General features: G+C 63.2%; 59 protein-coding genes, 1 tRNA gene and 1 riboswitch (1 of these 61 cut by a window edge). Of the genes, 41 read left to right on the forward strand and 19 right to left on the reverse strand.

Translation table 11 applies throughout. The annotated features are described in order from the left end of the window. Positions 1-257 precede the first annotated feature (257 nt). Positions 258-716 (reverse strand): GNAT family N-acetyltransferase, encoded by a 459-nt coding sequence (locus tag ACS5Q1_RS22225; protein ID WP_473100221.1) that lies wholly within the window; start codon positions 714-716, stop codon positions 258-260. Beyond that, a complete protein-coding gene (locus tag ACS5Q1_RS22230; RefSeq protein ID WP_473100222.1) occupies positions 713-1354 on the reverse strand; it encodes a glutathione S-transferase family protein in 642 nt (213 codons plus the stop codon). The genes ACS5Q1_RS22225 and ACS5Q1_RS22230 overlap by 4 nt, the downstream gene beginning before the upstream one ends. A 104-nt stretch (positions 1355-1458) precedes the next feature. Between ACS5Q1_RS22230 and ACS5Q1_RS22235 the strand changes: the two genes are divergently transcribed. From ACS5Q1_RS22235 to ACS5Q1_RS22250, 4 genes are all read left to right on the forward strand, one after another. Further along, a complete protein-coding gene (locus tag ACS5Q1_RS22235; RefSeq protein WP_203444227.1) occupies positions 1459-1869 on the forward strand; it encodes a DUF4345 domain-containing protein in 411 nt (136 codons plus the stop codon). A gap of 243 nt (positions 1870-2112) precedes the next feature. Then, the gene (locus tag ACS5Q1_RS22240; protein WP_473100223.1) at positions 2113-2385 is read left to right on the forward strand and encodes a metal/formaldehyde-sensitive transcriptional repressor; all 273 of its coding nucleotides are present in this window, start codon (positions 2113-2115) and stop codon (positions 2383-2385) included. 10 nt (positions 2386-2395) lie between these two features. After that, the gene (locus ACS5Q1_RS22245; RefSeq protein ID WP_473100224.1) at positions 2396-3223 is read left to right on the forward strand and encodes a nickel/cobalt efflux transporter; all 828 of its coding nucleotides are present in this window, start codon (positions 2396-2398) and stop codon (positions 3221-3223) included. A gap of 215 nt (positions 3224-3438) precedes the next feature. Beyond that, on the forward strand, positions 3439-4851 hold the full coding sequence (locus ACS5Q1_RS22250; RefSeq protein ID WP_203439941.1) for an adenylate/guanylate cyclase domain-containing protein: 1413 nt from the start codon (positions 3439-3441) through the stop codon (positions 4849-4851). Positions 4852-4932: 81 nt separating this feature from the next. On the opposite strand, the gene ACS5Q1_RS22255 is transcribed toward ACS5Q1_RS22250, so the two are convergent. The 5 genes from ACS5Q1_RS22255 to gatB all read right to left on the reverse strand — a co-directional run bounded on the left by ACS5Q1_RS22255 (position 4933) and on the right by gatB (position 9185). Beyond that, entirely contained in the window at positions 4933-5118 is a 186-nt protein-coding gene (locus ACS5Q1_RS22255) for a hypothetical protein (RefSeq protein ID WP_473100225.1), read from the reverse strand. Positions 5119-5283: 165 nt separating this feature from the next. Next, the gene (locus ACS5Q1_RS22260; protein WP_473100226.1) at positions 5284-5805 is read right to left on the reverse strand and encodes a GNAT family N-acetyltransferase; all 522 of its coding nucleotides are present in this window, start codon (positions 5803-5805) and stop codon (positions 5284-5286) included. Positions 5806-5837: 32 nt separating this feature from the next. Further along, a complete protein-coding gene (locus tag ACS5Q1_RS22265) occupies positions 5838-7013 on the reverse strand; it encodes an acyltransferase family protein (RefSeq protein WP_473100227.1) in 1176 nt (391 codons plus the stop codon). After that, positions 7010-7648: an SGNH/GDSL hydrolase family protein gene (locus ACS5Q1_RS22270; protein WP_473100228.1), complete on the reverse strand. Its 639-nt coding sequence runs from the start codon at positions 7646-7648 to the stop codon at positions 7010-7012. Before ACS5Q1_RS22270 ends, ACS5Q1_RS22265 begins: the two co-directional genes overlap by 4 nt. A gap of 61 nt (positions 7649-7709) precedes the next feature. Beyond that, on the reverse strand, positions 7710-9185 hold the full coding sequence (gene gatB, locus ACS5Q1_RS22275) for an Asp-tRNA(Asn)/Glu-tRNA(Gln) amidotransferase subunit GatB (RefSeq protein ID WP_473100229.1): 1476 nt from the start codon (positions 9183-9185) through the stop codon (positions 7710-7712). 350 nt (positions 9186-9535) lie between these two features. Between gatB and ACS5Q1_RS22280 the strand changes: the two genes are divergently transcribed. Beyond that, positions 9536-9865 (forward strand): LPXTG cell wall anchor domain-containing protein, encoded by a 330-nt coding sequence (locus ACS5Q1_RS22280; RefSeq protein WP_203439947.1) that lies wholly within the window; start codon positions 9536-9538, stop codon positions 9863-9865. 161 nt (positions 9866-10026) lie between these two features. Further along, a complete protein-coding gene (locus ACS5Q1_RS22285) occupies positions 10027-10554 on the forward strand; it encodes a hypothetical protein (protein WP_203439948.1) in 528 nt (175 codons plus the stop codon). A 6-nt stretch (positions 10555-10560) separates the two neighbouring features. Here the strand turns inward: ACS5Q1_RS22285 and ACS5Q1_RS22290 are convergent, their stop codons facing one another. From ACS5Q1_RS22290 to ACS5Q1_RS22310, 5 genes are all read right to left on the reverse strand, one after another. Then, positions 10561-11481 carry a DMT family transporter gene (locus ACS5Q1_RS22290; protein WP_473100230.1) on the reverse strand — a complete coding sequence of 307 codons (921 nt, stop codon included), beginning with the start codon at positions 11479-11481 and terminating at the stop codon, positions 10561-10563. 113 nt (positions 11482-11594) lie between these two features. Further along, positions 11595-11909, reverse strand: coding sequence for a hypothetical protein (locus tag ACS5Q1_RS22295; RefSeq protein WP_473100268.1), 315 nt, complete (start codon positions 11907-11909; stop codon positions 11595-11597). Next, positions 11900-13414 (reverse strand): Asp-tRNA(Asn)/Glu-tRNA(Gln) amidotransferase subunit GatA, encoded by a 1515-nt coding sequence (gene gatA / locus ACS5Q1_RS22300; RefSeq protein ID WP_473100231.1) that lies wholly within the window; start codon positions 13412-13414, stop codon positions 11900-11902. Before gatA ends, ACS5Q1_RS22295 begins: the two co-directional genes overlap by 10 nt. A gap of 127 nt (positions 13415-13541) precedes the next feature. After that, positions 13542-13829: an Asp-tRNA(Asn)/Glu-tRNA(Gln) amidotransferase subunit GatC gene (gene gatC / locus ACS5Q1_RS22305; RefSeq protein ID WP_203439952.1), complete on the reverse strand. Its 288-nt coding sequence runs from the start codon at positions 13827-13829 to the stop codon at positions 13542-13544. A 330-nt stretch (positions 13830-14159) separates the two neighbouring features. Next, a complete protein-coding gene (locus tag ACS5Q1_RS22310; protein ID WP_473100232.1) occupies positions 14160-14861 on the reverse strand; it encodes a metal-dependent hydrolase in 702 nt (233 codons plus the stop codon). Positions 14862-14991: 130 nt separating this feature from the next. Between ACS5Q1_RS22310 and ACS5Q1_RS22315 the strand changes: the two genes are divergently transcribed. The 11 genes from ACS5Q1_RS22315 (at position 14992) to ACS5Q1_RS22365 (ending at position 24810) form a co-directional block, all read left to right on the forward strand. Continuing rightward, on the forward strand, positions 14992-16257 hold the full coding sequence (locus ACS5Q1_RS22315) for an ABC transporter substrate-binding protein (RefSeq protein ID WP_473100233.1): 1266 nt from the start codon (positions 14992-14994) through the stop codon (positions 16255-16257). A 2-nt stretch (positions 16258-16259) separates the two neighbouring features. Then, on the forward strand, positions 16260-17231 hold the full coding sequence (locus tag ACS5Q1_RS22320; protein WP_473100234.1) for a carbohydrate ABC transporter permease: 972 nt from the start codon (positions 16260-16262) through the stop codon (positions 17229-17231). Next, a complete protein-coding gene (locus tag ACS5Q1_RS22325; protein WP_473100235.1) occupies positions 17228-18052 on the forward strand; it encodes a carbohydrate ABC transporter permease in 825 nt (274 codons plus the stop codon). Before ACS5Q1_RS22320 ends, ACS5Q1_RS22325 begins: the two co-directional genes overlap by 4 nt. 16 nt (positions 18053-18068) lie before the next feature. After that, entirely contained in the window at positions 18069-19205 is a 1137-nt protein-coding gene (locus ACS5Q1_RS22330; protein WP_473100236.1) for an ABC transporter ATP-binding protein, read from the forward strand. A gap of 204 nt (positions 19206-19409) precedes the next feature. Then, positions 19410-19970 carry a Holliday junction resolvase RuvX gene (gene ruvX / locus ACS5Q1_RS22335; protein ID WP_473100237.1) on the forward strand — a complete coding sequence of 187 codons (561 nt, stop codon included), beginning with the start codon at positions 19410-19412 and terminating at the stop codon, positions 19968-19970. A gap of 146 nt (positions 19971-20116) precedes the next feature. Beyond that, positions 20117-20190 (forward strand) — tRNA-Gln (locus ACS5Q1_RS22340). Positions 20191-20393: 203 nt separating this feature from the next. After that, entirely contained in the window at positions 20394-20528 is a 135-nt protein-coding gene (locus ACS5Q1_RS22345; protein WP_256451892.1) for a hypothetical protein, read from the forward strand. A 1517-nt stretch (positions 20529-22045) separates the two neighbouring features. Then, positions 22046-22348 (forward strand): plasmid stabilization protein, encoded by a 303-nt coding sequence (locus ACS5Q1_RS22350; RefSeq protein WP_473100238.1) that lies wholly within the window; start codon positions 22046-22048, stop codon positions 22346-22348. 581 nt (positions 22349-22929) lie between these two features. After that, positions 22930-23070, forward strand: a complete 141-nt coding sequence (locus ACS5Q1_RS22355; protein WP_473100239.1) for a diguanylate cyclase domain-containing protein — start codon at positions 22930-22932, stop codon at positions 23068-23070. A 217-nt stretch (positions 23071-23287) separates the two neighbouring features. Beyond that, positions 23288-24013, forward strand: a complete 726-nt coding sequence (locus ACS5Q1_RS22360) for a Crp/Fnr family transcriptional regulator (protein ID WP_473100240.1) — start codon at positions 23288-23290, stop codon at positions 24011-24013. A gap of 485 nt (positions 24014-24498) precedes the next feature. Next, a complete protein-coding gene (locus ACS5Q1_RS22365; RefSeq protein WP_473100241.1) occupies positions 24499-24810 on the forward strand; it encodes a hypothetical protein in 312 nt (103 codons plus the stop codon). Between the two features lie 224 nt (positions 24811-25034). Here the strand turns inward: ACS5Q1_RS22365 and ACS5Q1_RS22370 are convergent, their stop codons facing one another. Next, complete coding sequence (locus ACS5Q1_RS22370; RefSeq protein WP_203440043.1) at positions 25035-25280, reverse strand: DUF6894 family protein; 246 nt, start codon at positions 25278-25280, stop codon at positions 25035-25037. Positions 25281-25525: 245 nt separating this feature from the next. On the opposite strand from ACS5Q1_RS22370, the gene ACS5Q1_RS22375 reads away from it, so the two are divergent. Next, positions 25526-25780 carry a hypothetical protein gene (locus tag ACS5Q1_RS22375; RefSeq protein WP_203440045.1) on the forward strand — a complete coding sequence of 85 codons (255 nt, stop codon included), beginning with the start codon at positions 25526-25528 and terminating at the stop codon, positions 25778-25780. A gap of 132 nt (positions 25781-25912) precedes the next feature. Here ACS5Q1_RS22375 and ACS5Q1_RS22380 read toward each other — a convergent pair whose 3' ends face one another. From ACS5Q1_RS22380 to cobD, 3 genes are all read right to left on the reverse strand, one after another. Then, positions 25913-26200 carry a hypothetical protein gene (locus tag ACS5Q1_RS22380; protein ID WP_473100242.1) on the reverse strand — a complete coding sequence of 96 codons (288 nt, stop codon included), beginning with the start codon at positions 26198-26200 and terminating at the stop codon, positions 25913-25915. A gap of 24 nt (positions 26201-26224) precedes the next feature. Continuing rightward, positions 26225-26581, reverse strand: a complete 357-nt coding sequence (locus ACS5Q1_RS22385) for a hypothetical protein (protein WP_473100243.1) — start codon at positions 26579-26581, stop codon at positions 26225-26227. Between the two features lie 380 nt (positions 26582-26961). Continuing rightward, complete coding sequence (cobD, locus tag ACS5Q1_RS22390; protein WP_473100244.1) at positions 26962-27960, reverse strand: threonine-phosphate decarboxylase CobD; 999 nt, start codon at positions 27958-27960, stop codon at positions 26962-26964. Positions 27961-27971: 11 nt separating this feature from the next. Here cobD and cbiB point away from each other — a divergent pair, with 11 nt between their 5' ends. After that, a complete protein-coding gene (cbiB, locus tag ACS5Q1_RS22395) occupies positions 27972-28958 on the forward strand; it encodes an adenosylcobinamide-phosphate synthase CbiB (RefSeq protein ID WP_473100245.1) in 987 nt (328 codons plus the stop codon). Here cbiB and ACS5Q1_RS22400 read toward each other — a convergent pair. Beyond that, complete coding sequence (locus tag ACS5Q1_RS22400; RefSeq protein WP_473100269.1) at positions 28945-30390, reverse strand: cobyric acid synthase; 1446 nt, start codon at positions 30388-30390, stop codon at positions 28945-28947. The two genes, cbiB and ACS5Q1_RS22400, sit on opposite strands and share 14 nt — an antisense overlap. Positions 30391-30401: 11 nt before the next feature. Continuing rightward, the gene (cobO, locus tag ACS5Q1_RS22405) at positions 30402-31007 is read right to left on the reverse strand and encodes a cob(I)yrinic acid a,c-diamide adenosyltransferase (protein ID WP_473100246.1); all 606 of its coding nucleotides are present in this window, start codon (positions 31005-31007) and stop codon (positions 30402-30404) included. 106 nt (positions 31008-31113) lie between these two features. Next, a riboswitch (cobalamin riboswitch) is annotated at positions 31114-31300 on the forward strand. Positions 31301-31419: 119 nt separating this feature from the next. On the opposite strand from cobO, the gene ACS5Q1_RS22410 reads away from it, so the two are divergent. The 8 genes from ACS5Q1_RS22410 to cobJ are packed head-to-tail and all read left to right on the forward strand — an operon-like array spanning position 31420 to position 40442. Continuing rightward, positions 31420-32058 (forward strand): HupE/UreJ family protein, encoded by a 639-nt coding sequence (locus ACS5Q1_RS22410; RefSeq protein ID WP_473100247.1) that lies wholly within the window; start codon positions 31420-31422, stop codon positions 32056-32058. Positions 32059-32076: 18 nt separating this feature from the next. Beyond that, the gene (locus ACS5Q1_RS22415) at positions 32077-32472 is read left to right on the forward strand and encodes a DUF1636 family protein (protein ID WP_473100248.1); all 396 of its coding nucleotides are present in this window, start codon (positions 32077-32079) and stop codon (positions 32470-32472) included. 24 nt (positions 32473-32496) lie between these two features. Further along, positions 32497-33534, forward strand: a complete 1038-nt coding sequence (gene cobW / locus ACS5Q1_RS22420) for a cobalamin biosynthesis protein CobW (RefSeq protein ID WP_473100249.1) — start codon at positions 32497-32499, stop codon at positions 33532-33534. 1 nt (position 33535) lies between these two features. Further along, positions 33536-37012 carry a cobaltochelatase subunit CobN gene (cobN, locus tag ACS5Q1_RS22425; protein WP_473100250.1) on the forward strand — a complete coding sequence of 1159 codons (3477 nt, stop codon included), beginning with the start codon at positions 33536-33538 and terminating at the stop codon, positions 37010-37012. Continuing rightward, positions 37009-38304, forward strand: coding sequence for a precorrin-3B synthase (cobG, locus tag ACS5Q1_RS22430; RefSeq protein WP_473100251.1), 1296 nt, complete (start codon positions 37009-37011; stop codon positions 38302-38304). The genes cobN and cobG overlap by 4 nt, the downstream gene beginning before the upstream one ends. Continuing rightward, entirely contained in the window at positions 38301-38933 is a 633-nt protein-coding gene (locus ACS5Q1_RS22435) for a precorrin-8X methylmutase (RefSeq protein ID WP_473100252.1), read from the forward strand. Before cobG ends, ACS5Q1_RS22435 begins: the two co-directional genes overlap by 4 nt. A gap of 4 nt (positions 38934-38937) precedes the next feature. Continuing rightward, the gene (locus ACS5Q1_RS22440; protein ID WP_473100253.1) at positions 38938-39681 is read left to right on the forward strand and encodes a precorrin-2 C(20)-methyltransferase; all 744 of its coding nucleotides are present in this window, start codon (positions 38938-38940) and stop codon (positions 39679-39681) included. Beyond that, complete coding sequence (cobJ, locus tag ACS5Q1_RS22445) at positions 39678-40442, forward strand: precorrin-3B C(17)-methyltransferase (RefSeq protein WP_473100254.1); 765 nt, start codon at positions 39678-39680, stop codon at positions 40440-40442. Before ACS5Q1_RS22440 ends, cobJ begins: the two co-directional genes overlap by 4 nt. On the opposite strand, the gene ACS5Q1_RS22450 is transcribed toward cobJ, so the two are convergent. After that, positions 40424-41176: a cobalt-precorrin-6A reductase gene (locus ACS5Q1_RS22450; protein ID WP_473100255.1), complete on the reverse strand. Its 753-nt coding sequence runs from the start codon at positions 41174-41176 to the stop codon at positions 40424-40426. The genes cobJ and ACS5Q1_RS22450 overlap by 19 nt on opposite strands. Positions 41177-41213: 37 nt before the next feature. Here ACS5Q1_RS22450 and cbiE point away from each other — a divergent pair, with 37 nt between their 5' ends. From cbiE to ACS5Q1_RS22520, 14 genes are all read left to right on the forward strand, one after another. Then, positions 41214-42428, forward strand: a complete 1215-nt coding sequence (gene cbiE / locus ACS5Q1_RS22455; protein WP_473100256.1) for a precorrin-6y C5,15-methyltransferase (decarboxylating) subunit CbiE — start codon at positions 41214-41216, stop codon at positions 42426-42428. Then, a complete protein-coding gene (locus tag ACS5Q1_RS22460) occupies positions 42425-42811 on the forward strand; it encodes a cobalamin biosynthesis protein (RefSeq protein ID WP_473100257.1) in 387 nt (128 codons plus the stop codon). The genes cbiE and ACS5Q1_RS22460 overlap by 4 nt, the downstream gene beginning before the upstream one ends. Then, positions 42808-43581 carry a precorrin-4 C(11)-methyltransferase gene (gene cobM / locus ACS5Q1_RS22465; protein WP_473100258.1) on the forward strand — a complete coding sequence of 258 codons (774 nt, stop codon included), beginning with the start codon at positions 42808-42810 and terminating at the stop codon, positions 43579-43581. The genes ACS5Q1_RS22460 and cobM overlap by 4 nt, the downstream gene beginning before the upstream one ends. A gap of 184 nt (positions 43582-43765) precedes the next feature. After that, complete coding sequence (gene cobA, locus ACS5Q1_RS22470; protein ID WP_203440078.1) at positions 43766-44560, forward strand: uroporphyrinogen-III C-methyltransferase; 795 nt, start codon at positions 43766-43768, stop codon at positions 44558-44560. Next, entirely contained in the window at positions 44557-45879 is a 1323-nt protein-coding gene (locus tag ACS5Q1_RS22475; protein WP_473100259.1) for a cobyrinate a,c-diamide synthase, read from the forward strand. The genes cobA and ACS5Q1_RS22475 overlap by 4 nt, the downstream gene beginning before the upstream one ends. Before the next feature lie 156 nt (positions 45880-46035). After that, entirely contained in the window at positions 46036-46509 is a 474-nt protein-coding gene (locus ACS5Q1_RS22480) for a VOC family protein (protein WP_473100260.1), read from the forward strand. Between the two features lie 314 nt (positions 46510-46823). Then, on the forward strand, positions 46824-47027 hold the full coding sequence (locus tag ACS5Q1_RS22485; RefSeq protein WP_473100261.1) for a hypothetical protein: 204 nt from the start codon (positions 46824-46826) through the stop codon (positions 47025-47027). Between the two features lie 228 nt (positions 47028-47255). Next, positions 47256-49259, forward strand: a complete 2004-nt coding sequence (locus ACS5Q1_RS22490) for an AMP-dependent synthetase/ligase (protein WP_473100262.1) — start codon at positions 47256-47258, stop codon at positions 49257-49259. After that, entirely contained in the window at positions 49256-50056 is an 801-nt protein-coding gene (locus ACS5Q1_RS22495; protein WP_473100263.1) for an ABC transporter ATP-binding protein, read from the forward strand. The genes ACS5Q1_RS22490 and ACS5Q1_RS22495 overlap by 4 nt, the downstream gene beginning before the upstream one ends. 13 nt (positions 50057-50069) lie before the next feature. Then, on the forward strand, positions 50070-51026 hold the full coding sequence (locus ACS5Q1_RS22500) for a branched-chain amino acid ABC transporter permease (protein ID WP_473100270.1): 957 nt from the start codon (positions 50070-50072) through the stop codon (positions 51024-51026). A gap of 13 nt (positions 51027-51039) precedes the next feature. Beyond that, positions 51040-52125 carry a branched-chain amino acid ABC transporter permease gene (locus tag ACS5Q1_RS22505; protein WP_473100264.1) on the forward strand — a complete coding sequence of 362 codons (1086 nt, stop codon included), beginning with the start codon at positions 51040-51042 and terminating at the stop codon, positions 52123-52125. Between the two features lie 75 nt (positions 52126-52200). Then, on the forward strand, positions 52201-53523 hold the full coding sequence (locus ACS5Q1_RS22510; RefSeq protein WP_473100265.1) for an ABC transporter substrate-binding protein: 1323 nt from the start codon (positions 52201-52203) through the stop codon (positions 53521-53523). 204 nt (positions 53524-53727) lie between these two features. Next, the gene (locus ACS5Q1_RS22515; RefSeq protein WP_203440096.1) at positions 53728-54576 is read left to right on the forward strand and encodes an ABC transporter ATP-binding protein; all 849 of its coding nucleotides are present in this window, start codon (positions 53728-53730) and stop codon (positions 54574-54576) included. A 104-nt stretch (positions 54577-54680) separates the two neighbouring features. Continuing rightward, on the forward strand, positions 54681-55012 hold the 5' portion of the coding sequence (locus ACS5Q1_RS22520) for a DUF805 domain-containing protein (RefSeq protein WP_473100266.1). Its footprint extends 58 nt past the window's final position; 332 of the gene's 390 nt are visible here — the first part of the coding sequence; it begins with the start codon at positions 54681-54683; its stop codon lies off the right edge, out of view.

Genomic DNA, 55012 nt, shown 5'->3' on the forward strand with positions numbered 1-55012 from the left:
GAGAAGCATCGAAGTCAGAGCGGAGTGGGATCGGCATGGCAACCCTCCTTGGCTCACCAAGTTGAATCACACCCACCGCAATCCTGGAAATCACGAACGAGTCAGACCTTCAGGGACCTGGTATGAGGCGCTTTTCCGAAGAACTTCACCGTCATCCCCGGACTTGTTCCGGGGATCCATGCCTTTGCACCGTTGTGGTTCCCAAGACGTGGATGGCCGGGACGAGCCCGGCCATGACGTGAGGATTGGCTAATAAATTACAACTTCTTCTTGAACCCCTCATGGCTGCGGGCGAAGCCCAGGCGCTCATAGAAGCGATGAGCGTCCTTGCGGGTCTTGTTGGAGGTCAGCTCCATCGCCCTCACCCCGTGGGTGCGGGAATGGTCCTCTGCGAAGGCGATCATCTGCGCGCCGATGCCTCCCGAGCGCCGCGCCGCCTTCACCTTCACACTTTCCACCTTCACGCGCATGGCTCCGCGCCCGGTAAGGTTGGGGATGTAGGTGAGTTGGAACGTGCCGACGACTTCGTCACCATCGATAGCGACGAAAAGCCTGTTGTCGGGGCTTCGTTGAATGGCCGCGAAGGCGGCCTCATAGGCGGGTCGGGTCTCGGGTGACCAGACATCGCCGTGAGAACCGAGTTCGTCCTCCTCGTGCAGGCGGATGATCGCTTCGAGATCACCGGCCTGCGCTTCGCGGATCGACAGAGCGCTCATGCCGCCACCTGGGATTCCATCGGCAGCAGATCCGCACGCGCCTTGAAGCCGGGCAAAGCCTCGATGCGCTTCGCCCATGCGCTCACCTGGGGATACACGGCAAGATCGATCCCCGCCTCGCCGGCGAAAGTCACGACGCCGTAGATGTCGATATCGGCAATGGTCACACCCTCACCGACGAGCCACTGGCGGCCTGCGAGCTGACTTTCCAGAACGCCCAAGGCGCTCTTGGCCGCGTTGACGCAATCCTCGACCACTTCCGGCGCCGCTTTCCGAAAGCCTGCCTTGACCACGCGGGCCTTGTAGAGAGGCGCCGCGAGACGGTCGAAATCCCAATAGAGCCATTCGCGCGCCTGCAATCGCTCGTCGAGATTGGCGCCGCCGAAGCGGCTCGTCATGTCGGCGAGATATTCCAGGATCGCCGCCGACTGGCACAGGTGGCGCCCATTGTTGCGGTCGATCAGCAGGGGCACTTGGCCGTAACGCTGCCGGGACAGATGGGGAGGCTGCTTGTGCTCGCCGGCCATCATGTTCACGTGCACGTAATCGAACGGCTCACCCATGAGCGACAGGGTGAGAGCGACCTTGTAGGTCGGCCCCGAATAGGCAAATCCGTGGAGTTCGAAGCGCGCCGGCATGATGTGTGCCCCTGTGAGATAATTCTGTGGCCCGGGAACCTAGTCGATTGTCTCTTTCTCGGGAAGGAGCAGAATCTCATGCAACGGGGGATGTCATGGCCAGCATCGAACGAGAGCGGAAACTGTTGCAGCAGAGTGTGGCCATCGTGGCCACTCTTCCCGTCGCCACGGGGCTCTACGGTGTCCTGTTCGGGCAGGCGCTCACGGGGGATGCGGTGTCGATTTCGGCGGAAAGCCATTTCCGCTTCATGTCCGGCCTTCTCCTCGGCATCGGCCTCTGTTTCTGGAGCACCCTGCCCTCCATCGAGATCAGGACCGGCCGTTTCCGGCTTTTAACCCTGCTCGTCGTCATCGGGGGCTTGAGCCGATTGATCGGCCTAGGGCTGACCGGTCTGCCCTCGTTCTTCATGATCGGCGGCCTGTTCGTGGAACTCGTCGTCGCGCCGGTGCTGTGCCTGTGGCAGACGCGCGTCGCCAATCTCTACGCGGAGGAATACGGGGTCGCGGAGGCGTAAGCCTTCGTTCGACCTCAAAGTCCGGCTCATGTTCCGCGAGCCCGCATCCAGAGGGCCGAAGGCGTCTCGAAGGACGAGGGCGCCTCCAGAGTATGCTGGATCCTCCTTCGAGACGCCTGCTGCGCAGGCTCCTCAGGATGAGGCAGAGTTAGATGAGCTCCTCCAAGAACACACTCGACCGGACCGTCTGAACCCTCGACAGATATAGGGTACCCCCCTATACTATGGCTAAGGGAAATCGAGATGTCTCACACCATTCAGGCCAAAACGAAGCTGCTCGCTCGCGTGCGCCGCATCCGCGGTCAGGTCGAGGCGATTGAACGGGCGCTCGAGAACGAGCTCGGCTGCGCAGACGTGCTTCAACTCGTCGCTTCCGTGCGAGGAGCCATGAACGGCCTCACGGCGGAACTCATCGAGGATCACATCCATCACCATGTGGTGGAACCGGTGCAGGAATCCGACCGGATGCGCGGCGCCGAGGAACTGATCGACGTCGTGCGCACCTATTTGAAGTAGCGAGGCGGTTATGCCCGATCTTGCCAGTCTCATTCAGGCGGGAGCTGCCAATCCATGGCTCTATCTTCCCGCCGCCATTCTGCTCGGCGCCCTGCACGCCTTGGAGCCTGGCCATTCCAAATCGATGATGGCAGCGTTCATCGTGGCCGTTCGGGGCACGCCGGCGCAGGCCACATTGCTCGGCATCTCAGCCGCTATCGGCCACACGATCGTCGTCTGGGCATTGGCACTGCTCGGTTTGTATTTAGGCGACAAGCTGATCCTTGATCGCGCGGAACCGTGGCTTGTCCTGCTTTCAGGACTTCTGATCATGGCTCTTGCCTTTCGCATCTTCTGGATGCTGCGGGCTATGCATCATCATGGCCATGATCACTACCATGACCATGGCCATGAAACTCATCACAGGCATCATGGTCATCATGATCACCTCCACGATGATCCTCGCGAACATCTCGATGCTCACGCCGCAGCTCATGCCCACGAGGTTCGGCAACGCTTCGGCGGCAATCGGAATGTCACCAACTTTGACATCGCCTGGTTCGGTTTCACCGGTGGCCTGCTGCCGTGCCCTGCAGCCATCGCAGTGCTCCTGATCTGCCTGCAGCTGCGCGCCTTCACGCTCGGCGTCAGTATGGTGGCGGCTTTCAGCATCGGGCTTGCCATCACGCTGATTGCCGTCGGTGTCTTCGCAGCCTGGGGAACACGGATTGTGCGAGCACGATGGGCCAGGCTGGAGGAATGGGGCGAGAGGCTCCCCTATGTCTCGGCGGCGCTCGTCTTCGTGATCGGCACCATCATCGCTCTCCAGGGATTGGGGAAGCTCGGCCTTATCGCCTGAATATTCCTGAGCCTCCCGAGACGAAGCTTGAGTTTATTCGATGAAACCGAGGCGGTATTCGTACCGCCTCGGCTCTTGCTTTGCTTGAAGAACGTGCCTGACTGCACCAGCTTTGCTATCATGGGGTTGGATAATCGGAAGGTTGGCCCCCATTCCGAGCCTGAGCGTTCCGAGATCGTCCATTGCAAGTTCGCACCTCTTAAGAAGGCTGCACCATGAGCGAAGACGAGAAACTCCTCGCGATTCTCCGACAATCTGCCGATGTCGATACCGATGTCGTTAATGCCATCGAGCGCCTGATCCGCGAGGCGCCCGACCACGAACTGAACCGCATCAATGCGCTTGCCTTCGCGGCCAAGAATGAGCTCGATGAGGAACAGGTCATCGGCACCTTCCTTCACGCGGCCCGGCTCGGGCTGTTTGAGATGTCCTGGAACGTGCTTTGCCCTGGGTGCGGCGGCGTGCTCGAGTCAGGCATGAGCCTCAAATCTGTGAATCAATGCGAATACAGCTGCGCCCTCTGCGCTGCCGGATACGAGCCGACCCTCGATGAGATGGTCGAGGTCACGTTCACAGTGAGCCCCAGGGTGCGCAAGATCGCAGCGCATGATCCCGACACCATGCCCATGCATGAATACATGCGCCAGATCTTCTGGAGTTCGGGGATCGATCTCCCGGACGATTTCGAACGCCTGATCGACGAAATTGTGCTCGATGCAGTGGAGCTTCCGCCCGGCGAGCGAGCGATCCTGTCGCTTCAGCTTCCGGCGGAATTCGTGATCGTTTTCGAACCGGTCACCCACGCGGCGCAATTCATCGACGTGAAAGGCGAGCCTACCCGCGAGCGCCAGAGCCTCTCGCTCGTTCTCAACGAGAGCCATCCGGAGAACCAGACACTCACCATGCAGCCGGGACCGTTGCGGATTTCGCTCGAGAACCGCACGAACCGGCGTGTCCTGCCCGCCGTATGGGTTGCAGGCAACGAGCTGCATCACATGATGAAGCAGAGGCGGGCCTTCCTCACGGCGAAGCGCCTGCTCACGAACCAGACCTTCCGCGATCTCTATCGCACCGACACACTCGACATCGATCAGCGCCTGAAGATCACCAGCCTCACCTTCCTGTTCACGGACCTGAAGGGCTCGACGGAACTCTACGAGCGTGTCGGCGATCTCGTGGCCTACGACCTCGTGCGCGAGCACTTCCGCGTTCTCCACGAGATCGTCGCGGCCGAGGCCGGAGCGGTCGTGAAAACCATCGGCGATGCGGTGATGGCGACATTCCCCACACCGGACCACGCGATCTCGGCGGCGTTGCGCATGCGCGATGCGATGCGCGGGCTCAACGAGCAGCGTGGAAACGAGGATCTGCTGCTCAAGATCGGCATCCACGAGGGGCCATGCCTCGCCGTGACGCTGAACGACCGGCAGGATTATTTCGGCCAGACGGTGAACATCGCCTCCCGCGTCCAGGGACTTGCAGTCTCGCGCTCCATCTTCGCAACGGGCGCCGTGGTCGAATATCCGGAAGCCTCGCATATCATCGAGCGGCGGGGCCTGCGCCCCACCCTGCAGAAGACGGCGCTTCGCGGAATCAACGACGAGTTCTCTGTCTACGAGATTCCGTGATGGGCTGACCTTACATTCCTCATGGCGGATCGCGGAAGGATACGGGACGACCGTACCCTTCCGAAAAACCGTTGACCATGATCAGTCGCGCCCGCTCGCATCCTCCCCAATGTCCTTGAGCAAATGAGGACTGAGCCTTGCGCGAAGGGAAGCCAGCACTTCGGAGGATGGGGATGTTTTTGCGGATATCTGGCCGCGCTCACGCACGGTTGGAATCAGATCAATGCGAATGGTCAGCCAGACGAGGGAAAGCGTAATCTGCTTCATCGAAACCTGCAGCGTTGTTGAATGGAAGGATTGCGGCGTGGGTGCATGGGACAAAGTGCAAAACCATGTGACGCCTCCTTCGGCTGAGGTTGATGAAAAAGCGGCTGAGAAATCAGCCGCTCGAACAGATTACTCGATCTTCAGTCGTTTTGCCAGACAGATCTTCTAAAGTTTCTTCTCGAACCGATATTCCGCCGTTTTCGAAATGTCGGTGTGCTGGCGCTGCCCATCGATCTGCGTGTAGCCCAGCCTCGCGTAAAGCCTGTGCGCGGTCGTAAAGCGCGTGTCAGACCAGAGAACGATGCGGCTGGCGCCTTTCGTCCGGGCGTGGCTCTCCGCCTGTCGCACGAGCAGGGAGCCGAGCCCCTGTCCGCGCCGGTCGGAGCGCACATAGAGCCGGTGCAGTTCCGCCGTTCCACCCTCCGGGAAGTCGACGGCCCCGCAGGCACAGACGCGTCCGCGCTCATCCTCGACGGCCCAGAAGGCGCCACCGGTCCCGGCATAGGACGACCCGGGGGTGATCAGGTCCGGCAGATCGTCGTGCGGATCGACGAAGCAACCCGGATATTCCGCGAAGCACAGCGACAGAAGCCCGAAGAGATCCTGCGCGTCGGTATCGACGACAGACCGGATGACGGGGGTGGAGGAAGCCGCCGCAAGGAGCGGCGTGAGGCGGGACATCGTCATGATCGATTGGTCTTTTGGCCGGTGCAATGGATTCAGACAGGTTTCGGGAGCACGGAAGCGGTGGCCCTGCGCCCAAGAAGGAGATCGCGCATGAATCCGGTCCGGCGTTCAGTGAAGACAGAGAAGGCAAAGGCTGCGACGAGTGCGGCAAACGCGAGGCCGGCGAAAGCCGCATAGGCCGACACGCTTGGACGAACCAGCATCGAGGGCCAACCGTACCACTCGAGAAGGCCGCCCAGAAACACGGTAACCGGTACGTGGATGAGATAAAGCGAGTAGGAGAAATCCGCTCCGATGCGTACCGGGCCCGCGAGCGGGCACCAGGACAGCAACGGCCGGTTTGCGATGGCGAGCGCCGTTCCCAATCCGACCATGAGATCGGTGCCGAAGGGCGGCAGAATCTGCAGGCGTGAGATGAAAAATCCAGCTGCAATCACAACCAGTCCGGCGAGGCCTGCAGCCATAGGCATATCGCGCGCCCGAACGATCTGGGCCGCCAAGGCCCCCGCGAGCCAGATGATGAACCAAGGCGTCCATCGCAATAGCCCGCCTGCAAGGGAGGACACGCCGAGGAACAGCAGCGCAATGACACAGAGCTTGAGCGCTTTCGGGAATTTCGCGAGACAGGTGCCGAACAGAACGGGCGCGAGAAGATAGAACACCCATTCGTAGCCGAGCGACCAGAGTGGCGGGTTGGCACCAAGCGGCTTGCAGAAAATCCCCTGCACGGCGGCGAGATTGCAGGCGATCTGCCCCCAGCTCCAATCCGAAGTGACACCGATTGGCATCAGGGGCCGCTCGCCGAAGAAGCGTGTGTCAATCAGGTAGGATCGTCCGATCCAATCGAGCAGCAGGGTCAGCACCAGGGCCGGCAGGAGGACAACGTAAATGCGGGCAAAGCGGCTGGCGAAATAGGTCTTCGCGTCGAACCTGTTCTTTTGCAGCGAGCGCCACACGCCACCGCCGACCAGGAAGCCGCTGACGGCAAAGAAGATCGCCACGCCTTCCCGGTGGATGCCCGTCAGGAAATAGAAAACCTTCGTCCCCAATCCTGCCTGAGCGACATCCTGAAAACTCACGAAGACAAGGCCGCGGGTATGCCCGAAGAGCACCAGCAACGCCGCACCTAGGCGCAGAAAGTCCAGGAACGGCCAATGCGCGCCGCTTGGCGCAGCAGGATTACTGTCTGGCGGACTGGCCTCGTTCATCGCCCCTCGCTTCGCGCCGTCACGGCGGCGATCGTCGTTTCAAGCATGTCGTGCAGCAGGCGATAGGCCTTCGCCGACAGATGAATGCCATCCGTCGTCATCCCTTCCCTCGCAGTGCCGTTGTCATCCGCAAATGCTCGCTGCAGATCGACGATGCCGGCCACGCGACCGTCTGCGATCTGCACGATACGGCGGCTCAAGGATGCTATGGCATCGAGGGAATAGAAGCTCGTCAGGCGCTTGGCCTGCTCGATCGGCGGCGGGGTCAACACGACGACGGGAACTTGCGCTTCGCTGAAATGCCCGACGATCCGCTCGAAATGCTCCATCGCGCCATCGAGCGCGCCATCGGTGCAATCCTTCTTGGCATCGTTGGTGCCGACGAGCAGCACGGCGATGCTGGGCTCGGCCGATTGCAGGAGAAGCGGCACGCGCGGCTCCAGCGCTTCGGTCCAGATGCCGGAATAGCCGGCATTGAGCACGGGGAGCGCGCCGATGCGGTTCCAGTAGAAGCCTTCGACGAGGGAATCGCCGATGAACAGCAGCCCGCCCGGCCCGACTGCAGGTTTGTGCGAGCTGATCACGATGTCGCGGATCAGCCAATGCGGAGCGAAGGGATTGGGCTGCGAGGTCACGGGATGAAGCGCCTTGCAAGAGTCCCGGCGGATGTGCTCCGCCGGGAATGGCCGAGCGGCCTTACTCGATCCCGAGTTTCTGTTTCAGGATCTCGTTGAGGGCCTGCGGGTTGGCCTTGCCACCCGTGGCCTTCATGGTCTGGCCGACGAACCAGCCGAGCAGGGTCGGCTTTGCCTTCGCCTGCTCCACCTTGTCCGGGTTGGCGGCGATGATCTCGTCCACGGCCTTCTCGATGGCGCCCGTGTCGGTCACCTGCTTCATGCCGCGCTTTTCCACGATCTCGCGCGGATCGCCGCCTTCCGTGAAGACGATCTCGAACAGGTCCTTGGCGATCTTGCCGGAGATCACGTTCTCACCGATGAGCTCGATGATCGCGCCGAGCTGCGCGGCCGAGACCGGCGATTCCGTCAGATCCTTGCCTTCCTTATTGAGGCGGCCGAAGAGCTCGTTGATGACCCAGTTCGCGGCGGCCTTGCCGTCGCGGCCCTTGGCGACCTCCTCGTAGAAATCGGCAGAAACGCGCTCGGCCACCAGCACGCCGGCATCATAGGCCGGCAGCCCATAGGACGACATGAAGCGGGCCTTCTTCTCGTCGGGCAGTTCCGGCAGATGCTGAGCGAGATCGTCCACATAGGCCTGGTCGAATTCGAGCGGCAGCAGGTCCGGATCGGGGAAGTAACGGTAATCGTGCGCCTCTTCCTTCGAGCGCATGGAACGGGTCTCGCCCTTGCCCGGATCGTACAGGCGGGTCTCCTGATCGATCTTGCCGCCGTCCTCCAGGATCGCGATCTGGCGCCGCGCCTCGACCTCGATGGCTTGGCCGATGAAGCGGATCGAGTTGACGTTCTTGATCTCGCAGCGCGTGCCGAGTTCATCGCCCGGGCGGCGCACCGACACGTTCACGTCCGCGCGCAGGTTGCCCTTGTCCATGTCGCCGTCACAGGTGCCGAGATAGCGCAGGATCGTGCGCAGCTTGGTGACATAGGCGCGCGCCTCGTCGGCCGAGCGCAGGTCCGGCTTCGACACGATCTCCATCAGCGCCACGCCGGAGCGGTTGAGGTCGACGAAGCTCAAGGTCGGGTGCAGGTCGTGGATCGACTTGCCGGCATCCTGTTCGAGATGCAGGCGCTCGATGCGCACGGTGATGGTCTCGCCGGACTCCGGAACGTCCACGATCACCTCGCCCTCGCCCACGATGGGGCTCTTGTACTGGCTGATCTGGTAGCCCTGCGGCAGGTCCGGGTAGAAGTAGTTCTTGCGGTCGAAGGTGCTGCGCAGGTTGATCTCGGCCTTGAGGCCCAGCCCCGTGCGGATCGCCTGGCGCACGCATTCCTCGTTGATCACGGGCAGCATGCCGGGCATGGCCGCGTCGACCAGGGAAACGTGGCTGTTCGGATCGCCACCGAAGGCCGTCGAGGCGCCGGAGAACAGCTTGGCCTGGCTCGTCACCTGGGCATGGATCTCCATGCCAATGACGATTTCCCAATCGCCTGTCGCGCCTTTGATGAGCTTCTTAGGGTTGACCGGAGCGTTCATGAACCTGCGCCTTTATCTCTCGCCTTTGCCAAAGCATCGGACCAAAAGTGGATTTGCACTTTTGGGACCCATCCGATGCTCCCTTCAATAGCGCATCGCTGGGCGCGGACCCAGAGGGCCGCGTCAGCGAAAACCGGGTCCACTTTTCCGCGCGATGCTCTAGCCGGAGTAAGAGCGACCCTTGAATGGGTCAACCCCCTTCAAGATGAACGGATGTTCAGGATGATGAACCAACCGTTAAGATTAGACGTAAATTATGCACAGATTTCGAAAATAATTGCCACGCTCCTATGAAACCCCATCGGAAATACTGCGTTGTTCGGGAGGTAAAACGGTCAAGGAGTTTCAAAATGGCTATGGATCCCATGGATCGCGAACCGAATGTCTACAATCGCGAGACCAATGTCTACGATAACACGGGACGCGGTTCGAACACTCTTGCTTACGTGATCGGTGGCCTTGTTGTCGCGCTGGGCTTGCTGGCCTTCCTCTTCTATGACGGCGGCAGCAACGAACCGAGCACCACCGGCAGCACCGGCACCCAGACCGAGAGCTCCTCGCCAAGCACCGGCTCGACCGCTCCGGTCACCCCGACGACCCCGTCGGCTCCGTCGGCTCCCGCAGCCCCGGCGACCCCGTCTTCTCCGGCCGCTCCGTCGGCTCCGGCCAATCCGCAGTAACCTCGCGTCCTGCGTAACACTGCGCATGATGGGCCTGACCCTTTTGGGTCAGGCCCATTTTTTGCGTGGGCCGTCGCTCATTTCCCGAGGAACCAAGCCGAAGCGCGAACGGTTAGGCTTGATAAAACCGCCTCACCCGGCAGCGCACAAGGAGCATTGAGATGGCGAGCAAGTCGAGCTTCACCCCTGAGGAATGGTCCCGCCTCGTGGCGAGCCCCGTCGTCGCCAGCATGGCGATCACCGCTGCGGATCCGGGCGGGCTGTGGAGTCTGCTGCAGGAATCCATGGCGAGCGGCTGGGCGCTTCTGGAGGCAAAGCAGGATGCGCAGGCCACACCTCTGGTGAAGGCAGTCGCCGACGATATCGCCAACACGGAAACGCGAAACGCCGTTCGTGAGTCCTTCCAGGCGCAGTTCAAGGGCAGCCAGTTCGCCGATATCAAACGCAAGGCCATCGAGGAGCTTCGCGCCGTCTCGAACCTGCTCGACACCAAGGCTCCGGAAGATGCTGCATCTTTCAAAGCCTGGCTTTGGAGTGTCGCACAGAAATCGGCGGAGGCCGGCAAGGAGGGCGGCTTCCTTGGCTTCGGCGGTGTTGCCGTCAGCGACGCCGAAAAGGCGACCCTGGAGGAAATCGCCACGGCGCTGGGCAACCCGGCGGGAGCCGGCGCAGGATTGGCCGAAACCTGACTCTGGTCAGGCCGCCTGCACGGCAGCCTTCCGTTTGCCGTCCGGGATCGTCATGAAGGCCACGCCGGCAAGGATGCAGAGAAGCCCGATCCAGGCCGCCTCGCTGAGGCTCTCGCCGAGGAAATATGCTCCGATGGCGATGCCGATCGGAGCCCGCAGATAGGCCTGGGCCGTGGTGCCGACTGATCCCAGCGTCCGGATCAGGCGGAAATAGATGGCGAAGGCTATGGCGGTCGAGAACACGGCAAGGCCGATCAAAGCCAAGATTGAGGCTCCTGACGGAGCCAGGGCCCAGGGCCGGTCCACCATGAGGCTCAAAGGCAGCAGGATCGTCGCCCCCGAGAGGAGCGAACCCGCCGCCGGGGCCATAGGATCGAGATTCTTGAAGTTGCGACCGAAGATGGCAGCTCCGGCATAGCAGATTGTTGCCAGCACGACGGCAAGCTGCGCCGCCAGTTCCTGGCCGACATGGGTGAAAGCCTGGCTGCCGACGATGATGCAGGTCCCGCCAAGGCCAAGGACGACCCCGACGAACTTATGGAACGACGTCGCCTCGTGACGGGACCAGAGCACCGTGATCAGGAAGGTGAAGACGGGCGTCATCGAGTTCAGGATGACGGCGAGGCCGGCATCGATGGATTTTTCCGCCCAGGCGATGAGCGTGAAGGGAATGACGCTGTTGAGACAGGCCTGAACCGCGAAATTCCGCCAGCTCGCGCCATCCCGAGGAAGGCTGATCCCGCGCCACCGCATGATGAGCATGAGGATTCCGCCCGCGATCAGCGTGCGGGCGGCAATCAAGGTCACGGGCGGGATCGTGTCGATTCCGATCTTGATGAAGGTATAGGACGAAGCCCAGAGCGTCGCGAGAGTGGCCAGGAGCGCGAGCTCGACGGGGTAGTTGGGCTTGAGGTGGCTCTTCGCCATGAATGAGGGTCCGTGCGCTGCATGGGAGGTGGCATGAACCTGACACGAGCCGGGCCGATTGTCGCCCTACGACGCTTCGGCGCCGACCGAACTATTGCAGTGCCGAAACCTGCCTAGCGCCTCGCCACCCGCCGGGCGGCATAGGCCCCGCTGGCCCAGAGCATCGCGGCGACGAAGCGGACAGGGAACAGGGTCAGCGCATCGGAACGCACCGGGGCGATCCAGGGCAATCCCAAACTGCTGATCACCCAGGAGACCAGCGCCGACACCGCCAGCGCCGCCATGCCGATGATCAGCACCTTGCCGAACTGGTCGGCCTTCCACCCGAGCCAGACCGCGATGAGGACCAGAACCGGATCGAAGGCCGCGGGCAGCCAGTCCCAGAGATGGACAACGGGAACGGTGGGATGCACGTCGCTTACGCCCACCAAGCTTCAGGCAGCGTGATGCGGCCGGCGGAATCCTCGATCACCTGACCGGCGGCGAAGAGGGTCTCCTCGTCGAAGGCGCGGCCGATGAGCTGGAGCCCGAGCGGCAGCCCCTGAGCGTCGAGCCCGGCCGGCACGGCAATACCCGGCAGACCCGCCATGTTCACCGTCACCGTGAAGATGTCGTTGAGGTACATCTCGACCGGATCGCCCGAGCCCTTCTCGCCGATGCCGAAGGCGGCGGACGGCGTGGCCGGCGTGAGGATAGCATGGACGCCCTGCGCATAGACCTCCTCGAAGTCGCGCTTGATCAGGGTGCGCAGCTTCTGCGCGCGGACGTAATAGGCGTCGTAATAGCCGGCCGACAGCACATAGGTGCCGATCATGATGCGGCGCTTGACCTCGCGGCCGAAGCCGGCGGCACGGGTCTTCTCGTAGAGATCGACGATATCCCGGCCATTCTCACGCAGGCCGTAGCGCACGCCATCGTAGCGGGCGAGGTTCGAGGAGGCCTCGGCCGGTGCCACGATGTAATAGGCCGGCAGCGCGTATTTGGTGTGCGGCAGCGAGACCTCGACGATCTCGGCGCCGGCAGCGCGCAGCCATTCGGCGCCCTGGTGCCAGAGCTGCTCGATCTCGGGCGACATGCCGTCGACCCGGTATTCCTTCGGAATGCCGATCTTGAGGCCCTTCACGCCGCGCGAGACGGCCGCCTCGAAATCCGGCACCGGAAGGTCGACGCAGGTAGTGTCCTTGGCGTCGGGGCCGGACATGGAGCGCAGCATGATGGCCGAGTCCCGCACGGTCCGGGTGATGGGGCCAGCCTGATCCAGGGACGAGGCGAAGGCCACGGTGCCCCAGCGCGAGACGCGTCCATAGGTCGGCTTGATGCCGACAGTGCCGGTGAAGGCCGCCGGCTGGCGGATCGAGCCGCCGGTATCGGTCGCCGTGGCGCCGAGGCAGAGATGAGCGGCAACCGCCGCCGCCGAACCGCCCGACGAGCCACCGGGGACCAGATGGGTACCCTCGACGGCGCCGGACGCACCGGCGCTTACGTTCGAACCCTCGCGCCGCCAGGGCGACACGACCGGGCCGAAGGCACTGGTCTCGTTGGACGAGCCCATGGCGAACTCGTCCAGGTTGAGCTTACCGAGCATGACCGCGCCGTCGTTCCACAGATTCCGGGTGACGGTGGATTCATAGGGCGGATGGAAATTGCCGAGAATCTTGGAGCCGGCGGTGGTGGTCACCTCCTCGGTGCAGAAGAGGTCCTTGATGCCGAGCGGAATGCCCTCGAGCGCTCCGCCCTCGCCGCGGCCGATCTTCTCGTCCGAGGCCTTGGCCATGGAAAGTGCCTTCTCCGGCGTCTCGAGCACATAGGCGTTGAGCGCCCTCGCCTTCTCCATGGCGGCGAGATGGGCCTTGGCGAGTTCCGTTGCGGAGAAAGTCTTGGCTTTCAGGCCATCGCGGGCCTCGGCAATCGTGAGATGGGTCAGTTCGGTCACGGGACTGGATCTCTTATCTCGACGTCATGGCCGGGCTCGTCCCGGCCATCCACGCCTTATTCTGCGGGAGATCCCCGGGTCGCGCTGCGCTTGCCCGGGGATGGTCGAGTAAAAGGCGAGTCGCCTTTTACTCGACCACCTTGGGCACCAGGAAGAAGCTGTCTTCCGTGGCGGGGGCGTTCTCGACGATCTTCTCCGGATAGCCGCCATCAGTCACGCCGTCCTGGCGCTTCTTCATGACCATCGGCGTCACGGAGGTCATCGGCTCGACGCCCTCCACGTTCACCTCGTTGAGTTGCTCGACGAAGGAGAGAATCGCGTTGAGCTCGCCCTGGAGATGAGGCACCTCCGCATCCGTCACGGCAATGCGCGCCAGATGGGCGATGCGGCGGACCGTTTTCTCATCGACCGACATGAATGGTCTAACCTCTTGGAAATCTGCTGGCCGGCCTATAGCACCCGCCCGCCTCGGGGGGCAATGTTGGATGTGGGGAACGCCAATGTTCGCGTGTCATCCCGGACGGAGCGAAGCGGAGATCCGGGATCGGGTGCAGGATGTGGTGCTTGAAGCTCAACACTGTCATCCCCGCGAAGGCGGGGATCCATAACCGCCGACAGCGCCGGACTGGTCCAAGGTTGTGGTATGGATCCCGGGCTCCGCTTACGCGGCCCCGGGATGACAGTGCTGGACTGGTTTCCTCGATCCCGGATCGGCTTCGCTGTCCGGGATGACACTCATCGAGAATCAAACTGTCACGCCCACCGTCTTGTGCGGCACCACGACCTGAATTCCCTTGCCGTCGAGGGCCGCGACGAAGCGGTCGGCGTTGGGGACCAGCGGCGGGAACGACGCGTAGTGGCAGGGGATCGCGGCCTTCGCGCCGCCGAAAAAGCGCTCGATCGCCAGCGCCGCGACCTCGGGGCCCATGGTGAAGCGGTCGCCGATGGGCACGATGACCACGTCGGGCTGATGGATCTCGGCGATCAGGGCCATGTCTCCGAAGATGTCCGTATCGCCCATGTGATAGATTGTCGGCTCGCCCGGGGCCTTCACGATGATCCCGTTGGCGCTGCCAAGGGGGAAGTTCACGTCCATTTCCACGAGGCCGGACGAATGGTCGGCGCGCACGAGCGTCACGCTGAAGCCGCCCTGGTCCGTCGTACCGCCCGTATTCATGGGATCGAAGTTCTGAACGCCCTGCTTGGCAAGATACATGCAGAGCTCGAAATTGGTGACGACCTTGGCGCCCGTCTTCTTCGCGATGTCGGCGGTATCGCCCACATGGTCCCCGTGACCGTGGGTGAGCAGGATGTGGGAGATGCCTTCAGCGATCTTCGCCTTATCGCCCTCGAAGGCCGGATTGCCGGTGAAGAATGGATCGATGAGCACAGCTTTGCCGGCGAAATCGAGCCGAAAGGCGGAATGGCCGAACCAAGTGATTTTCATGAAAACATCCTCGTTTTGGGAACATGACATGGGGCACCCTCGCCTCATGACCACGTTCCACAGGAACAAAACGCAAGGTGGGAGCTTTAAGAAGCTAAGCAATAACCATCAGGCCTGCAGGAGGATAGCCATGCCACGCCTCATCACCAGCTTAGTTGCAGCCGCCGGTATCGCCGCATCGACCAGCGCCTGGGCCGTCGAGATTTCCATCGCGTGCAGCGCGCTCGGCAAGGAATACGAGATCTGCAAGCAGGGTGTCGATACCTGGGCGCAGAGAACCGGCAACACGGTCAAGATCGTCTCGACGCCCAATTCCGCCACCGAGCGCCTTGCCCTCTTCCAGCAGCTTCTCGCCGCCGGCGCCGGCGATATCGACGTGTTCCAGATCGACGTGGTCTGGACCGGCACCCTCGGCAATCATCTGCTCGACCTGACATCGAAGGCGCAAGGCGCGATTGGCGATCACCTTCCGGCCATGGTCGAAACGAGCCGCGTCGACGGCAAGCTGATGGCCGTGCCTTGGTTCGCCGATGCCGGCCTTCTTTATTACCGCAGGGACCTCCTGGACAAATACAAGCGCCCCGTACCGCAGACATGGGCGGATCTCACCGAGACCGCCCGCCTCATCCAGGAAGGCGAGCGCAAGGAAGGCAAGGGCGAGTTCTGGGGCTATACTTGGCAGGGCCGCGCCTATGAGGGATTGACGACCAATGCTCTCGAATGGATCGCCTCGAACAACGGCGGCACCATCGTCGACGAGAAAGGCGAGGTCACCATCGATAATCCGAAGGCCATCGAGGCTTTGAAAACTGCGGCGGGCTGGGTCGGCACCGTCACGCCGGAAGGCGTACTCAACTACACGGAAGAGGAATCGCGTGGCGTCTTCCAGGCCGGCAACGCCCTCTTCATGCGCAATTGGCCCTATGCCTGGGCATTGGCTCAAGGAGCCGACAGCACCATCAAGGACAAGGTGGGCATCGCGCCCCTGCCCAAGGGTGGCGCGGACGGCCGCCATGCGGGAACACTTGGCGGACAGCTTCTCGCCGTCTCGAAATATTCTAAGAATGCGCAAGCCGCGACGGACCTCGTGTTGTACCTGACGAGCGAGGCCGAGCAGAAGCGCCGCGCGGTCGAAGGCTCCTTCAACCCGACCATCGTGTCGCTCTACAGCGACACGGACATCGCCAAGGCCAATCCCTTCATCGGCGATCTCGTGGACGTGTTCAGCAACGCAGTCGCCCGCCCCGCCACCGTGACGGGCCAGAACTACAACAAGGTCTCGACCGAGTTCTTCAACGCGGTGCATCAGGTGCTGTCCAAGCGCGCAGAACCCGCACAGGCATTGAACCGCCTCGACCGTGACCTGAAACGGATCAAGCGCAACGGCTGGCAATGATCATGAGCGGCGCGGTCGCCCAGGCAGACGCTCCCATGCAGAGCGACGTGCGCCGCCGCCGTTCCTCCCTCACGCGTTCGCGCATCAGGGCGGCGTGGCTCTTCATCGCGCCGAGCCTGATCGCCGTCGCGCTCATTGCGGGCTGGCCTCTGGCGCGGACCATCTGGTTCAGTTTCACCGATGCCGACCTCAACAACTTAAGCGACTACGCGTTCATCGGCTTCGAGAACTATCTCGCCAATTACGATGGCGAATGGCTCGGTCTCCTCACTGATCCCGATTGGTGGCACTCCGTGTGGAACACGGTGTGGTTCACCCTCGTGTCGGTTTCCATCGAGACGGTGCTCGGCATCATCGTGGCGCTGATCCTCAACGCGGCCTTTCCCGGTCGCGGCCTCATGCGCGCCGTCATCCTCATTCCCTGGGCGATCCCGACCGTGGTCTCAGCCCGCATGTGGAACTGGATGCTGCACGACCAGTTCGGCGTCATCAACGACATGCTGATGCGTCTTGGTCTGATCGCCGCTCCTATCACATGGACGGCCAATCCCGACACGGCGCTCTGGACCGTCGTGATGGTCGATGTGTGGAAGACGACACCATTCATGGCGCTTCTCATCCTCGCCGCCCTGCAGATGCTGCCGGGCGACATCTACGAAGCCGCGAAGGTGGACGGCGTTCATCCCGTGCGCGTGTTCTTCCGCGTGACGCTGCCGCTCATCAAGCCGGCGCTCATCGTCGCCATCATCTTCCGTGCGCTCGATGCGCTTCGCGTCTTCGACCTGATCTATGTGCTCACCGCCAATTCGCGCGACACCATGTCGATGTCGGTCTATGCCCGCCAGCAACTCGTGGATTTCCAGGAGGTGGGCTTAGGCTCCGCCGCCTCGACGCTGATCTTCCTCATCATCGCGCTTCTCGTCGTCATGACGCTGGCCGCAGGACGCGTGCGGCTTGGGGAGGATCCGCGATGAAGGTTCTCGCCCGCATCGGCTTCTGGCTCCTCGTCATGGCCATCGGTTTCTTTGCCGTCTTCCCGTTCTATTATGCGATCATCTCGTCGTTCCGCTCGGGCGCCGAGCTGTTCTCGGTGGCGTATTTCCCTGAGCGGTTCGACCTCTCGAACTATTTCGCCGTGTTCGAGCGTCAGCCCTTCGGGCAGAACATTCTCAGCTCGATCGTCGTGGCTGGCTCCGTCGTCGCCCTGTCGCTGGGCTTAGGGATCACGGCGGCCTATGCGTTCGGGCGCATCGCTTTTCGCGGCCGTTCGCTGCTGCTCATGACGATCCTCGCCGTCTCCATGTTTCCGCAAGTGGCGGTGCTCTCCGGCATGTTCGAGCTGATCCGCAGCTTCGGGCTCTACAACACCCTGCCCGGCCTGATCCTCGCCAACCTCATGCTCACCCTGCCCTTCACGATCTGGGTGCTCACGACCTTCATGCGCGAGTTGCCCAAGGAGATCGAGGAGGCCGCCTTCGTCGATGGTGCGACGCCATGGATCGTCGTGCGGCGCGTGTTCCTGCCTCTCATGGCGCCCGCCGCGGTCACCACGGGCCTCCTCGCCTTCATCGTCTCATGGAACGAGTTTCTCTTCGCCCTCACCTTCACCCTCACGAACGAGCGGCGCACGGTGCCGCCCGCCATCGCCCTCATGACGGGATCAACGGCTTATGAGCTGCCCTGGGGCACGATCATGGCGGCTTCCGTCATCGTGACCCTGCCGATCATCGCGCTGGTGCTCGCCTTCCAGCGCAAGATTGTGGCGGGCCTCACGGCCGGCGCGGTGAAAGGCTAATCGGGAATGCAACGCAATGGCTGATGTCGTTCTCAAGAATGTCCGGAAATCTTTCGGTCGCATGAAGGTCATCCATGGAGTCGATCTCGACATCCGCGACGGTGAGTTCGTGGTCTTCGTCGGTCCTTCCGGCTGCGGGAAATCCACGCTGCTGCGTCTCATTGCCGGCCTCGAGGACATCACGGCAGGCGACCTCTTCATCGGCGGCGAGCGCGTGAACGACTTTGTTCCGGCCAAGCGCGGCATCGCCATGGTGTTCCAGTCCTACGCGCTCTATCCGCACATGAACGTCTACGACAACATGGCCTTCGGCCTCGAACTGGCGAAGTCGTCGAAAGCGGAGATCGACCGCAAGGTGCGCGAGGCCGCGCGCATGCTTCAGATCGAGCATCTCCTGGACCGCAAGCCGCGCCAGCTCTCGGGCGGCCAGCGGCAGCGCGTCGCCATCGGCCGTGCCATCGTGCGTGACCCGAAGGTGTTTCTCTTCGACGAGCCGCTCTCCAATCTCGATGCGGCGCTGCGCGTGCAGACTCGCATCGAGATCACGAAGCTCCACAACGACACGCGTGCGACCATGATCTATGTCACGCACGATCAGGTGGAAGCAATGACGCTGGCTGATCGGATCGTCGTGCTCAATTCGGGACGGATCGAACAGGTCGGCACGCCGCTTGAGCTCTATCATCGGCCCGCCAATCGGTTTGTCGCCGGCTTCATCGGCTCGCCGCAGATGAACTTCATCGAATGCCAGGTCGCTGGCGTTGGACCGAATGAGGTGGCGGTGAATCTTCCCGGTGGCAGCCCATTGTCCGTTCCGGTCTCACCGGCGGAGGTTCAGCCGGGCGAGACCGTCACCCTCGGCGTCAGGCCCGACCACGTGCGGGTGACCGATCGAGGATCGCTCACCGGCCGCATCGAGCTGGTGGAGGAATTGGGCGAAAACCACCTTCTCTACGTCGATGTGGGCGAGGGCCATCGCCTGACCGTGCGCGAGCCGGGCGATGCACGACACGAGGTGGGCTCGACCGTCAGCCTCGATCTCACCCGCGAGTTCTGCCACCTGTTCGACCGCTCCGGAGAGGCCCTGCCGTCTCGCGCCGGCACCGTGAACCCCACCCCATCATCGCCTGACCTGACGAGCAGCGCTGCCTAATGTTGTCATTCCCTGCCGGAGATGGCGCAGCCATCGGAGGGGAAGGGAATCCACTGATAGGCGCCGCTTCATGGATCCCCTTCCCTCGCTTCGCTCGCCGGGGATGACAAGGGGCTGCGCTCTCTCACATGAAGACTCCCGTCTCGACGCCGGGCCACTTCCCCTATACTGGCTGGGTCCGGCAGGTGCACGAGGAGGCGGCCCATGATCTCACGAGACGACGAACTGGTCGCCTTCATCGACGGACTTTCCCCCCGCGCGCGCCTCATGGGTCTCGATCTCGGCACCAAGACCATCGGCCTTGCCCTCTCGGACGTGGAGCGGCGCATCGCCACCCCGCTCGAGACCATCAAGCGTGTAAAGTTCACGCCCGACGTGGGCCGCATCAAGGATCTCGCCACGCGCCACGAGGTTGGCGGCCTCGTCTTCGGCCTGCCGCTCAACATGGACGGCACGGAGGGCCCCCGCTCGCAGGCGACCCGCGCCTTCGTGCGCAACATGAAGCCCCTCCTGCCCCTGCCGGTCCTTTTCTGGGACGAGCGCATGTCCACCATGGTGGTGACCCGTACCCTGCTCGATGCGGACGCCTCCCGGGCCAAGCGGGCCGACGCGGTCGACAAGATGGCCGCCGCCTACATCCTGCAAGGGGCGCTGGACCGCTACGAGCGGATCGTCGCCGATGCGGCAGAGGCAGAGGATGAAGCCGCCTTCAGGAAAGGGGTCGACACGGAGGGGCCGCCCGAAGGCGGTGCGCTGGACGAGTAGCGGCCGGCCCGATCCGGCCCCATTTCAAGGCTTGACGAGGCGTCAAAAGCCCCCTATCTCAGCGCCAACCGCGACGCCGGTTTCGGATCCCTGCCTGAAATGCTGAGACGAATTTCAGAAAAGGCAAAGGATTTCAATGGCTTCGGTGGGGGATAGTTTAATGGTAGAACAGCGGACTCTGACTCCGTTAGTCTTGGTTCGAATCCAGGTCCCCCAGCCACTTCAAATCATTGAGAAATTTTGACTTGAAGGCCGGAACGGCGAAGTCGCTTTTCAGCTAATTGCTTTTTCGCTCCCGCCCCCCTCTCTCCACGACAGCTCGAACATTGACTTGTGATCGTCAGCGTCACAGGTTCGATAGTTGTCGATGCCGGTGCGCTGGCGGCAGCAACGCTTCCGACCAGTCGGCCGATGGAGCTCCCGATGATCACAGGACGCGCATGGCATGATTTGCCCATCGTCATCATCCTGGGACTGGTGGTTGGGCTCGTGTTCGGCCAAATCGTGAAGCTGATTCCACCCGAGCCCACGAACATTGTCAGCCAAGCAAAGCGCTAGAGCAGTTTTCGGCGAAGTGGATCCGGTTCACCGTCAAAAATGCAGCAAACCAAGGAGAAGAGATGATCCACGTCAGTGGAACAGCTCTAGAAGCCGGTAAGGCACGTCCCCTCCAGCTTCTCGTCCAGACGAGAACGGGGCTTGGGCGACTTCATGCGAGGCGCTCTCTTCGCCCCTTCCTGCGATACCCTCGGTATGATGTACCGCCGCACTGCTCTACCCCTTTAGGGACATGGCCCCTCGTTCCGAGGCTGTCTAAAAACGGAAACAAGCGCGCGCTTGGCGAACCTTACCCAAGATGCGCCTTTACAGTGGGGCAGCGATGGTTCACGGGGCTAACGAGACTGACAGAGTACTCGATCAAAAGCGGCAAGAGGTGACAACGCGTTTGGCCCGTGAGACCAGAATTGGCTGGCCCACTCTGGTCGCCACTGTCGTGATCCTCGCAGTAGGCGCACTTATATCCTTGTACCTGCTGCTCCATGCATGCGGAGGCCGTTGACTACTCAGCCCGGGGCCTCAGCACCGCGCAACGACGGAGCGTCGCAATTCTCTGACCCGCGACGCTCCAGGTTCGCTTACCAGCATTCCAGCGGGTCGTTAGGTCCGGGGGGCGTACCGCAATAAAGCGGGTCGATGCCAGGGTCGCTGCTAGGGCCGGGAGGCGTGCCACAGAAAAGGGGATCATCGCCGCCAAGGCCGCTGCTCGGCATGAACCAAGGTGCGGGACCTTCATACAGAAGTACCTTCATACAGAAGTGATGTCGGAGTCAGGCCGGATAGCATGTCTGCGATGCAGAGGGAGCTGCATTTCTTCCAGGGGTGGTCGCCACATCCCATGACCTCCCCATGACCTACTCCCGCGACACCACCGCCACTCCTTATCGGCGAACCCGTGGGCTGGGAAACGGTCCCGCTATCTGCCGGAATCACCTCGATTCCCCGTATTGCCCTGGTCTCCTCGACTGCCGGAGCCTTGCGTTAAGGGCCGGCACTCACCATCGACACGCCGCTCCCCCACCATGCACGGTCTCTCGCGAGGGCCGGGCTCCGCAACTGCAGACCCAAGCCCAGCGAGTAAGAAACCGACAATTGCGGCTCCATATCCTGTAGTCATGGTGCACTCCCTGGTGATTTGGCTACGAGCACTGGACGCGCGGGAGCTCGCATTGTTTCCGTGGCCATCTACACATCTATGAGAAGCCTCCTGCCCGTCATTGCTCGAATGCCCGCACAAAAGAAGCCTCATTTGGGACGGCCTGGCAGGGTTCCGGTAGGGGCTCGGAAGGAACGCTGCTCCCCAGACGATGGCCAGCCTCGCGAACTCCTTTGATACCTGGCCGAAGGCAATGACGGCTTCCTCGGGATCGACCTGCCTCGTCCAACGCATGGCCCGGAACCGATGCTTCGACTCCTCGTTTTCCGCAAATGGACGAGGTCCGAGCTCTATGATCCTTGTGGTCAACAGGAAACGGGCCGGACCTCATGCATTTCGCGTACGGTTCATGGAGGCGCTGATGCCCCGCGGTGACAAGTCTGCCTATTCTGACAAGCAGAAGCGAAAAGCCGAGCATATTGAGGAAGGCTACGAGAAGCGTGGTATTCCGGAAAACGAGGCCGAGCGGCGTGCTTGGGCGACCGTCAATAAGGAAAGCGGGGGCGGCAACAAGAGCGGCTCTGGACGCGGCAAGAAGGATACGAATGTATCCGCGAAAAAGGGCGGTGCTCGTGGCGGAGCGGCCTCAGCCAAGCGTCCCGCCGCGGCTCGGTCTGCATCGGCAAAAAAGGCGGCCGCCACCCGGAAGCGGAAAGCAAGCTGACCGGCATTCGCCCCTACGGGGACGAACTTTACCGATGGGGCGCGTCACGCTGAGCTATCGTTGCCCGCACAAAAGGGAGCTCATCAGGCAGGGCCCTCCTGATGGGGCTCAGACGGCTTGGAAGGGACGCTCCTAGATAACAGCCACCTGCGGTCGAACGGTCTCCCTAACTCTTCTGACCAGCCGAAGATAATGACGGGTTTCTCTGGATCGCCTCGCCCCCTAACCTAGGCGACCCTGGCCTCTTCCTGCGCCACCGCTGCCCCTCCGAGCCTTCCGGCCAGGACCTGATCCGAGGGATGGCAGCTCCACAGAATGGTCAAGGAAAGTCCGAAGCTAAGCCGCATTCCGGTCAAGGTTAATTTTTACCTAACAGCCTCCCGTAGGGGCAACTATGGGCCGGGGCCGCGCCTTAATCCGCCAAAAGGATCAGGCGCGGCTTTTCTTCGTGCTCGCTCGTCAATGACCTCATTCCCTCATGCAGAACCTCGGCCTGCCCCTCTCCCAGGCATTTCCATGACGGAGATAGGATTTGATGACCGATGGAACCCTCACCGCGACTGCGCTAAGGACGCATCTTTGTGACCGTCAGCATCGGAATCGCATCCGTCGGTCCGGATGATCTTGAGAGCATTGACGTGCTTGCAGCGCGAGCCGACGCCGCCGTTTACCAGGCCAAGCGAGCGGGCCGCGACCGCGCCGTAGCACATCCGGCAGCATGACCGATCCCGCCATCACCGAACTCGCGGGACAGATCCTCGGCTCTTGGCCCGAGGGACAGTGGATCGAGACCGATGCCCGTTCCTTTTCTGAAGATGTTCAAGGAGAAGCGGGATAGGCATTTTAAATGCCTATCGCGTCCCAGTTGGGCCCATATTCGGCAATCCTTAGCCTGCTCATTGTGGTAGAATGACACCTGTTCAGAACGGGACCTTCGCCATGGCACAGGTTCAGTTGGACAGCCCTCACCGCTCGAATCGGCTTCTGGCCGCTCTGGATCCTGAGGATTTCGCCTGTCTCAAGCCGCATCTGAACCTCGTTGACCTTCAAAGAGGTCAGGTGATTTACGAGGCCGGGGAGGCGATTCAATTCACCTATTTTCCTCATAATGCAGTGATCTCTCTCGTCACCGTCATGCTGGACGGAAAATCGGCCGAGATGGCGACCTTCGGGCGTGAATCCCTGTTCGGTCTCGTCAGCGCCTTCGTCTCCCGCAGCTCGTTCGGACGCTATATCGTGCAAGTCTCGGGCTCAGCATCCCGGATCGAGCTCGACTGGATGAATGATGCATTCAGAACACGGCCCAGCATTCAGCAGCTCGTCTTACGCTTTACCGAGGCCCTGCTGGCGCAAACGCTCCAGAGCGTTGCTTGCAATGCCACTCACAGTGTCGAGGCTCGCTGCTGCCGCTGGATCCTCAGCACACGCGACCGCTGGGGCAGCGATGAGCTGCCCCTGACGCATGAATTCCTCTCGGAGATGCTGGGCGTCCAGCGCTCGACGGTCAGCGCCATCACTCGCACCCTTCATGAAGCCGGCCTCATCAGTCAGAGCAGAGGCGTCATCACCATCGTCGATCGCCGCGGTCTCGAAGAGACATCCTGCGAGTGCTACGAGATCATCCGCCGGAAGTTTTCCCAGCTCCTGCCGCACTCCATGACATAGGAGCGGGCGGTTGGACCGTTGACTTGACAATCGCCTGCCCCAGCTAAGGCAGCCTAGTTACCCCTGCAAGCGAGCCGCGGCTTGATCAAGCGAATGCCAAATCGCACTGCCCTGATGGACCATGTCATCGACAAGGGCTTGATCGCTACGGCCGTGACAGCAGCCCTCGCGGCCTTTCTTTTGTGCTGTCAGCTCCCGTAATGCGGGAGGATTCCATGCGCCGATCCGGCAAGTCCACTGGCGCTGATAACGGTTGATGATGTCGTGCACATTGAAGGTTCAAGGCGCATAGCTCGTGAAAATTCCATACGATCAGGAAGCTCTTTCCGACTTTAGTCGCAGCTGAACGATCTACTCGGACCCAACCGTGAAGCGATGGAGCAAAAGTGGATCCACTTTTGCTCAGCTCCCTTCATTGAGACATAAGTGGCCTTGAGTGCTTATACTCGCCGAGTGAGCCAATACTCACAACGTGAGCACTGCATATGCGTCATTTAACTCTTGGTATACTGGCCGTAGCTGCACTTACCTCCGGTGGCGTCTCCGCACAGGAACATCGCTGGGCGTCTGCACCGGAGGGAAAAGCCCGTTGGAATGCATGCTACAAGGAGACGAGACTGATCTACCGAACCCGTAACCTGTCGCTCGACGATTACCGGCACGAGATCAAGGAGGCCCGCAAGGCTCATATGCAGATCTGCATGACCAGAGCCAATCCTCCTGCTCCGGTGACTGTGGCAACTCCCTTGAACCAGAACCCTGAAAGTGCTCTGGTGAGCTGGGCCAGCAGTCCATAAGGTTAAAGGTACGGTCATTGGCTCTTCGCCGCTCGGGTTAATCCTTAAGTGAAGCAGCAGGATTATTGAACTGGCTGCGCAGAACGCCGGCCCAGTCTTTCAACCGCGCATCACGGCAGCGATGCCGAAGATGGTGTCAGATGTGCGCGGCATCTTGCGCATATCTCGTTCACGAACAGGAGGGGCGTGGAACCCTGAATTGCGCAACCGGCCATGTTCCGAACTTATTCGCGAGATATCAGCCCAAGATCCTCACATGGGATGATCAGGACGGGACGGAGATCCTCCCCTACGATCTCGATCACGATCTCGCTGCTGTAACTGGGCGACATTCCGGCCCAACTTTTCAGGAGCTTTTCGGCCACCTTCAAGGCCTCTGTCTTGGCGGCCGCTATGTCGGGCAACACGATTCCACTTGGATCTTCATCAATGCCGAAATGGCTCCTGACATCAATGTAATAGCGGGGCACGACGCATCCCCTCGGCAACTCTGAATTGATGGGACCGCTCCCATCATGATATTCACCTATGTTAATTTGCAATGACAGATCTTGAAATTCACTCTGAATCCCCGCTCACTATTCCGGACAGGCCCCATCCTTTATGACGTCCATGACGCCACGTTGATGGCCTTGCCCACTCTTCCTTCGCGTTCAGCGGATCGAATACCCAAGCCCATAGTTTCCCTACGCCGATATATTCTTCAGGAGTTACGATGCTTTTGCCCTGGATGAAACTTGCCACAGACACCACGATGCTTGCCTTCGAGGCTCAGACGGTGATCTGGGCCCGCCTGTCCCGAGCCGCCATGGGCCAGGGCTCCGCTGCGGAAAATCTGCTGATGGTGACGGAGAAGGTTACCGCCTTTGCGGAAGCAGCCGCCACACTCGCAACCGGCGGGTCGGCCCATAAGGTGGTGAAGGGATATCGCAAGAAAGTCCGGGCCAATGTGAAGCGCCTGAGGCGGTGACGAGAAGAGCCGATTCCACCGGCGGGGAATCGGCTCTTCTCGTTGCTTTACCGCGTTGTTTGATGGTGAACCGGATCCACTTCGCCGAAAAAACACTCGATGTCCGCGCAAACGCCGACCGGAAAGATCAGATCAAGACTCAAAATCGGCTCTTGAGCGGCTTCTCCCCTCAGCCTCATGTCTCACAAACCAATTCCGAATTTCGGAGATAATCGCCATCAGAACAGCACCGCCGATCGTCACGACAAAGAGCTCGCCGAAGATGTGAACGATGGCACTCTGCTCGGGGAGATCATCGGCACTTACATGATGGAATTGATGGGCCGTTGCGAGTCCGATGCCGAAAAATGCGCCGAGACAGGCCAGCCCGGGCGTGTTCCAGGGCCTGATGGTCTTCTCCTCAATGCGCCCAAATGACATTCAACCTCATCTCTCGATGTCGCATCAGTGTCCTTCAGACTCAAGCCTCCCGGATCCGTTCCATTGCTCCGGGATTCTGCGGACGCGGTGGTACAGCGCCAACCCCATGCCCCATATGACCAGAAGAAAAATCGCCAGTGCCACGCCAAAGGTAAAATGGACTGGCTCGTCCGCAAAACTGACCAAGCCGCGGGAGCGCCCGAGTGTGATGCGCCAAACCTGACCGTGGAAGACCGCGCGATAGAGTTCGTAGCCGCCGATCAATGGAAGCCCCACCATCGTCATCAGGACCAGGATGCTGGTCCGAATGGCCTGCCAGCGGCGAAACATCGCCTTGGCCCACGCCGGCGTCCCATCCGTTTCGTCGATAGGTTCCTGCATGATCAGAAGCCGAAAACTCAGTATAAATATTTATTCCTAAACTATTCACCATCCCGAATGCTTGGACAAGCATTCCTTGTCCCCCATTCAAAGAAAGCTCTGTGAAAGTTTAACACCAGGCAGGATTCTCATTCGTAAACTTAACAATACGCAGAGTACGGCCAAGCTCGATCATTAGTGGTACGTATTTTCCACTATTTATTTTTCCACGGGAGTTAGGCTATAGATTCAAACCATTGATGCGGGACAATTAAAACAACAGTCACCAAAGATATATTTCAAAACTACCGTGCCTAGGGGGCTTAGCACGGTTGTAAGCCGCGGTCCCGATTGAAAGATCGGACGCGGCTTTTTCTCTTTCTCGGATTCAACTGGAAAACTTAAGAAAAGCTGGCAAGCGCGCGCTCGAGACGCCGCCACGCTTCTTCCGAGCCCGGCAGCCCGAACCGTAGAAGGCGTGGATCGTATTGGAAGCGCCGAACCCAGATGCCGTGACGCCCCAGATGAGCGAACAACTCAGGAGCGCGGCTGCTGCCTATGAGACGGTAGAGGATCGTGCCGCCGAGCGCCCGATCCGAATGCGGCGCGAGCAGCGCGTCGAGGCGGCGGGTATCCGCAGTTCGTGCCTCCTGTGCCGCTAGTCTCCATCCGTGATCGCGCATTGCCCGACGTCCGACCTCCATGGCGGGACCTGAGACGGACCAGGGGCCAAGCGCCCTTCGCAGTTTCGTCGCAACACCAGTGGCTGCAATCGCAAAGCCGAGTCTTACGCCTGCAAGCCCGTATGTCTTGCCGAAGGAGCGCAGAACGATGGCATTCTCCGGCAAAACCGGGACTAGCGTCTCGCTCCCGTCAAAATCGGCGAAGGCTTCATCGACCACGAGCCAGCCTCCGCGCAGTTGCAGATTGGCGGCGGCTTCGAGCAGGGCTTCGCGGCGGAGCAGACGTCCGTCGGGATTGTTGGGGTTCACCACAACAACGATATCCGCATTCTCAGCCGCATCGATCGTGCCGATCTCCGCAACCTCGTGCCCTGCCCCGCGCCAAGCATGAGCATGCTCCGCATAAGTCGGCCCGAGGATGGCCACGCGCGACGGGGTCCACAGGGCCGGCAGCAGGCTGATGAGAACCTGCGTTCCCGGTGCGGCCACCACTTTTGTAACGTCTGACGCGCCATAGGCCTCCGCTGCAGCCGCTTCCAGATCCTTATGGTCGGCAGGAGACGGCAGCCGCTCGAACAGGGAGGCTGGCAAGGAGGGCATGGGATAGGCTATGGGATTGATCCCCGTCGACAGGTCGATCCACGGTTCGGGCGCTTCCGGAAAGAGCCGCCGGGCCTCGTCCAGATCGCCCCCGTGCCAGATCCGCGCCTCACTCATCCGATTCACCCATGGCCCTCTCCGATAGCCTGCTGATTTTGAGCCTCGCCCTCGCAGCAGAGGCGGCATTCGGTTATCCCCACCGCCTTTACACGTGGATCGGGCATCCCGTCACCTGGATCGGGCGGCTGATCAAAGGGCTCGACCAGAGCTTGAACCGCGAGAACTGGTCCTTTGGTCGCCGCCGCGCTGCGGGTGTCCTCGCCCTCGTGCTGCTACTGGCCATCACGGGAGCGGCGATCTGGGCATTGCAGACGGCCCTTCTGTCGCTCGGCCTTGTCGGCTTTGCGATCCTCGCCCTTCTCTCCACCACCCTCATTGCCCAGCGCAGCCTGCATGAGCACGTGGCAGCCGTATCGAAAGGGCTGCGTATGGGCGGGATCGAGGGCGGACGTTCGGCGGTTTCGATGATCGTCGGACGCAATCCGCTGAGCCTGGACGAAGCAGGCGTGTCCCGTGCCGCCATCGAGAGCCTTTCTGAAAACTTTTCCGATGGAATCGTGGCGCCTGCCTTCTGGCTCGGGCTCAGCGGGCTGACGGGTGCGGCCCTCTACAAGGCCACGAACACCGCCGACAGCATGATCGGCCACCGCACGCCCCGGCACGAGGCCTTCGGCTGGGCTGCCGCCCGGTTCGACGATCTCGTGAACCTGCCTGCTTCGCGCCTCACGGCGCTGCTCATCATCAGCGCAGCCGCCCTACGACCTGGAGCCTCTCCGCAGGGCGCATGGCGCGCGGTTCGGCGCGATGCTGCCCATCACCGTTCGCCCAATGCCGGCTGGCCGGAAGCCGCGATGGCGGGAGCGCTCGGCCTGCGATTGGCCGGACCGCGTGTCTATGGCGATGTGCGCGTCGAGGACCGCTGGATGGGCGACGGCCGCGCCGAGGCGAATGCGGACGACATCGACCGGGCGCTTGCGCTCTACCGCACGGCCTGCGGATTGCTGTTTGCGTTGGCAGCGGGATTGACGACACTCGCCTGGATCATCGGGCACTGATCGCGAGCAGCCGCTCGCAATCGAGATGCGCTTCCAGGTGATCGGCGAAGCGGTCGAGAATATCGTCGACGAGCGCCTCATAGGCGAGATCGCTTGTCTCAGCTCCCAGCATTTGCAGCCACCGCGACCGCTGACGATCATCCGAGAACAGGCCGTGGACATAGGTGCCGGTTACCCGACCATCGGCTGAGACAGCGCCATCGCGTTGCCCGTTCGCCAATTCCGCGAAAGGACGCGAGGATGCATCAGGCCCTGACGTCTCGCCGATATGCATCTCGTAGCCGGAGAGCGGCGTACCATCGGCCATCGTGGTGCCCGTCACCGCCTCGAGCCGCTTCGTCGCGGTGAGCGTCGTCGTGACATTGAGGAGACTCAAGCCCTCGATGGAACGACCCGCCTCACCTTCGATGCCGAAGGGGTCGTCGATCCGCTGGCCCAGCATCTGGTAGCCACCGCAGAGGCCGAGCACGCGCCCTCCCCGGCGAACATGCGCCTTGAGGTCGATGTCCCAGCCCTGCGCCCGGATGAAAAGAAGATCGTCGATGGTGGTCTTGGAGCCCGGCAGCAGAACGAGCGCCGCGTCGGCCGGCAACGGCTGGCCGGGCTCGACCAGCATCACCTCGACGCCTGGTTCCTCGCGCAGGGGATCGAGATCGTCGAAGTTGGAGATCCAAGGCGTCACCGGAACAGCAACGACGACAGAGCCCTTGCGTCCCTCGCGCCGCAAGCCGAGACCGTCCTCGGCCGGAAGGCGCGCGGCATCAGAAAAATGCGGCACAAGGCCGAGAGCCGGCCACCCGGTGCGCTCGGACACGAAGCGCATGCCGCTGCCGAACAGGGCCGGATCGCCCCGGAAGCGGTTGACGATGAAGCCCTTGATCATCGCCGCATCGGCCTCATCGAGTACGGCCTTCGTGCCCACAAGGCTCGCGATCACGCCGCCTCTATCGATATCGCCGACGAGCACCACGGGCACATCGGCCGCGCGGGCAAAGCCCATATTGGCGATGTCGCCGGCTCTCAGGTTAACCTCGGATGCCGAGCCCGCGCCCTCGACGAGCACGAGATCGGCTTCTTCGGAAAGCCTGGAAAAGCTGTCGAGCACCGCCTCCATGAGGCGCGGTTTCCAGGCTTGGTATTCCCGCGCCTTGGCGTTTCCGACCACGCGACCCTGCACCACCACCTGCGAGCCAATCTCGCTCTGGGGCTTCAGCAGCACCGGATTCATGTGGACGCTGGGTGCCACGCCCGCCGCCCGCGCCTGCAGCGCCTGCGCGCGGCCGATCTCGCCGCCATCGGCCGTCACCGCAGCGTTGTTCGACATGTTCTGCGGCTTGAACGGCCGGACCTTCAAACCTTTCCGCGCAAAAATCCGGCATAGGCCCGCCACCAGAAGCGACTTGCCCACATTGGAGCCGGTGCCCTGCACCATGAGCGCACGCATCAGAACTCGACGCCTTCCTGTGCCTTCACGCCGGCTGCGAAGTGATGCTTGACCAGGGTCATCTCGGTCACGAGATCGGCGGCTTCGATGAGTTCCGGCTTCGCGTTGCGGCCGGTGACGACCACGTGGAGATCGGGCCGACGCTGGCGCAGGGTCTCGACCACCTCGGCCAAGTCCAGATATTCATAGCGAAGCGCGATATTGAGCTCATCGAGCACGAGCAGACGGATATCCTCCCGGGTCATCAGCTCTTTGGCCTTGGCCCACGCGCGCTCGGCCGCCGCCACGTCGCGGGAGCGGTCCTGCGTCTCCCAGGTAAAACCCTCGCCCATGGTGTGCCACTCGACCTGATCGGAGAATCGGTCGAGAGCCAAGCGCTCGCCCGTTTCCCAGGCGCCCTTGATGAACTGCACCACGCCCACGTGGAAACCGCGCCCGAGCGCCCGCAGCATGAGGCCGAAGGCTGCCGTCGACTTGCCCTTGCCGGGCCCGGTATGGACAATGAGGAGCCCCTTCTCGACCGTCTTCGAGGCAACCTCGCGGTCCTGGACTTCCTTGCGCTTGATCATCTTGGCGCGATGGCGCGCCTCTTCTTCCTGGGTCATCGGGGCCTGCTTTCGCATCAGAGGGCCGCACCATGAACAGGCTAGGGCCCGATTTCAAGACCAGTCCCGAGAGCCATGCCCAGGCTTGAAAGATGCCCCCCACCCCGGTAAGCATGTCACAGACGGTGCCCCGGACACGGGGTGAAAAGGGAATGCGGTGAGACACCGCGGCTGCCCCCGCAACTGTAAGCGGCGAGCCTTCGCTCCAATTGCCACTGGGCCTTAAAACCCGGGAAGGCGGAGAAAAGCATCGACCCGCGAGCCAGGAGACCTGCCGTCAGCCTTTGCTTCTATCGGGTCTGTCGGACGGGGTGCGCCGACGGTGACCGTAGTCGAATGACGTTCCGTCGTTCGGTTCCGTCCGTGGAAGCGCAACAGACTCGAACCGAAGAGTCTCCCGACGGAGAGAACGATGACCGCACGCCTGCTGACCAAGACCCACCTTACGGCCCTGACCCTCGCCGGCCTTGTCGCCGCGACGCCCGCTCTGGCCCACCATCCCATGGGCGGCATGACGCCTACGACCTTCATGCAAGGTCTGCTCTCGGGCTTCGGTCACCCGGTCATCGGTCTCGACCACCTCGCCGCCCTCGTCGGCGTCGGTCTGGTCGCCGTCCGCTTCGCCCGTGGCCTGACGCTTCCCGCCTTCTGGGTCGTGGCCATGGCGGCCGGCGTCGGCCTGCACCTCGCCAGCCTCGACCTGCCCTATGCCGAGGCGCTCGTGGCGCTGAGTGTCGTGATCATCGGCATCGCGGCAACCGTGCGCACCACCCTGCCCTATGCAGCGATCGCAACTCTCTTCGCCATTGGAGGTGCCGTTCACGGTTATGCCCTTGGCGAGTCTATCATCGGTGCTGAATCCGCTCCGCTTGTGGCCTATCTCGTCGGTCTCGTCGTGATTCAGACGGCTCTCACGACCGGCATCGCTTTCGCGGCCCGCCGGTTCACCCACGCGTCTCTCACGCCCTCCCTCCAGCTGCGTCTGGCCGGACTTGTCGTTACGGTGATGGGAACGGCAACCCTGATCCTGTCGCTGCACGCCTCCGCCTGATCGCGTCGGCTTGAGGCCATGCCCTCATCCCATGAGGAGATCTGCCTGCATGTCTGCGTCACCTGCCGTCAGGCGGGTGGCCCGGACGACAGGGAACTCCGGCCCGGTGCGATCCTTCACCGGGCCCTCACGGAGGCACTCACGCATCCCGATGCACCGAAGGTGCGCGTAGAGGCGGTGGAGTGTCTCTCCGTCTGCAAGCGCCCCTGCACCATCGCGGTCTCGGGCCCCGGACGCTGGACCTATATCTATGGCGACCTGAACCCCGATACCTCGGTCGAGACCATCCTCGACGGATTGCGCCGTTATGCGGCGACGGCCGACGGCCTCGTGCCCTGGCGCGAGCGCCCTGAGGCGTTCCGCAAAGGCGTTGTCGCCCGGATTCCTCCCCTTAAGACAAACAACGCGGCTTAATATAGCTGCCGAAAGGCTCACTTCATGAGCGATCTGCAAAAGATCCCCTGCACCATCGTCACCGGATTCCTCGGCGCCGGCAAAACCACCCTGGTGCGTCACCTGCTCGAGAATGCGGGCGGGCGCCGCCTCGCGGTCCTTGTGAACGAGTTCGGCGATCTCGGATTCGACGGTTCCTTCATCGAAGGCTGCGGCATCGAAGGCTGCACGCAGGAAGACATCGTCGAATTGCCCAATGGCTGCATATGCTGCACGGTGGCTGACGATTTCGTCCCGGCCCTCAACACGTTGCTCAACCGGCCGAATCCGCCCGAGCACATCCTGATCGAGACTTCGGGTCTCGCCCTGCCGAAGCCGCTGGTGCGCGCCTTCAACTGGCCGGATATCCGCTCCCGCGTCACGGTCGACGGCGTGATAGCCGTCGTCGATGGACCGGCCGTTGCCTCCGGCGCATTCGCGGATGATCCGGATGCGCTCGAAGCGCAGCGCGCGGCGGATTCTTCTGTCGATCACGAGAATCCGCTGGAAGAAGTCTTCGAGGACCAGCTCCTCTGCGCGGACCTCATCATCCTCAACAAGACCGACCAGATGGCAGCCGGCGACAAGGGCAAGGTAATCGCCGAGATCGAGGAACATCTGCCCCGCGCCGTGAAAGTGATCGAGACCGCACACGGCAAGGTGGACCCGACCGTTCTCCTCGGCATGGGCGCTGCGGCGGAAGCCGATCTCGATTCCCGTCCCTCCCATCATGAGACGGCCGAAGACCACGACCACGACGATTTCGACAGCGTCGCGATCCCGGTCGATCCTGTCTCAACGCCCGAGGCCCTCGTCGCCCGCGTCGAGCGCGCGGCCGAAGCGGCCGGCGTTCTGCGCATCAAGGGCTTCGCGCCCGTGGACGGCAAGCCCTTGCGTCTCGTCGTCCAGGGCGTCGGCCAGCGCGTCGCGCATCATTTCGACCGGCCGTGGAAGGCTGGCGAAGCGCGCGACGGACGCATGGTGGTGATCGGCCTCAAAGGCTTCGATGTGAAGGCCGTCGAAGCCGCTTTGCGCGCAGGATGAGATGCACCTCCTTCCGGTCACAGCGATTTCCCTCGACGAAGGCTCGGAGACCACAGACCTCCAGCAGCCGCCGGGGGATATCGTCGTCCTCTCCTTCGCGGACAGTGACCTCGGCACGCTGGCGACCGCGCATCGTTTGACGGCAGGCGGAGCATCGCTGCGCCTCGCCTCGCTGCGCCGCCTGCGCCATCCTCTCTCCGTCGATCTCTACATCGAGAAGACCGCCGCCAAGGCCCGCTTCGTCCTCGTGCGCTGCCTCGGCGGGCTCGATTACTGGCGCTATGGCGTCGAGCACCTCTCGCAGGCGTGCAGATCTCATGGCGTGAGGCTCGCGGTGCTGCCGGGCGACGACCGACCCGATCCGCGCCTGTCGGCTTACTCCACAGTTTCACAGATGCTCTGCGACGAGCTGGAGGCCTATTTCCAGGCCGGCGGCCTCGACAACATGCGCCGCCTGCTCGCGCGGGTCGGGGTAGAGATCGGGGAAACGGATCAGGCCATCGAGCCGCCGCGCGCGGCTCCGCGCGCTTTCGCGTGGCTGCCTGCTTTTCCGACCCATCACTCGGACCTCATCCTGAGGAGCCGCGTCAGCGGCGTCTCGAAGGAGGATCGAATGCGGGCTGGAAGCTCCTTCGAGACGCAGACTTCGTCTGCTCCTCAGGATGAGGTCCGAGGCGCTTTTCCCTCCCCCTTGTGGGGGGGAGAGGCCGGTAGCATCCTCGAACCCGAAGCCGCTCTTACCCGCCTCTCCGGCAACCGCCCCCTCGCTCACCTCATCGTCTACCGTTCCGCCGTTCTCTCCGGCGACACGCAGGCCATCGAAGCGTTGGCAGCGGCTCTCACGGAGCGCGGCATCGACGCGCTTGTGCTCGCCGTCTCGAGCCTGAAGGATCCGGAGGCCGTCGCGGTCGTGCGGCGGGCCACCCAAGCGCGCCATCCCGACATCATCGTGACCACGACCGCCTTCTCGTCGCGCGACGATGAAGCTTTCGTGCTCGACGAAGCCGATTGCCCGATCCTGCAGGCGACCCCCGTCGGCAGCGCGAAGGAAGCCTGGGCAGCCTCGCCGCGCGGCCTCTCCGCCGCCGATCTCGCCATGCAGATCGCCCTGCCTGAGTTCGACGGCCGCATCGCCGCAGGCCCCATCTCGTTCAAGGCCGAAGAGCCTGCGGATACAACGCTCGCCTTCTCGCGCCGCGTGCAGGCTCCGGATGTTGCCGGCATCGATGCCGTTGCCGATATGGCCGCTGCGTGGGTGCGCCTCGCCCAAACGCCGCGTCACGAGCGGCGGCTCGCGCTGGTTCTCTCCGATTACCCCGCGCGCGGCGGACGCGCCGGCTTTGCGGTCGGCCTCGACACGCCGGCCAGCACCTGCGCAATCCTCGACGCGCTCACAGAAGCCGGTTACGCGGCCGCGCGGGATTTCACGGCCGATGAACTGATGCCGCGTCTTACCGAGAGCAAAGCTTCGTTCGCCGTCCCGCTGGCGGATTACCGCGCGTGGCTCGACGCGCTGCCGGCCGAGCAGCGTGCCGTCATCGACGAGCGCTGGGGCCAGCCTGAGGACGATCCTGCATTCGCCGACGATGCCTTCCGCTTCCGCGCGATCCGTGCCGGAAACATTTTCGTCGCCCTGCAGCCCGATCGCGGTCACGGCCTCGACCGCAAGGGCTTCTATCACGACCCGGAATGCCCGCCGAGCCACGGTTATCTCGCCTTCTATTGCGGCCTGCGCGCGCTGGAGACCATTCACGCGCTCATCCATCTCGGCACGCATGGCACCACGGAATGGTTGCCCGGCAAGGCAGTGGCGCTTTCCACCGCCTGCTGGCCGCGTCTCGCCATCGGCGCGGTGCCGGTGATCTATCCCTTCATCGTCGACGATCCGGGCGAGGCTGCCCCCGCCAAGCGCCGCATCGGCGCCGTCACCATCGGCCATCTCACGCCGCAGACGGCGGAAGCGGGTCTCGATGGCGAGGAGGCAGCCTTGCGGGAATTGGTGGAGGAATTCTCCTCCGCCCAGGTGCTTCATCCCGGCCGGGCGGAGCTCGTTGCGAAAGAGATTCTGGAGCGCGCCAGGACAAGCGGACTTGCGGCCGCTTGCGGCGTCAGCGATGGCATGCCGATGGACGAAGCGTTGACGCGCCTCGATGCGCATCTCTGCGATCTCGGCGAGGTGACGATCCGTGACGGGCTCCACATCTTCGGCAGCGCTCCAAACGGTTTCGAGGCCTGCGCCACCGGCGAGCGCGAAGGGTTGCTGAAGGCGCTGGACGGCCGCTTCGTCGTCCCTGGCCCCTCCGGCTCCCCCTCGCGCGGCCAAACCAATGTGCTGCCCACCGGCCGCAATCTCGCGACCCTCGATCCGCGATCGATCCCGACCCGTGCCGCCACCGAGCTCGGCTCGCGCGCCGCCGCCGAAGTGGTGCGCCGGCATCTTCAGGAGGAAGGCGACTGGCCGCGCCGGATCGTGATGGATCTCTGGGCCTCACCGACCCTGCGCTCCGGCGGCGAGGACATCGCCCACGCGCTCGCCCTCATGGGCGTGCGCCCGACCTGGGACCATGCCTCGACCCGTGTGACCGGCTTCGAGATCGTGCCGCAGCCCCTCCTCGACCGACCGCGCGCCGATGTGACGGTTCGTGTCTCCGGTGCCTTCCGAGATACCTTCCCGGATCAGATCGCCCTGCTCGACCAGGCGGCCCGCGCCGTTGCCGCACTCAATGAAGACGACGAGTGGAACGAGCTTGCCGCCGCGCGCCGGCGCGGCGAAAAGCTGTCGCGCGTTTTCGGCTCAGCGCCGGGCACCTACGGCGCCGGCGTATCGGCCCAGGCACTCGATGGCGAATGGACGACGAAAGGCGATCTCGGCCGGACCTATCTCGAAGGCACCTCCCATGCCTTCGGCGCCGCAGGTGAGGCCTCTACCGACGAGAGCTTCCCGCAACGCGTCGAGCAGGCAGAAGCGTTCGTCCATGTGAGCGACGTGGCCGAGCGCGATATCCTCGATGGCGATTCCGCCGCCGATAGTATCGGCGGCTTTGCGGCGGCGGCCCGGGCGCTTGGCGCCTCGCCTGCCGTCTATAGTCTCGACACGAGCCGTCCGCAGCAGCCCAAAGCCCGCACGCTCGCCGAGGATGTGGACCGTCTGGTGCGCAGACGCCTGACCAATCCGCGCTGGATCGCGAGTCAACTCCGCCATGGCTGGCGCGGCGGCGCGGAGATCGCGCAAGGGATCGATGCTCTCTTCGCCTTTGCCGCGACCACGGATGCGGTTCCCGCAACAACTCTCGACCTCGTCTTCACGGCCCTGATCGCCGACGAGCCAACCTGGAAGCAGATCGAGGACGCCAATCCTCCTGCCGCGCAGGCCATCCGTGACCGCCTGGTCGATGCCCGCCGCCGCGGCCTGTGGGAGAGCCGCCTCAATTCCGTTGCAGCCTTTTTCGACGATGAGCGAAAGGAGGCGGCCGAATGAGCGCGCGGACTGTCAGCGAAAGGCGCCGCGGATGGTGCCCCGGCGTGCGCCGCCCGATGGAAACCGGCGACGGCCTGCTCGTGCGTCTGCATCCCTTCGGCGGCAGGCTCAGTGCCGATCAGGCACGTCTCATCGCGGGGGCTGCACGCGAGCACGGCAACGGCCATCTCGACATCACCGCCCGCGGCAACCTGCAGATCCGCGGCGTGAGCGACGAGACCTATCCCGAGTTGCTCGCTCTCCTCGAACGCGAAGGCCTTGCCGAACCCGAGGGCGACGGCCCGAACCGCCTCACCGCCTTGTCGCCCCTCGCCGGTCTCGACCCGCTCGACCGTTTCGATGCATTCGCTCTGGCACAAGCCATCGAAGTCGGAGCCAGCCACCTGGACGGCCTGCCCGCCAAATTCTTCGTCGCCGTCGACGGTCGCGGTTCCATGCCCCTTGATGCCATCGGCGCCGATCTTCAGCTGATTGCAGGCGGGGATGGCACGGTTGCTTTCGGCGTTCCATCGTCCGAGAACCTGAATGTGATCGGTGCGGCAGCCCTCTGTCACGCCCCCGAGGCCGCCTGCACTATCCTATCGAACTTCGCGGATATGAGGCGCACCGGACGCACCGATGCGCGGCGTCTTCGCGATCTCAAGCCGCATCTCGTTCAGGAATTGACGGCATTGGTTGGTCTTGAACGGGCAGCCGCTGTCCCTCAGCGCTCAGCGTCCCTGCGCGCGGGTGTCATCCCGATCAAGGGCGGATATGCTGTTCTTCTCGCGCTGCCTTTCGGCCGATGTAATACCGAGCAGCTGCTGCATGTGACGGCCTGGAGCGAGCGCTTCGGCACGTCCGAGATCCGCCTCTCATTCACGCGCGGCCTCCTCGTACCAGGAGTGTCGGATCTGGATGTGCTGGTGCTTCTAAACGAAGCGGCCCGCGCCGGCTTCATCACCGAGGCGAACGATCCCCGCCTGTCGCTGATCGCCTGCCCCGGCAAGCCGGATTGCGCCAGCGCCCTGACAGCCGCCCCCGCCGATGCCTTGCGGCTCGCCGAAGCCTGGGGCGATCTCCTGCCCCAGGGCGCTGCCGTTCACGTCTCAGGCTGCCCGAAAGGCTGCGCCCATCCGGGCTGGGCCGATCTGACACTGGTCGGACGGGCCGATGGCCGCTATGACGTCGTGCCCCATGGCTCCGCCCGCGATGTTTCCTCTCTTCATATGTTCCTCGACGAGATCATGACCCGTTTATTGCCGAAGACGCCTGCCAGGCTGCACCGCACCTTCCCGGAGCGCAAGCCATGAGCGGCTCCCGCGACTACATCCGCGAAGGCGCCGAGATCTATCGCCGGTCATTTTCGATCATCCGTGCCGAGGCCGATCTCTCGCGCTTTTCAGGCACGGCGGAACGCGTCGTCGTGCGCATGATCCATGCCTGCGGCATGACCGACCTGCCCAAGGATGTCGATCTCTCGCCAGACTTCGCGGAAGCGGCGGAAGCGGCCTTGAAGTGCGGCGCGCCGATCCTGTGCGATGCCAAGATGGTGGCGAACGGCATCACCCGCGCGCGACTGCCGGCGAACAACGACGTGGTCTGCACCCTCGACGATCCGCGCGTTCCGGTGCTCGCTGCGGAACTCGGCAACACCCGCTCGGCCGCCGCCATGGAGCTGTGGCGCGAGCGGCTGGAAGGTGCGCTGGTCGTGTTCGGCAACGCGCCCACTGCTCTCTTCCGCCTTCTCGAAATGCTCGATGCCGGCGCACCGAGGCCCGCCGCTGTGATCGGCATTCCGGTCGGCTTTATCGGCGCAGCGGAATCGAAGGTGGCTCTGGCCCAGGACGGGCGCGTGCCGTATCTCGTTGTGCATGGCAGACGCGGCGGCAGCGCCATGGCGGCGGCGGCGGTCAATGCCCTCGCGAACCCGGTCGAGTGAGCCGATGACGATGCAAGACCCCGTCCGCCTTTTCGGCTTAGGGCTCGGCCCCGGTAATCCAGACTACATGACGGTCCGCGCCCGCAAGGTGCTGGAAACGGCCGACCGGCTCGTTCATTTCTGTAAGCGCGGACGGCGCGGCAACGCGCGCACGATCGCGGATGCCGTCGTCGGCCAGAACCCGGAGCGCGAGATCGCTCTTGCCTATCCCGTGACGACGGAGATCCCGGCCGATCATCCGGATTATGCGGCAGCTCTCAATCCCTTCTACGAGGAAGCGGCAGCGCGGCTTCTCGCCGAGGTCGAGAAAGGGCGCACCATCGCTGTCCTCTGCGAAGGCGATCCGTTCTTCTACGGCTCCTTCATGCATCTCTGGTGGCGCCTGAAAGACCGCATTCCCATCGAAGTGGTGCCCGCCGTCACAGCCATGTCGGGCGCCTGGACCCGCGCCAGCGCGCCGATCACCTGGGGCGACGACGTGCTAACCGTCGTGCCCGCAACCCTGCCCGAGGCGGAGCTGACACTCCGCCTCTCAGGCACCGATGCCGCCGTGGTGATGAAACTCGGAAGCCATCTGCCAAAGGTTCGTGCGGCACTCAAATCCACCGGGCTTTTCGAGCGTGCCATCTATGTGGAGCGCGCCACCATGGCAGAGGAGAAGATCGTTCCGCTGCCCGATCTGCCGGGCGATGTCGAGGCGCCATATTTCTCACTCATCATCGTGCCGGGCCAAGGGAGGCGTGTATGACGGGCGTCCTCACCGTCGTCGGCCTCGGCCCGGGCGATCCACGCTACCTGACGCCCGCCGCTTCCGAGGCGCTTGGGTCCGCCACCGACATCGTCGGCTACGGTCCCTATGTGGATCGCGTACCGGACAGGCCCGGCCTACGGCGTCACTCGTCGGATAATCGTGTCGAACTCAACCGCGCCTGCTTCGCACTCGATCTTGCGGCGAAGGGAGCCCACGTCGCCGTGGTCTCCGGCGGGGATCCCGGTGTTTTTGCGATGGCCGCGGCGGTATTCGAAGCGGTGGAGAATGGCGATCCGGCGTGGCGCAACCTCGACATCCGCGTCGAGCCCGGCATCACGGCGATGCTCGCCGCCGCAGCTCGCATCGGTGCACCACTCGGCGGCGATTTCTGCGCCATGTCGCTCTCGGACAACCTCAAGCCCTGGGAGGTCGTCGAGGCACGTCTGAGAGCAGCCATCGCGGCAGACTTCGTGGTGGCACTCTACAACCCGATCTCCTCCGCCCGCCCCTGGCAGCTCGGTGCGGCCTTCGAGATCGTCGCGGAGACGCGCGGCCCGGACACGCCGATCATCCTGGCCCGTGCCGTGGGGCGGCCCGACGAGCGGATCAGGATTCTGCCGCTCGCCGAGGTGGACGCCACTATGGCTGATATGTCGACTGTCGTGATCATTGGAGCTTCCACCACGCGGCTGATCGCGCGGACCGAGAGCGACACGCCTTACGTCTACACCCCGCGCTTTTACGGAGTGCGGCCGTGAAGACGCTCCAGCCAATCGAGCGCGGCCTCGGCGCTGGCAACTTCTTCGACACCGGGCGGCTTGTCCGGTCGTGCCACGACGATGACCGGCAGGCCGAGAGACCGCGCCGCCGCGATCTTCGGATAGGTCGCCGCCCCGCCGGAATTCTTCGTCACCACCACGTCGATGCGCTCGCGTTCCATGAGCGCGCGCTCGGCCGCCTCGTCGAAGGGCGCGCGATCCTGGATGGTCATGACGTTCGGCACCGGAAGAACGTCGCCGATGGGCTCGATGCTGCGCACGAGGTAAGTGTGATGCGGCGCAGCCGCGAAGGCTGCGAGTTCGAGGCGTCCCACGGTGAGGAACACGCGGCGTGGCGCATCTCCCAGCGCCTGAACGGCCGCCGCCATCGAGGAAACCTCGATCCAGTGATCACCGCCCTGCGGCCCCCAGGCCGGACGGCGCAAGGCGAGCAGCGGAACTTGCGTCTCCATGCAAGCCGCGGCCGCATTGCACGACATCACGGCGGCGAAGGGATGGGTCGCATCGATCACGGCATCGATCCCCTCCTCGCGCAGAAAGCCGGCGAGCCCTGCCACACCGCCGAAGCCGCCGATGCGGGTCGAGATCGGCAGGGGGCGCGGATCGCTGGTGCGACCGGCCATGGACAGGAGCGGGCTGAAATCGGGCCGTCCGGCCAGACGCGCCGCGAGTGCGGAGGCCTCCGTCGTGCCGCCCAGAATGAGGATGCGCATGGCCTCCTTTTCCCCGAATTCTGAGCAGGAGTCGAGCATGGCGCCCAACAGACCCTGGCTCACCATCATCGGCATCGGTGAGGATGGACGCGCGGGACTTTCTCCTGCGGCCCGCGCCGCGCTGGACCGCGCGGAATTCGTCATCAGCGGCGCACGCCATCTCGACCTGGCAGCTCCTCTCTCAGCAGAGACGCCGACTTGGCCAAGCCCCTTTGCGGAGGGCTATCCGTGGATCCTCGCCCGGCGCGGCCAGCCGACCTGTGTTCTGGCGACAGGCGATCCGTTTCATTATGGCGTCGGTGCGGAGCTTGCGCGCCTCATCCCGGCGGAGGAAATCGTATGCTTTCCGCAGCCGTCCGCCTTCAGCCTTGCCGCGGCGCGCCTGGGTTGGTCGCTGCCGGAGTGTGACTGCGTGAGCCTGCACGGCCGTTCGCTGGAGCGGGTCGTTCCCCATTTGCAGCCGGGCGCTCGCATCCTCACGCTGTCCTGGGACGGCTCGACACCGGGTAAGCTCGCGAAGCTGCTGAGGACGCGCGGCTTCGGAGCCTCGACAATCACCGTCTGCGAAGCCATGGGCGGTCCAGGCGAGCGCATCCGTCGCGCGGTCGCTGCCGACTTCGCCATCGCCGAGATCGATCCGCTCAATACAATTGCTATCGAAGTCGTCGCCGCGAGCGATGCCAAGGTGGTCACTCTCGCGCCGGGCCTGCCCGATTCCTTTTTCGAGAATGACGGTCAGCTCACGAAGGCGGAGATCCGTGCGCTGACGCTGTCAGCGCTTGCGCCCAAGGCCGGTGAGCTGTTGTGGGACGTCGGCGCAGGCGCGGGCTCCATCGGCATCGAATGGTGCCTGCGCCATCCGCGCAACCGCTGCATCGGGATCGAGGAACGCGATGAGCGCGCCGAGCGCGCGCGCCGCAATGCGCTTGAACTCGGCGCGACGGCGTTGGACATCCGCATTGGACGCGCACCTGGGGCGCTCAACGATCTGCCCACACCGGATGCCATCTTCATCGGCGGAGGAGCCTCGGAGCCCGGCGTCTTCGACACCGCCTGGGCCGCGCTGAAATCAGGCGGGCGTCTCGTTATCAACGGCGTCACGCTGGAAACCGAGACGTTGCTCGGCTCGCTTTACGCGCAGCATGGAGGAACGATGCGGCGCCTGACGGTCTCGCGCCTCGAACCCGTCGGCGGCATGCATGGCTGGCGGGCGGCGATGCCCGTCACGCAATGGGTGGTGACGAAGCCATGATCGTCGCCGGTATCGGATTCAGGCGCAGCGTCACCGCCGAGGAAATCGTTACTCTCGTGGAACAGGCATTGGAGCGTGCAGCGCTTGCACGCGATGCTTTAGCCAGACTCGCGACAATCGAAGCCCTCGCCGACCAGCCAGCTTTTACCGAGGCGGCCCGCAGGCTTGCGATTTCTGCGATTGCGGTGGAAGAGAGCGAGTTGTCTGCAGCGGCGCCTCGCATACGCACGCACTCCGCCCGTTCCATCGCGGCGCATGGCGTCGGCTCCGTCGCGGAAGCGGCGGCACTCACCGCCGCCGGTCCCCGCGCCTACCTCATTCTGGAGCGCATCGCGTCTGCCTCCGCCACCTGCGCCCTCGCGCGCCTGGAGATCGCTCCATGAAAGTCCACTTCATCGGAGCTGGCCCCGGCGCTGCCGATCTCATCACCCTGCGCGGTCGCTCGCTCATCGAACGCTGTCCCGTCTGCCTCTATGCGGGATCCATCGTGCCGCCGGAGATCCTGTCCTGGTGTTCGCAAGGCGCGCGGCTCGTCGATACGGCACCTCTCGATCTCGATGCCATCACGGCTGAATACGTACGGGCCCATGAGCAGGGTGAAGACGTGGCGCGTCTCCATTCCGGTGACCTCTCGATCTGGAGCGCCATGGGCGAGCAGTTGCGGCGCCTCGATGCGCTCGGCATCCCCTACACGATCACACCGGGCGTTCCCGCCTTCGCAGCCGCCGCTGCCACACTAGGGCGCGAGCTCACGGTACCGGAGGTCGGCCAGTCGGTGGTGCTCACCCGCACCTCGGGCCGCGCCTCCGCCATGCCGGAAACGGAGCGGCTTGCCACCTTCGCGCAGACGAAGGCGACGCTCGCCATCCATCTGTCGATCCATGTGATCGAGCAGGTGGTCGAGGATCTGCTGCCGTTCTATGGCGCTGATTGTCCCGCAGCGGTCGTCTGGCGCGCGTCATGGCCGGATGAGCGGGTGATCAAGGGCACGCTGCAGACGATTGCCGCCATGGTCCGGGCCGAAAAGCTGGAGCGTACGGCGCTGATCCTGGTCGGACACACGCTTGCGGTAAAAGACTTTCGTGACAGCGCGCTCTATTCGACCGATTACGACCGCCGCTTCCGCCCCAGCGCCGGGGAGGATAGCCGATGATGTGCATGGCTTCGGGCAATAGCGTGGAACGGCGATCTCGGGCGGATCGGGAAAATCTTCTGTCTGCCACCAAGATACGCCGCCCCTGCAGCCGCGGGTTTACTCTCGTCCATACGCGCTCTTACATCGTCGCCATGAATTCCAATCGTCGCTTCGTGACCGCCAGTCCTGCCCGGAGGCCCGCATGACCTCCCTCTCCCGCCTCTCGCCCCCCTTCGCACCGGGCACGGTCTGGCTCGTGGGCGCAGGCCCTGGCGATCCTGGCCTGCTCACGATCCATGCGTTGAACGCCCTCGCAGCGGCCGATGTCGTCGTCTACGACGCCCTCGTCGACTCGGCCGTGCTGTCCTTTGCCCGCGAGGGCGCCGTGCTGGAATTCGCCGGCAAGCGCGGGGGCAAGCCCTCGGCCGTCCAGCGGGATATCTGCGAGCGGCTGATCCAGCTCGCCCGCGAGGGCAAGCGAGTCCTGCGGCTGAAAGGAGGCGATCCCTTCATTTTCGGCCGCGGCGGCGAAGAGGCGCTGGCGCTCTCGGACGCTGGCATTCCGTTCCGCATCATCCCCGGCGTGTCGAGCGGCCTTGCCTCGCTCGCCATCCACGGCGTGCCGGCAACCATGCGCACAACGAACCATGCGGTCATCCTCGCCACCGGCCATGCCGCACCCGACTCGGAGATCGAGTGGACCTCGCTTGCCCGCACCGGTGCTCCCATCGTGCTCTACATGGCTGTGTCCAGCCTCCCGTCCATCGTGAAGGGGCTTATGGATGGCGGGCTTTCCGGCGATACGCCGGCGCTGGCCGTGTATGGAGCGACAACCGCCAAGGAAAGCGTGGTGGAAGGAACGCTCGAAACCCTGCCGAAGCTCGCCGAGGACGGTCTCATCCGCTCGCCAGCCATCGTCGCCATCGGGGCAATCGCCGCCTTCCGCTCGGCCATTGCCAATCATCTGCTCGAATTCGGCAGCGAGGCGGCCCAGTGAGCGTCGGTCCCGGCCTCCTTATCGCTGCGCCGCGCTCAGGCTCCGGCAAGACGACCATCGTGCTCGGGCTCCAGCGGACCATCGCTCGCCGGGGCATGCGTGTGCGCGGCATGAAATGCGGGCCGGACTACATCGATCCGGCCTTCCACGCCGCCGCCACCGGCGCCCCGAGCTTCAACCTCGACAGCTTCGCGATGAGCAGGCCGCTTCTGCAAGCGCTCGCATCCGAGGCGGCCGGCGATGCGGCGCTTGTGATCGCGGAAGGCTCGATGGGTCTTTTCGACGGCATCCGCCAGGAGACCGGCCGCACCGGCGCCAGCGCCGACATCGCCGCCCTATTCGGCTGGCCGGTGATCCTCGTTCTCGACGTGTCGGGCCATGCGCAGTCGGCGGCCGCCGTCGCCCTCGGCTGCGCCCGCTTCGACCCCCGCATCGAAGTGGCCGGTGTCGTGCTGAACAAGGTCGCGAGCGAACGCCACCGCAGGCTGGTCGAGGACGGCATGACGCGCATCGGCCTCCCCGTCCTCGGCGCCCTCATGCGCAACACCGAGCTGACCCTCCCGGAGCGCCATCTCGGCCTCGTCCAGGCAGGCGAAACCGACGAGCTCGACGCGCGGCTGGAGCGCCTTGCCGATGCGGTGGAAGGCGCGCTCGACATCGACCGGCTGATGGCCCTGGCCCGCCCGACCCGGCTCGAGACCGCCGGCAACGCACAATCTCTGCCGCCGCCGGGCCAGCGGATTGCGCTGGCCTCGGATCAAGCCTTTTCCTTCGTCTATCCGCATGTGCTTATGGGATGGCGTACGGCCGGGGCCGAGATCGTCCCCTTCTCCCCCCTAGCCGACGAGCCCCCGCCATCCGATTGCGACGTCTGCTGGTTGCCAGGGGGCTATCCAGAGCTTCACGCCGGCCGCATTGCGGGAGCGCAAAACTTCCTCGAAGGATTGCGAGCCTTTTCCGAAAGCCGTCCGGTCCATGGCGAGTGCGGCGGTTACATGGTGCTGGGCCGGTCCCTGGAGGATGCGGAGGGATATGCGCATCCCATGGCAGGCCTGCTCCCCGTCGAGACGAGCTATGCCAAGCGCAGGATGCATCTCGGCTACCGGGTGGCGCATCTGCTCGGTGACAGCGCCATGGGACAAGCCGGCCGGCGCCTCGTCGGTCACGAGTTTCACTATGCCTCGGTCACCCAGAGCGATACGTCACGGGAGGCCGCCTTTGCCCGCATTGCGGATGCTGAGGGCAACGATCTCGGCTTTGCCGGACATCGCCGCGGGCTCGTGACGGGAAGCTTCTTCCACGCCATCGCTCAAGGATGATCTTGCCCCTGGCCCCGCTGTTCGCCCCTGCCGCATGCGACGATGGCCCGACCGAACCGGCCCATCCGGGGTGGAGAAATGCGTTTCACTCCCTATTTCGCAAGAGCGGTGGGAAAAAAGGCCGGAATAGCGGCATCAAAGCGAAGGGAAGACGCAATGGCAAAGAATGCGATCTGCCTCTGGTACGATAAGGATGCCGAGGCCGCCGCCCGCTTCTATGCTGAGACCTTTCCTGATAGCGCAGTGGGTGCCGTGTACCGTGCACCCAGTGACTACCCGGCCGGCAAAGAGGGCGACGTATTGATGGTCGAGTTCACGGTTGCGGGTGTTCCCTGTATCGGCCTCAACGGAGGTTCCACGTTCAAACATAACGAAGCCTTCTCGTTCCAAATCGCCACCGACGATCAGGACGAGACCGACCGTTACTGGAATGCCATCGTCGGCAACGGCGGCCAGGAGAGCGCTTGCGGCTGGTGCAAGGACAGGTGGGGCGTGTCCTGGCAGATCACGCCGCGCGTCCTGACCGAGGCGATGGCGGCGGGCGGCGCTGAAGCCAAACGCGCGTTCGATGCGATGATGGATATGAGGAAGATCGACGTCGCCGCGATCGAGGCGGCACGGCGTGGTTGATACCCCAAAGCTGACCGGTACTCTCCGGCTCGGGGCATTGTCTTCGAGCGCTTATCCCATGTTAATGCGGGCCCAGCCTGCTCGCGATTTCCTTGAGGCGCTTCCGGATCGGGGAGACGGCATCGTGACGCGGCATGGGCCCGAAATGGCAAATCGCCATCGTTTCGCCCCAGCCATCCTTCTTGATCCGTACCGAAGCCTGAAAGGGGTCGGGGAGGACAATCAAGCTTGACGGATCGGCGGACGGGTCCCTGACCCGCGCCTCGGATCGCCCAAGCTCCTGTTCATCGCATCCCAGGGCATTGGAGGCGCTGATGAAAGAGGCATTCCATCTCGGACAGCTTGTCCGGATTGCCAAAACGTCTTCGGGTTATGCGGATCATCGCACCTATTGCATCGTCTGCCTCGTGCCGGACGAGGACGACACCCCGCTTTACCGCATCAAGAATACGGTCGGGATCGAACATCTCGTCAAATCCGACGAGATCGAACCCGCGGCGCTGACCGCCGTGCCATAACGGTCTCGCCGTTCCGGGCTCGAACGGCATAGCCTCGCCTGCACCGACGGCGCCCATCTGCCTATTAGCCCATGGTAGCGGTGGCAGGCACCTTGCCGTCCCCTGATGGGCACGACAGAATACCCTCCAACAACGCCCTAACGGGCAAGCCGGCACAGATCGGCAGACGCATGGAGAGCCTTCCATGCATCAGAGGAAGCGAAGCCATACCACGCGTTTGACGCGCGGATGCCAGGGAGGTTGACGTCGTTGACGACGGCTGCGGATGCGCGCGCGGATACATTCCCGAAATTGTTGGCGCACAATGCGCGCCTACGCCCGAACCGCACCGCGTTTCGGCACAAGGATCTCGGGATCTGGCAATCCTGGACCTGGGGCGAGGTGCACGACATCGTTCGCGCCTATGCCAGCGGTCTGCAATCCCTCGGCCTGAAGCGCGGCGGCAAGATCGCCATCATCGGATACAACCGGCCCTATCTCTATTGGACCATCTGCGCCGCCCAATGGCTCGGCGCGATCCCGATCCCGGTCTATGCGGATTCGGTCGCCGACGAGATGGCCTATGTGCTGAGCCATGCCGAGGTGACCCACGCGGCCGTGCAGGACCAGGAGCAGGTCGACAAGATTCTCTCCGTCTCGGAACAGCTGCCGCAATTGCAGCATGTGCTCTACGACGAGCAGAAAGGCCTGCGGGACTACGATCATAGCCGGCTTCATTCCATCGAATCCATTGTAGAGGAAGGCCGCACGCGCCTTGCCGATGCTGCTGAGGCCGCTGGAATCGAGCAGGCGCTGCAGGTAGGGCAAGGCTCCGATCTCGCGATCATTCTCTATACCTCCGGCACGACCGGGCGGCCCAAGGGCGTGATGCTGACCTCCGATGCCGTCATCGCAGCGGCCGAAATCGGCTGCGACTTCGACAAGCTCGACGAGACGGACGAGATCATCGCCTATCTGCCCATCGCCTGGGTTGGCGACCACATCTTCTCCTATGCGCAGGCGATCCTGTCGGGGCTGTGCGTCAATTGCCCCGAGAGCCCGGAAACCATCGCGGAGGACCGCCGCGAGGTCGGCGCAACTTACGTCTTCGCGCCGCCACGCGTCTTCGAAAGCATGCTCACGCTCACCATGGTGCGCATCGAGGATGCGGGCGCGCTCAAGCGGCGCATGTTCCACTACTTCATCAACCACGCCAACAAGGTCGGCGAGAAGATCCTGAACAGAGAGCCGGGTGTGGGAGCCTGGGACCGCCTGCTCTGGAACATCGGCAACGTGCTCGTCTATGCGCCGTTGCGCAACCGCTTCGGCATGACAAGAGTGAAGGTCGGCTACACCGCAGGCGAGGCCATCGGGCCGGAGATCTTCCGCTTCTACCGCTCCATCGGCGTGAACCTGAAACAGCTCTACGGACAGACGGAGGCCTCCGTCTACATCACCATGCAGCCGAACGGCGAAATCCGCGCCGACACGGTGGGCCGTCCTGCCCCACAGGTGGAGATCCGCATTGCCGACAATGGTGAGGTTCTTTACCGCTCGCCCGGCGTGTTCGTAGGCTATTACAAGGACGACGAGAAGACAGCGGAGACCAAGACGCCGGACGGTTTCGTGCATTCGGGCGACGCCGGCTTCTTCGACCAGAACGGCCATCTGAAGATCATCGACCGCGCCAAGGATGTCGGAAAGATGCGCGACGGCGCGCTCTTCCCACCGAAATATGTCGAGAACAAACTGAAGTTCTATCCCAACATCAAGGAAGCGGTCTGCTTCGGCGACGGTCGCGACCATGTCGCCGCCTTCGTCAATATCGACCTCGTGGCCGTGAGCAACTGGGCCGAGCGCAACGGCGTGACATATGGCTCCTATCAGGAACTTGCCGGCCATCCGCTGGTCTATGACATGATCGAGAAGCACGTGGACGAGGTGAACCGCTCGCTGTCCGCCGAGCCGCGTATGGGCGGCGCGCAGATCAAGCGTTTTCTCATCCTGCACAAGGAGCTCGATGCGGACGACGGCGAGCTCACGCGCACGCAGAAGGTGCGCCGCGGTTTCATCGCCGAGCGTTATGCCCCGCTCATCAACGCGCTCTACGACAGCTCGTCCGAGGCCGACATCTCGACCGAAGTCACCTTCGAGGACGGGCGTAAGGGCGTGATCTCCGCACGGGTCAAGATCAGAGACATGAAGGTTCATCCATCACGGGAGCCGGGATCGGTGCTGGAGGCAGCGGAATGAGAGCGCCCGACCATCCCGTCCTCAGCAAGGGCGATGTGCTGCTTGCCGTCGAGAACGTGTCGCTGGGCTTCGGCGGCGTGAAGGCGCTCACCGACGTGTCCTTCGATATCCGCAAGAGCGAGATCCGCGCCATTATCGGGCCGAACGGCGCCGGCAAGACCTCGATGCTCAACTGCATCAACGGCTTCTATTATCCAACCGAAGGCCGCATCACCTTCAAGGGCATCAAGCGCCCGAAGATGCGCCCCTACGAGGCGGCACGCGGCGGCATTGCCCGCACGTTCCAGAACGTCGCCCTGTTCAAGAGCATGTCGACGCTGGACAACATCATGGCCGGCCGTTCGATCAAGATGCACTCGAACTTCTTCTGGCAGCTCTTCCGTCATGGCCCTGCCATGAAGGAGGAGGTCGAGCATCGCCGCTTCGTGGAAGAGATCATCGACTTCCTCGAGATCCAGCACATCCGCAAGACCCCCGTGGGACGCCTGCCCTATGGCCTCCAGAAGCGAGTCGAACTCGGGCGGGCACTCGCCATGGAACCGGAGCTTCTCCTGCTCGACGAACCCATGGCTGGCATGAATCTCGAAGAGAAGGAAGACATGTCGCGCTTCATCCTGGAGGTGAACCAGCAATACGGCACCACCATCGCGCTGATCGAGCACGACATGGGCGTGGTGATGGATCTCTCCGACCGGGTCGTGGTGCTGGAATACGGCCGCAAGATCGCCGACGGCACGCCGACCGAGGTCAAGAGCGATCAGCGCGTCATCGACGCCTATCTCGGCGTGGCGCATTGAAGGGTTGTTGACGATGGACATGCTCTACAAGGTCTTCATCGAACCCTTCGTCTTCATGGGCGAGGCGCCAGATCTCCTGATTCAGACCCTCTGGGAAGGTCTCGTCTCCGGCGTCCTCTATGCGCTGATCGCGCTCGGCTTCGTGCTCATCTTCAAGGCGTCCGGCGTGTTCAATTTCGCGCAAGGGATCATGGTGGTGTTCGCGGCGCTGATCCTGGTGGGCCTCTACGAGAAAGGCGTGCCGGCCTTCCTGGCACTGATTTTGGCAGCTCTCGCCATGCTCGTGCTCGCCGTGGTGGTGGAGCGGGTTGTGCTGCGCCCGCTCGTCAACCAGCCTGACATCATCCTCTTCATGGCGACCTTCGGGCTCACTTACTTTCTCATCGGCTTCGGCGAGCTCATCTTCGGCGGCAACCCGCGCGAGATGATCACGAGTCAGCTCTTCCTGCCGCAGGGCACGACAGAGGTGGACATGTTGGGAGGGATGGTGCGCTTCCAGCATCTCGACATCGCCGCCGCCGTCATCGCCTCGATCATGATCGGCCTGCTCGCGGTATTCTTCTCCAAGACGCGCATCGGCCGTGCGCTGCGGGCCGTGGCCGACAGCCACAAGGCAGCGCTCTCCGTCGGCATCTCTCTCAACCAGATCTGGGTGATCGTGTGGTTTGCCGCCGGCATCGTGGCGCTGGTTGCGGGCATCATGTGGGGTGCGCGCTCGGGCGTGTCGTTCTCGCTCCAGATCATCGCACTCAAGGCCCTGCCGGTCCTTATCCTCGGCGGGTTCACCTCCATCCCTGGCGCGATCATCGGCGGATTGATCATCGGCGTCGGCGAGAAGCTTGGCGAGTTCTATTGGGGGCCGCTGGTCGGCGGAGGCGTCGAGACCTGGCTCGCCTATGTCATCGCCCTGCTCTTCCTGCTCTACAGGCCGCAGGGTCTGTTCGGCGAAAAGATCATCGAACGGATTTAGGGAGACTTTGTCAGTGCTCTACCGCGAGGCCGGCCAGTTCAAGACCAATTATGTTGCGGACAGCGCGATCTTTCCTTTGCGCGAGGATCGGATTGGGCTCACCCTCATCATCGTGGCCGCCTATGCGCTGGCATTCGTCGGCAACAGCTTCCTGCTCCAGGCGGTGATGATCCCGTTCCTGGTGTTCTCGCTCGCGGCCATCGGGCTCAATATCCTCACCGGCTATACGGGCCTCCTGTCGCTCGGCACCGGCGCCTTCATGGGTGTGGGAGCCTATGCCTGCTACAAGCTGATGACGGCCTTTCCCGGCGTGAACGTGATCGTCTGGATCTTCGTGTCCGGCTTCTTCTCCGCCGGTATTGGCGCCCTGTTCGGCTTGCCCTCCTTGCGCATCAAGGGCTTCTACTTGGCGGTCGCGACGCTCGCCGCGCAGTTCTTCCTGCAATGGTGCTTCATCCGCATCCCATGGCTCGTGAACTACAACGTCTCGGGCGCGCTCGACGCACCGCTGCGCACCCTGTTCGGCATTCCGATCATCGGCGCCACCGCCACGCCGCAGACGCGCTACCTCGTCGTGCTCACCATCGTCATCCTGCTGACGTGGCTCGCCTCGAACCTCGTCCATGGCCGCATCGGGCGCATGTGGATCGCGGTCCGCGACATGGATCTCGCGGCCGAACTCATGGGCATCAGGCCGCTCCAGACGAAGCTGCTCGCCTTCGCCGTCTCGTCCTATTACTGCGGCGTGGCCGGCGCCCTGCTCGTCTTCCTCTGGTACGGCGGCGCGGAATACGACGTGTTCAACATCAACCAGTCCTTCTTCATCCTCTTCATGGTGATCATCGGAGGGCTCGGCAGCCTCATCGGCTCGTTCTTCGGTGCGGCGCTGATCTTCATTCTGCCGATCATCCTCGGCATCGCGCTGCCGGCAATCCTGGCGCCCTTCGGCATCTCGATCGGTGCTGATGTCATCGAGCACCTGCGTTTCATGATCGTGGGCGCGCTCATCATCTTCTTCCTGATCGTCGAACCGCACGGCCTCGCGCGGCTTTGGCAGATCGGCAAACAGAAGCTCCTGGTCTGGCCGTTCCCCTACTGACAGCGGTCCGAGAAGGAGACGAGACATGAAACAAGAATTCGGCCTTCAGCCGATACAACGGGAGGAAACGCAACCATGTCGTTTCGCAAATTTGGTCTTGGATTAGCCGCCGCGACGATGCTCGCCGGCATTGCTCTGCCTGCCTTCGCGCAGGATTCGGTCTATGTGCCTCTCTTCACCTACCGCACCGGTCCCTTTGCCGGCTCCGGCACGCCTATCGCCGACGGCATGCACGACTACCTGCGCATGCTCAACGAGCGCGATGGCGGCATCGGCGGCGTGAAGCTCGCGCTCGAGGAATGCGAGACCGGCTACGACACCAAGAAGGGCGTGGAGTGCTATGAATCGGTGAAGGGCAAGAACCCTGTCATCGTCAATCCGTGGTCGACGGGCATCACCCTGCCGCTGATCCCGCGCGCTTCCGTCGACAAGATCCCGATTCTCTCCATGGCTTACGGCCTCTCGGCCTCGGCCCGCGGCGACATCTTCCCCTGGGTTTTCAACCCTCCGGTCACCTACTGGGACGGCATGTCGATCATCATCAAGTATATCGGCGAGAAGGAAGGCGGCCTCGACAAGCTGAAGGGCAAGAAGATCGGCTTCCTGCATCTCGATGCGAGCTACGGCAAGGAGCCGATCCCGCTGCTGCAGGAACTGTCGAAGGAGCTGGGCTTCGAGGTGGCGCTCTATCCGGTGGCCGCCCAGGACATGCAGAACCAGTCCTCGCAATGGCTCAGCGTCCGCCGCGACCGCCCCGATTACATGATCCTGTGGGGATGGGGTTCCATGAACGGCGCGGCGGTCAAAGAAGCCGTTCGTTCCGGTTATCCGATGGACAAGTTCTATTCGGTCTGGTGGCCGGGTGAGGACGATGCCCGCGCCGGCGGTGCGGGCGCCAAGGGCTTCAAGATGCTCAACTGGCATGCCGTGGGAACCAACTTCCCGGCCCTCCAGGACATCCAGAAACACGTGGTCGACAAGGGCCTGTCGAAGGCTCCGAAGGACAAGGTCGGCGAACTGCTCTACAACCGCGGCGTCTACAACTCGCTGCTGATCGCCGAAGGCATTGCCACGGCTCAGAAGCTTACGGGCAAGAAGGCCGTGACCGGCGAGGACGTGCGCCGCGGCATGGAGAACATCAAGCTCGATCCGGCCCGGTTGAAGGAGCTCGGACTCGAGGGCTTCACCGAACAGCTCGTTCTCTCCTGCAATGATCATAACGGCCATCGCCCCGCCTTCATGCAGGAATGGGACGGCACGAAATGGGTGAAGATCTCCAACCCCATCGAGCCCATGACCGACCGCGTGAAAGGTCAGCTCGATGCCGCCGCGAAGGACTATGCCGAGAAGAACGCCGGCTGGCCCAAGCGGACTGAGGCTTGCGATAAGGCGAGCTGATCTAAGCGCAACCAGCCCTCCTCCCCCGCAAGCCTCGGGCTTGCCCGAGACTTGTCTTGGGTCTGCCGCAAGTCGGGAACACCCGACTTGCGGTGGGGAGGAGTTGGAGGTGGGGGTGCGAGCGATAGCCTATGAAGGTCTAGCGCCAGCACCCCCACCCTTAATCCCTCCCCACAAGGGGGAGGGAAAGGGAGAGAGCCATCGATGACGAGCGCTGCTCAGACGCACCTGCAGGACCAACCGCAACCGGCGGATATTGTCCTCAACGTCAACAACATCGAGGTCGTCTACGACCACGTGATTCTTGTGCTGAAAGGCGTCTCGCTCAACGTGCCTAAAGGCGGCATCGTGGCGCTGCTCGGCGCGAACGGCGCCGGCAAGACGACGACGCTCAAGGCCATCTCCAACCTGCTCCGCGCCGAGCGCGGCGAAGTGACCAAGGGCTCGATCGAGTTCAAGGGCGAGCGTGTCGACCGTCTTTCGCCGAACGAACTGGTGCGGCGCGGCTGCATCCAGGTTCTCGAAGGCCGTCACTGCTTTGGACACCTCACCATTGAGGAAAACCTGCTGACCGGCGCCTTCACGCGCAAGGACGGCAACGCCGCAATCCGCCGCGATCTCGAAGCGATCTACGAGTATTTCCCGCGTCTGAAGCAGCGACGCTCTTCCATGGCGGGATATACCTCCGGCGGCGAGCAGCAGATGTGCGCCATCGGCCGGGCGATGATGTCGCGTCCCTCTATGATCCTGCTCGACGAACCCTCCATGGGTCTCGCGCCGCAGATCGTCGAAGAAATCTTCGAGATCGTGCGCAAGCTCAATGCGACGGAGGGCGTGTCCTTCCTGCTCGCCGAGCAGAACACCAACATGGCACTGAAATACGCCACCTACGGCTATATCCTCGAAACCGGCCGCGTGGTGATGGACGGGCCCGCGCAGATGCTGCGCGAGAACGAGGACGTGAAGGAGTTCTATCTCGGCGTTTCGGAAGGAGACCGCAAATCTTTCCGCGCCGTGAAGAGCTACAAGCGCCGCAAGCGCTGGCTCGCGTGAAGAAGCGATGTGCCGAACCGCACTTGACGTTACGTGATAACTATTCCTACGGTCGAAACCTGTGAGCGATGAACGACTCACTTAATTTCTTCTGGGGGCATTCCATGGACTTCGGACAAGCGATCAAGACCTGTCTCAACAAATACGCGACCTTTTCCGGACGCGCACAGCGCTCGGAGTATTGGTACTTCTTTCTGTTCATCATCATCGTCGATATCGTGGCGAGTATTCTGGACACCGCAATATTCGGCGACATGTCCGTCCTCTACCTCATCGCCACGTTGGCTCTTCTCCTCCCGAGCATTGCTGCAGGCGTGCGGCGCCTGCATGATACGGACAAGTCGGGCTGGTGGCTGCTGCTCGGCCTTATTCCGGTCGTCGGCGCCATCGTTCTGATCGTGTTCTTCTGCCAGCGCGGAACGGTCGGACCCAACCA

Source organism: Microvirga sp. GN3 (genome assembly GCF_055792825.1).

What these genes read in the sequence shown, in the direction of transcription:
- ACS5Q1_RS22240 (WP_473100223.1), top strand. Translation starts at nt 2,113, where the DNA reads ATGTCTCACACCATTCAGGCCAAAACGAAGCTGCTCGCTCGCGTGCGC.
- ACS5Q1_RS22255 (WP_473100225.1), bottom strand. Translation starts at nt 5,118, where the DNA reads ATGAAGCAGATTACGCTTTCCCTCGTCTGGCTGACCATTCGCATTGAT.
- ACS5Q1_RS22345 (WP_256451892.1), top strand. Translation starts at nt 20,394, where the DNA reads ATGATCACAGGACGCGCATGGCATGATTTGCCCATCGTCATCATCCTG.
- ACS5Q1_RS22450 (WP_473100255.1), bottom strand. Translation starts at nt 41,176, where the DNA reads ATGCGCATCCTCATTCTGGGCGGCACGACGGAGGCCTCCGCACTCGCG.
- ACS5Q1_RS22400 (WP_473100269.1), bottom strand. Translation starts at nt 30,390, where the DNA reads ATGGTGCAGGGCACCGGCTCCAATGTGGGCAAGTCGCTTCTGGTGGCG.
- cobA (WP_203440078.1), top strand. Translation starts at nt 43,766, where the DNA reads ATGACCTCCCTCTCCCGCCTCTCGCCCCCCTTCGCACCGGGCACGGTC.
- ACS5Q1_RS22280 (WP_203439947.1), top strand. Translation starts at nt 9,536, where the DNA reads ATGGCTATGGATCCCATGGATCGCGAACCGAATGTCTACAATCGCGAG.
- ACS5Q1_RS22490 (WP_473100262.1), top strand. Translation starts at nt 47,256, where the DNA reads ATGCCAGGGAGGTTGACGTCGTTGACGACGGCTGCGGATGCGCGCGCG.
- ACS5Q1_RS22410 (WP_473100247.1), top strand. Translation starts at nt 31,420, where the DNA reads ATGACCGCACGCCTGCTGACCAAGACCCACCTTACGGCCCTGACCCTC.
- ACS5Q1_RS22365 (WP_473100241.1), top strand. Translation starts at nt 24,499, where the DNA reads ATGCGTCATTTAACTCTTGGTATACTGGCCGTAGCTGCACTTACCTCC.
- ACS5Q1_RS22325 (WP_473100235.1), top strand. Translation starts at nt 17,228, where the DNA reads ATGAAGGTTCTCGCCCGCATCGGCTTCTGGCTCCTCGTCATGGCCATC.
- gatB (WP_473100229.1), bottom strand. Translation starts at nt 9,185, where the DNA reads ATGAACGCTCCGGTCAACCCTAAGAAGCTCATCAAAGGCGCGACAGGC.
- cobM (WP_473100258.1), top strand. Translation starts at nt 42,808, where the DNA reads ATGAAAGTCCACTTCATCGGAGCTGGCCCCGGCGCTGCCGATCTCATC.
- cbiB (WP_473100245.1), top strand. Translation starts at nt 27,972, where the DNA reads ATGGCCCTCTCCGATAGCCTGCTGATTTTGAGCCTCGCCCTCGCAGCA.
- ACS5Q1_RS22440 (WP_473100253.1), top strand. Translation starts at nt 38,938, where the DNA reads ATGACGATGCAAGACCCCGTCCGCCTTTTCGGCTTAGGGCTCGGCCCC.
- gatC (WP_203439952.1), bottom strand. Translation starts at nt 13,829, where the DNA reads ATGTCGGTCGATGAGAAAACGGTCCGCCGCATCGCCCATCTGGCGCGC.
- ACS5Q1_RS22290 (WP_473100230.1), bottom strand. Translation starts at nt 11,481, where the DNA reads ATGGCGAAGAGCCACCTCAAGCCCAACTACCCCGTCGAGCTCGCGCTC.
- cbiE (WP_473100256.1), top strand. Translation starts at nt 41,214, where the DNA reads ATGGCGCCCAACAGACCCTGGCTCACCATCATCGGCATCGGTGAGGAT.
- ACS5Q1_RS22360 (WP_473100240.1), top strand. Translation starts at nt 23,288, where the DNA reads ATGGCACAGGTTCAGTTGGACAGCCCTCACCGCTCGAATCGGCTTCTG.
- ACS5Q1_RS22480 (WP_473100260.1), top strand. Translation starts at nt 46,036, where the DNA reads ATGGCAAAGAATGCGATCTGCCTCTGGTACGATAAGGATGCCGAGGCC.
- ACS5Q1_RS22245 (WP_473100224.1), top strand. Translation starts at nt 2,396, where the DNA reads ATGCCCGATCTTGCCAGTCTCATTCAGGCGGGAGCTGCCAATCCATGG.
- ACS5Q1_RS22265 (WP_473100227.1), bottom strand. Translation starts at nt 7,013, where the DNA reads ATGAACGAGGCCAGTCCGCCAGACAGTAATCCTGCTGCGCCAAGCGGC.
- ACS5Q1_RS22310 (WP_473100232.1), bottom strand. Translation starts at nt 14,861, where the DNA reads ATGAAAATCACTTGGTTCGGCCATTCCGCCTTTCGGCTCGATTTCGCC.
- cobJ (WP_473100254.1), top strand. Translation starts at nt 39,678, where the DNA reads ATGACGGGCGTCCTCACCGTCGTCGGCCTCGGCCCGGGCGATCCACGC.
- ACS5Q1_RS22385 (WP_473100243.1), bottom strand. Translation starts at nt 26,581, where the DNA reads ATGCAGGAACCTATCGACGAAACGGATGGGACGCCGGCGTGGGCCAAG.
- ACS5Q1_RS22415 (WP_473100248.1), top strand. Translation starts at nt 32,077, where the DNA reads ATGCCCTCATCCCATGAGGAGATCTGCCTGCATGTCTGCGTCACCTGC.
- cobG (WP_473100251.1), top strand. Translation starts at nt 37,009, where the DNA reads ATGAGCGCGCGGACTGTCAGCGAAAGGCGCCGCGGATGGTGCCCCGGC.
- ACS5Q1_RS22260 (WP_473100226.1), bottom strand. Translation starts at nt 5,805, where the DNA reads ATGACGATGTCCCGCCTCACGCCGCTCCTTGCGGCGGCTTCCTCCACC.
- ACS5Q1_RS22320 (WP_473100234.1), top strand. Translation starts at nt 16,260, where the DNA reads ATGAGCGGCGCGGTCGCCCAGGCAGACGCTCCCATGCAGAGCGACGTG.
- ACS5Q1_RS22225 (WP_473100221.1), bottom strand. Translation starts at nt 716, where the DNA reads ATGAGCGCTCTGTCGATCCGCGAAGCGCAGGCCGGTGATCTCGAAGCG.
- ruvX (WP_473100237.1), top strand. Translation starts at nt 19,410, where the DNA reads ATGATCTCACGAGACGACGAACTGGTCGCCTTCATCGACGGACTTTCC.
- ACS5Q1_RS22375 (WP_203440045.1), top strand. Translation starts at nt 25,526, where the DNA reads ATGCTTTTGCCCTGGATGAAACTTGCCACAGACACCACGATGCTTGCC.
- cobN (WP_473100250.1), top strand. Translation starts at nt 33,536, where the DNA reads ATGCACCTCCTTCCGGTCACAGCGATTTCCCTCGACGAAGGCTCGGAG.
- ACS5Q1_RS22485 (WP_473100261.1), top strand. Translation starts at nt 46,824, where the DNA reads ATGAAAGAGGCATTCCATCTCGGACAGCTTGTCCGGATTGCCAAAACG.
- ACS5Q1_RS22315 (WP_473100233.1), top strand. Translation starts at nt 14,992, where the DNA reads ATGCCACGCCTCATCACCAGCTTAGTTGCAGCCGCCGGTATCGCCGCA.
- ACS5Q1_RS22500 (WP_473100270.1), top strand. Translation starts at nt 50,070, where the DNA reads ATGGACATGCTCTACAAGGTCTTCATCGAACCCTTCGTCTTCATGGGC.
- ACS5Q1_RS22515 (WP_203440096.1), top strand. Translation starts at nt 53,728, where the DNA reads ATGACGAGCGCTGCTCAGACGCACCTGCAGGACCAACCGCAACCGGCG.
- ACS5Q1_RS22495 (WP_473100263.1), top strand. Translation starts at nt 49,256, where the DNA reads ATGAGAGCGCCCGACCATCCCGTCCTCAGCAAGGGCGATGTGCTGCTT.
- cobD (WP_473100244.1), bottom strand. Translation starts at nt 27,960, where the DNA reads ATGAGTGAGGCGCGGATCTGGCACGGGGGCGATCTGGACGAGGCCCGG.
- cobW (WP_473100249.1), top strand. Translation starts at nt 32,497, where the DNA reads ATGAGCGATCTGCAAAAGATCCCCTGCACCATCGTCACCGGATTCCTC.
- ACS5Q1_RS22435 (WP_473100252.1), top strand. Translation starts at nt 38,301, where the DNA reads ATGAGCGGCTCCCGCGACTACATCCGCGAAGGCGCCGAGATCTATCGC.
- ACS5Q1_RS22380 (WP_473100242.1), bottom strand. Translation starts at nt 26,200, where the DNA reads ATGTCATTTGGGCGCATTGAGGAGAAGACCATCAGGCCCTGGAACACG.
- ACS5Q1_RS22230 (WP_473100222.1), bottom strand. Translation starts at nt 1,354, where the DNA reads ATGCCGGCGCGCTTCGAACTCCACGGATTTGCCTATTCGGGGCCGACC.
- ACS5Q1_RS22510 (WP_473100265.1), top strand. Translation starts at nt 52,201, where the DNA reads ATGTCGTTTCGCAAATTTGGTCTTGGATTAGCCGCCGCGACGATGCTC.
- ACS5Q1_RS22250 (WP_203439941.1), top strand. Translation starts at nt 3,439, where the DNA reads ATGAGCGAAGACGAGAAACTCCTCGCGATTCTCCGACAATCTGCCGAT.
- cobO (WP_473100246.1), bottom strand. Translation starts at nt 31,007, where the DNA reads ATGACCCAGGAAGAAGAGGCGCGCCATCGCGCCAAGATGATCAAGCGC.
- ACS5Q1_RS22330 (WP_473100236.1), top strand. Translation starts at nt 18,069, where the DNA reads ATGGCTGATGTCGTTCTCAAGAATGTCCGGAAATCTTTCGGTCGCATG.
- ACS5Q1_RS22350 (WP_473100238.1), top strand. Translation starts at nt 22,046, where the DNA reads ATGCCCCGCGGTGACAAGTCTGCCTATTCTGACAAGCAGAAGCGAAAA.
- ACS5Q1_RS22460 (WP_473100257.1), top strand. Translation starts at nt 42,425, where the DNA reads ATGATCGTCGCCGGTATCGGATTCAGGCGCAGCGTCACCGCCGAGGAA.
- ACS5Q1_RS22285 (WP_203439948.1), top strand. Translation starts at nt 10,027, where the DNA reads ATGGCGAGCAAGTCGAGCTTCACCCCTGAGGAATGGTCCCGCCTCGTG.